Origin of the sequence: Methylobacterium sp. Leaf108 (assembly GCF_001423265.1) — a bacterium.
GTDB lineage: Bacteria > Pseudomonadota > Alphaproteobacteria > Rhizobiales > Beijerinckiaceae > Methylobacterium.
This window is the reverse complement of sequence record NZ_LMND01000031.1, coordinates 226,091-281,524: the sequence shown is the minus strand read 5'-3', so window position 1 is coordinate 281,524 and position 55,434 is coordinate 226,091. Positions and strand designations below refer to the sequence as shown.

Annotated in this window: 53 protein-coding genes, 1 tRNA gene and 1 pseudogene (1 of these 55 running past the window's edge); 19 read left to right on the top strand and 36 right to left on the bottom strand. The window is 68.0% G+C overall.

The features are described from left to right. Positions 1 to 31: 31 nt before the first annotated feature. Positions 32 to 583: a metallophosphoesterase gene (locus tag ASF39_RS20745; protein WP_082494610.1), complete on the bottom strand. Its 552-nt coding sequence runs from the start codon at positions 581 to 583 to the stop codon at positions 32 to 34. Positions 584 to 3,018: 2,435 nt separating this feature from the next. On the opposite strand from ASF39_RS20745, the pseudogene ASF39_RS22120 reads away from it, so the two are divergent. From ASF39_RS22120 to ASF39_RS15990, 4 genes and pseudogenes are all read left to right on the top strand, one after another. After that, a pseudogene (locus ASF39_RS22120) lies at positions 3,019 to 3,402 on the top strand (calcium-binding protein); the annotation flags it as partial. Between the two features lie 851 nt (positions 3,403 to 4,253). After that, a complete protein-coding gene (locus ASF39_RS21455) occupies positions 4,254 to 7,730 on the top strand; it encodes a hypothetical protein (protein WP_156648522.1) in 3,477 nt (1,158 codons plus the stop codon). Positions 7,731 to 7,893: 163 nt separating this feature from the next. Continuing rightward, positions 7,894 to 8,079 (top strand): hypothetical protein, encoded by a 186-nt coding sequence (locus tag ASF39_RS15995; RefSeq protein ID WP_056285688.1) that lies wholly within the window; start codon positions 7,894 to 7,896, stop codon positions 8,077 to 8,079. A gap of 97 nt (positions 8,080 to 8,176) precedes the next feature. Beyond that, positions 8,177 to 8,557 carry a hypothetical protein gene (locus ASF39_RS15990; RefSeq protein ID WP_056285686.1) on the top strand — a complete coding sequence of 127 codons (381 nt, stop codon included), beginning with the start codon at positions 8,177 to 8,179 and terminating at the stop codon, positions 8,555 to 8,557. A 253-nt stretch (positions 8,558 to 8,810) separates the two neighbouring features. Here ASF39_RS15990 and ASF39_RS15985 read toward each other — a convergent pair whose 3' ends face one another. The 4 genes from ASF39_RS15985 to ASF39_RS20725 form a co-directional block, all read right to left on the bottom strand. Continuing rightward, the gene (locus tag ASF39_RS15985; protein ID WP_056285683.1) at positions 8,811 to 9,035 is read right to left on the bottom strand and encodes a hypothetical protein; all 225 of its coding nucleotides are present in this window, start codon (positions 9,033 to 9,035) and stop codon (positions 8,811 to 8,813) included. 68 nt (positions 9,036 to 9,103) lie between these two features. After that, complete coding sequence (locus ASF39_RS20730) at positions 9,104 to 10,681, bottom strand: Fic family protein (RefSeq protein WP_156648521.1); 1,578 nt, start codon at positions 10,679 to 10,681, stop codon at positions 9,104 to 9,106. 224 nt (positions 10,682 to 10,905) lie between these two features. Beyond that, positions 10,906 to 11,166 carry a hypothetical protein gene (locus ASF39_RS15980; protein ID WP_056285673.1) on the bottom strand — a complete coding sequence of 87 codons (261 nt, stop codon included), beginning with the start codon at positions 11,164 to 11,166 and terminating at the stop codon, positions 10,906 to 10,908. A gap of 11 nt (positions 11,167 to 11,177) precedes the next feature. Further along, positions 11,178 to 11,435, bottom strand: coding sequence for a helix-turn-helix domain-containing protein (locus ASF39_RS20725; protein ID WP_082494607.1), 258 nt, complete (start codon positions 11,433 to 11,435; stop codon positions 11,178 to 11,180). Positions 11,436 to 11,712: 277 nt separating this feature from the next. On the opposite strand from ASF39_RS20725, the gene ASF39_RS15975 reads away from it, so the two are divergent. Beyond that, entirely contained in the window at positions 11,713 to 12,003 is a 291-nt protein-coding gene (locus ASF39_RS15975; protein ID WP_056285671.1) for a hypothetical protein, read from the top strand. Then, a complete protein-coding gene (locus tag ASF39_RS15970) occupies positions 12,000 to 12,368 on the top strand; it encodes a hypothetical protein (protein WP_056285668.1) in 369 nt (122 codons plus the stop codon). Before ASF39_RS15975 ends, ASF39_RS15970 begins: the two co-directional genes overlap by 4 nt. Before the next feature lie 299 nt (positions 12,369 to 12,667). Here ASF39_RS15970 and ASF39_RS22115 read toward each other — a convergent pair whose 3' ends face one another. Continuing rightward, the gene (locus tag ASF39_RS22115) at positions 12,668 to 12,832 is read right to left on the bottom strand and encodes a hypothetical protein (RefSeq protein WP_210168678.1); all 165 of its coding nucleotides are present in this window, start codon (positions 12,830 to 12,832) and stop codon (positions 12,668 to 12,670) included. Between the two features lie 148 nt (positions 12,833 to 12,980). On the opposite strand from ASF39_RS22115, the gene ASF39_RS15955 reads away from it, so the two are divergent. From ASF39_RS15955 to ASF39_RS15945, 3 genes are read left to right on the top strand one after another with little or no spacing between them, the layout of a single operon-like run. After that, on the top strand, positions 12,981 to 13,541 hold the full coding sequence (locus tag ASF39_RS15955) for a MerR family transcriptional regulator (RefSeq protein WP_156648519.1): 561 nt from the start codon (positions 12,981 to 12,983) through the stop codon (positions 13,539 to 13,541). 3 nt (positions 13,542 to 13,544) lie between these two features. After that, positions 13,545 to 13,733 (top strand): hypothetical protein, encoded by a 189-nt coding sequence (locus tag ASF39_RS15950; RefSeq protein ID WP_056285658.1) that lies wholly within the window; start codon positions 13,545 to 13,547, stop codon positions 13,731 to 13,733. Continuing rightward, positions 13,723 to 14,772 (top strand): tyrosine-type recombinase/integrase, encoded by a 1,050-nt coding sequence (locus ASF39_RS15945; protein ID WP_056285652.1) that lies wholly within the window; start codon positions 13,723 to 13,725, stop codon positions 14,770 to 14,772. The genes ASF39_RS15950 and ASF39_RS15945 overlap by 11 nt, the downstream gene beginning before the upstream one ends. Positions 14,773 to 14,812: 40 nt before the next feature. Here ASF39_RS15945 and ASF39_RS15940 read toward each other — a convergent pair. The 4 genes from ASF39_RS15940 to ASF39_RS15925 all read right to left on the bottom strand — a co-directional run bounded on the left by ASF39_RS15940 (position 14,813) and on the right by ASF39_RS15925 (position 18,847). Then, positions 14,813 to 14,886 (bottom strand) — tRNA-Gln (locus ASF39_RS15940). Between the two features lie 127 nt (positions 14,887 to 15,013). Next, on the bottom strand, positions 15,014 to 17,245 hold the full coding sequence (locus ASF39_RS15935) for a xanthine dehydrogenase family protein molybdopterin-binding subunit (RefSeq protein ID WP_056285646.1): 2,232 nt from the start codon (positions 17,243 to 17,245) through the stop codon (positions 15,014 to 15,016). After that, a complete protein-coding gene (locus ASF39_RS15930) occupies positions 17,238 to 18,302 on the bottom strand; it encodes a xanthine dehydrogenase family protein subunit M (protein ID WP_056285644.1) in 1,065 nt (354 codons plus the stop codon). The genes ASF39_RS15935 and ASF39_RS15930 overlap by 8 nt, the downstream gene beginning before the upstream one ends. Continuing rightward, positions 18,299 to 18,847: a 2Fe-2S iron-sulfur cluster-binding protein gene (locus tag ASF39_RS15925; protein ID WP_056285808.1), complete on the bottom strand. Its 549-nt coding sequence runs from the start codon at positions 18,845 to 18,847 to the stop codon at positions 18,299 to 18,301. Before ASF39_RS15925 ends, ASF39_RS15930 begins: the two co-directional genes overlap by 4 nt. 173 nt (positions 18,848 to 19,020) lie before the next feature. Here ASF39_RS15925 and cobF point away from each other — a divergent pair, with 173 nt between their 5' ends. Then, positions 19,021 to 19,785 carry a precorrin-6A synthase (deacetylating) gene (gene cobF, locus ASF39_RS15920; RefSeq protein WP_056285640.1) on the top strand — a complete coding sequence of 255 codons (765 nt, stop codon included), beginning with the start codon at positions 19,021 to 19,023 and terminating at the stop codon, positions 19,783 to 19,785. Positions 19,786 to 19,895: 110 nt separating this feature from the next. On the opposite strand, the gene ASF39_RS15915 is transcribed toward cobF, so the two are convergent. The 6 genes from ASF39_RS15915 to ASF39_RS15890 all read right to left on the bottom strand — a co-directional run bounded on the left by ASF39_RS15915 (position 19,896) and on the right by ASF39_RS15890 (position 25,976). Then, positions 19,896 to 20,879, bottom strand: a complete 984-nt coding sequence (locus tag ASF39_RS15915) for an FAD:protein FMN transferase (protein ID WP_056285639.1) — start codon at positions 20,877 to 20,879, stop codon at positions 19,896 to 19,898. A 79-nt stretch (positions 20,880 to 20,958) separates the two neighbouring features. Further along, positions 20,959 to 21,759 (bottom strand): DUF4198 domain-containing protein, encoded by an 801-nt coding sequence (locus ASF39_RS15910; RefSeq protein WP_055882592.1) that lies wholly within the window; start codon positions 21,757 to 21,759, stop codon positions 20,959 to 20,961. A gap of 11 nt (positions 21,760 to 21,770) precedes the next feature. Then, positions 21,771 to 22,283 (bottom strand): DUF2271 domain-containing protein, encoded by a 513-nt coding sequence (locus ASF39_RS15905; RefSeq protein WP_055882588.1) that lies wholly within the window; start codon positions 22,281 to 22,283, stop codon positions 21,771 to 21,773. A gap of 12 nt (positions 22,284 to 22,295) precedes the next feature. Beyond that, complete coding sequence (locus ASF39_RS15900) at positions 22,296 to 22,958, bottom strand: PepSY-associated TM helix domain-containing protein (RefSeq protein ID WP_200938238.1); 663 nt, start codon at positions 22,956 to 22,958, stop codon at positions 22,296 to 22,298. After that, positions 22,955 to 23,638, bottom strand: a complete 684-nt coding sequence (locus ASF39_RS15895; RefSeq protein WP_055882585.1) for a Fe2+-dependent dioxygenase — start codon at positions 23,636 to 23,638, stop codon at positions 22,955 to 22,957. The genes ASF39_RS15900 and ASF39_RS15895 overlap by 4 nt, the downstream gene beginning before the upstream one ends. 91 nt (positions 23,639 to 23,729) lie before the next feature. Then, entirely contained in the window at positions 23,730 to 25,976 is a 2,247-nt protein-coding gene (locus ASF39_RS15890; protein WP_156648518.1) for a TonB-dependent receptor, read from the bottom strand. 255 nt (positions 25,977 to 26,231) lie between these two features. On the opposite strand from ASF39_RS15890, the gene ASF39_RS15885 reads away from it, so the two are divergent. Further along, a complete protein-coding gene (locus ASF39_RS15885) occupies positions 26,232 to 27,134 on the top strand; it encodes a tetratricopeptide repeat protein (protein WP_082494606.1) in 903 nt (300 codons plus the stop codon). Between the two features lie 16 nt (positions 27,135 to 27,150). Here the strand turns inward: ASF39_RS15885 and ASF39_RS15880 are convergent, their stop codons facing one another. From ASF39_RS15880 to ASF39_RS15865, 4 genes are all read right to left on the bottom strand, one after another. Further along, positions 27,151 to 28,344 (bottom strand): phosphatase domain-containing protein, encoded by a 1,194-nt coding sequence (locus ASF39_RS15880; RefSeq protein WP_055882576.1) that lies wholly within the window; start codon positions 28,342 to 28,344, stop codon positions 27,151 to 27,153. A 56-nt stretch (positions 28,345 to 28,400) separates the two neighbouring features. After that, positions 28,401 to 30,038: a DEAD/DEAH box helicase gene (locus ASF39_RS15875; protein WP_055882572.1), complete on the bottom strand. Its 1,638-nt coding sequence runs from the start codon at positions 30,036 to 30,038 to the stop codon at positions 28,401 to 28,403. A 62-nt stretch (positions 30,039 to 30,100) separates the two neighbouring features. Then, complete coding sequence (locus ASF39_RS15870; protein ID WP_082494605.1) at positions 30,101 to 31,489, bottom strand: HAMP domain-containing sensor histidine kinase; 1,389 nt, start codon at positions 31,487 to 31,489, stop codon at positions 30,101 to 30,103. Then, positions 31,486 to 32,154, bottom strand: a complete 669-nt coding sequence (locus tag ASF39_RS15865) for a response regulator transcription factor (RefSeq protein WP_055882570.1) — start codon at positions 32,152 to 32,154, stop codon at positions 31,486 to 31,488. Before ASF39_RS15865 ends, ASF39_RS15870 begins: the two co-directional genes overlap by 4 nt. A 145-nt stretch (positions 32,155 to 32,299) precedes the next feature. On the opposite strand from ASF39_RS15865, the gene ASF39_RS15860 reads away from it, so the two are divergent. Further along, positions 32,300 to 32,950, top strand: a complete 651-nt coding sequence (locus tag ASF39_RS15860) for a hypothetical protein (protein ID WP_056285634.1) — start codon at positions 32,300 to 32,302, stop codon at positions 32,948 to 32,950. Between the two features lie 58 nt (positions 32,951 to 33,008). Here ASF39_RS15860 and ASF39_RS15855 read toward each other — a convergent pair whose 3' ends face one another. Further along, on the bottom strand, positions 33,009 to 33,260 hold the full coding sequence (locus ASF39_RS15855; RefSeq protein ID WP_055882565.1) for a DUF3297 family protein: 252 nt from the start codon (positions 33,258 to 33,260) through the stop codon (positions 33,009 to 33,011). A gap of 38 nt (positions 33,261 to 33,298) precedes the next feature. Beyond that, positions 33,299 to 33,967 carry a CatB-related O-acetyltransferase gene (locus ASF39_RS15850; RefSeq protein ID WP_244472435.1) on the bottom strand — a complete coding sequence of 223 codons (669 nt, stop codon included), beginning with the start codon at positions 33,965 to 33,967 and terminating at the stop codon, positions 33,299 to 33,301. Between the two features lie 57 nt (positions 33,968 to 34,024). Here ASF39_RS15850 and ASF39_RS15845 point away from each other — a divergent pair, with 57 nt between their 5' ends. Further along, positions 34,025 to 36,358: an NADP-dependent malic enzyme gene (locus tag ASF39_RS15845; RefSeq protein ID WP_056285628.1), complete on the top strand. Its 2,334-nt coding sequence runs from the start codon at positions 34,025 to 34,027 to the stop codon at positions 36,356 to 36,358. 103 nt (positions 36,359 to 36,461) lie between these two features. On the opposite strand, the gene ASF39_RS15840 is transcribed toward ASF39_RS15845, so the two are convergent. After that, positions 36,462 to 37,367, bottom strand: coding sequence for a hypothetical protein (locus ASF39_RS15840; protein WP_055882554.1), 906 nt, complete (start codon positions 37,365 to 37,367; stop codon positions 36,462 to 36,464). 345 nt (positions 37,368 to 37,712) lie between these two features. Here ASF39_RS15840 and ASF39_RS15835 point away from each other — a divergent pair, with 345 nt between their 5' ends. The 3 genes from ASF39_RS15835 to ASF39_RS15825 all read left to right on the top strand — a co-directional run bounded on the left by ASF39_RS15835 (position 37,713) and on the right by ASF39_RS15825 (position 41,546). Beyond that, positions 37,713 to 39,155, top strand: coding sequence for an acetamidase/formamidase family protein (locus ASF39_RS15835; RefSeq protein WP_056285625.1), 1,443 nt, complete (start codon positions 37,713 to 37,715; stop codon positions 39,153 to 39,155). An 83-nt stretch (positions 39,156 to 39,238) separates the two neighbouring features. Beyond that, the gene (locus ASF39_RS15830; RefSeq protein ID WP_056285622.1) at positions 39,239 to 40,207 is read left to right on the top strand and encodes an ABC transporter substrate-binding protein; all 969 of its coding nucleotides are present in this window, start codon (positions 39,239 to 39,241) and stop codon (positions 40,205 to 40,207) included. Between the two features lie 10 nt (positions 40,208 to 40,217). Then, a complete protein-coding gene (locus ASF39_RS15825) occupies positions 40,218 to 41,546 on the top strand; it encodes an amidase (RefSeq protein ID WP_056285802.1) in 1,329 nt (442 codons plus the stop codon). Positions 41,547 to 41,552: 6 nt separating this feature from the next. Here the strand turns inward: ASF39_RS15825 and ASF39_RS15820 are convergent, their stop codons facing one another. Further along, complete coding sequence (locus tag ASF39_RS15820) at positions 41,553 to 41,960, bottom strand: response regulator (protein ID WP_055882545.1); 408 nt, start codon at positions 41,958 to 41,960, stop codon at positions 41,553 to 41,555. A gap of 798 nt (positions 41,961 to 42,758) precedes the next feature. Between ASF39_RS15820 and ASF39_RS15815 the strand changes: the two genes are divergently transcribed. Further along, entirely contained in the window at positions 42,759 to 43,004 is a 246-nt protein-coding gene (locus tag ASF39_RS15815) for a hypothetical protein (protein WP_156399293.1), read from the top strand. A gap of 10 nt (positions 43,005 to 43,014) precedes the next feature. On the opposite strand, the gene ASF39_RS15810 is transcribed toward ASF39_RS15815, so the two are convergent. From ASF39_RS15810 to ASF39_RS15800, 3 genes are all read right to left on the bottom strand, one after another. Next, a complete protein-coding gene (locus tag ASF39_RS15810; protein WP_055882538.1) occupies positions 43,015 to 43,935 on the bottom strand; it encodes a bestrophin family protein in 921 nt (306 codons plus the stop codon). Positions 43,936 to 44,141: 206 nt separating this feature from the next. After that, positions 44,142 to 44,801, bottom strand: a complete 660-nt coding sequence (locus tag ASF39_RS15805) for a DUF1345 domain-containing protein (RefSeq protein WP_056285617.1) — start codon at positions 44,799 to 44,801, stop codon at positions 44,142 to 44,144. A 58-nt stretch (positions 44,802 to 44,859) separates the two neighbouring features. Next, positions 44,860 to 45,279: a DUF393 domain-containing protein gene (locus tag ASF39_RS15800; RefSeq protein ID WP_056285616.1), complete on the bottom strand. Its 420-nt coding sequence runs from the start codon at positions 45,277 to 45,279 to the stop codon at positions 44,860 to 44,862. A 115-nt stretch (positions 45,280 to 45,394) separates the two neighbouring features. On the opposite strand from ASF39_RS15800, the gene ASF39_RS15795 reads away from it, so the two are divergent. Next, a complete protein-coding gene (locus ASF39_RS15795; RefSeq protein WP_156648533.1) occupies positions 45,395 to 45,931 on the top strand; it encodes a chlorite dismutase family protein in 537 nt (178 codons plus the stop codon). Positions 45,932 to 46,045: 114 nt separating this feature from the next. On the opposite strand, the gene eno is transcribed toward ASF39_RS15795, so the two are convergent. Then, on the bottom strand, positions 46,046 to 47,332 hold the full coding sequence (gene eno, locus ASF39_RS15790) for a phosphopyruvate hydratase (protein WP_056285601.1): 1,287 nt from the start codon (positions 47,330 to 47,332) through the stop codon (positions 46,046 to 46,048). A 223-nt stretch (positions 47,333 to 47,555) separates the two neighbouring features. Between eno and queF the strand changes: the two genes are divergently transcribed. After that, positions 47,556 to 48,005, top strand: coding sequence for a preQ(1) synthase (queF, locus tag ASF39_RS15785; protein ID WP_056285598.1), 450 nt, complete (start codon positions 47,556 to 47,558; stop codon positions 48,003 to 48,005). An 84-nt stretch (positions 48,006 to 48,089) separates the two neighbouring features. Here queF and ASF39_RS15780 read toward each other — a convergent pair whose 3' ends face one another. The 8 genes from ASF39_RS15780 to ASF39_RS15745 form a co-directional block, all read right to left on the bottom strand. Continuing rightward, positions 48,090 to 48,413 (bottom strand): hypothetical protein, encoded by a 324-nt coding sequence (locus ASF39_RS15780; RefSeq protein WP_056285594.1) that lies wholly within the window; start codon positions 48,411 to 48,413, stop codon positions 48,090 to 48,092. Positions 48,414 to 48,510: 97 nt separating this feature from the next. Next, positions 48,511 to 49,323, bottom strand: coding sequence for a hypothetical protein (locus ASF39_RS15775; protein WP_244472434.1), 813 nt, complete (start codon positions 49,321 to 49,323; stop codon positions 48,511 to 48,513). A gap of 446 nt (positions 49,324 to 49,769) precedes the next feature. Then, positions 49,770 to 50,300 (bottom strand): hypothetical protein, encoded by a 531-nt coding sequence (locus tag ASF39_RS15770; RefSeq protein WP_244472433.1) that lies wholly within the window; start codon positions 50,298 to 50,300, stop codon positions 49,770 to 49,772. A gap of 70 nt (positions 50,301 to 50,370) precedes the next feature. Next, positions 50,371 to 50,922 carry a hypothetical protein gene (locus tag ASF39_RS15765; protein ID WP_156387587.1) on the bottom strand — a complete coding sequence of 184 codons (552 nt, stop codon included), beginning with the start codon at positions 50,920 to 50,922 and terminating at the stop codon, positions 50,371 to 50,373. 110 nt (positions 50,923 to 51,032) lie between these two features. Continuing rightward, positions 51,033 to 52,283 carry a hypothetical protein gene (locus ASF39_RS15760; RefSeq protein ID WP_056285590.1) on the bottom strand — a complete coding sequence of 417 codons (1,251 nt, stop codon included), beginning with the start codon at positions 52,281 to 52,283 and terminating at the stop codon, positions 51,033 to 51,035. A 14-nt stretch (positions 52,284 to 52,297) separates the two neighbouring features. After that, on the bottom strand, positions 52,298 to 53,569 hold the full coding sequence (locus ASF39_RS15755; protein ID WP_055882509.1) for a hypothetical protein: 1,272 nt from the start codon (positions 53,567 to 53,569) through the stop codon (positions 52,298 to 52,300). Then, positions 53,566 to 54,567, bottom strand: a complete 1,002-nt coding sequence (locus ASF39_RS15750; protein ID WP_162240603.1) for an OmpA family protein — start codon at positions 54,565 to 54,567, stop codon at positions 53,566 to 53,568. The genes ASF39_RS15755 and ASF39_RS15750 overlap by 4 nt, the downstream gene beginning before the upstream one ends. A 215-nt stretch (positions 54,568 to 54,782) precedes the next feature. Continuing rightward, positions 54,783 to 55,434 carry the 3' end of a Do family serine endopeptidase gene (locus ASF39_RS15745; RefSeq protein WP_055882504.1) on the bottom strand. 884 nt of this gene lie beyond the right edge of the window, so 652 of the gene's 1,536 nt are visible here — the last part of the coding sequence; its start codon lies off the right edge, out of view; the stop codon is at positions 54,783 to 54,785.

Here is a 55,434-nt window from a genome sequence, read left to right as displayed (position 1 = left end):
GCTCACTGAGAGTTGCATTAAGGACTCGCGGTCATTTTAAGCGCAGGCCATGTACCGCCATTTCCTCCGGTACATTCTCGGCCGCCTCCTGGCGTGCGAGAAGGCGCCTGAAACCGACGGGTGGATAGTCGCAGGCGTCAGCGCCGACATTACACGACCGGCTGGTGTCCGGCAGGCAAGCATGCGCGTGGCCATAGAGGTGGCGGGTTTCTCGCCAGAACCCCGGCCAGGACCGGTGCGGATAGCGTGAGAGGAAGAACCGCCATGGCCGGCCCTCGGCATCCCGGACAGTGATGCGAGCGCTCTCCACGGGCGGATCGGCCCACGGAAGGTCGAGCACGCGGTTGCCACGCATGAGGCGCTTGATGCCGTTTAGGCGGGCGAACACGGCGGCACAATGCTCACGGCTGGCGCCGACTGCGAAGTCACCGAGGTGCCAGAACTCGTCAGATGCTCCAATGACCGCGTTCCAGCGATCGATCAGCGCCTCGTCATGCCCCTCGACGGAGCCGAAAGCATTCCGGCGCCGGTGCACGAGAGGCGCATCGCCAAAGTGCGTGTCGGCCGTGAAGAAGGTTGCCATGCGGCCTATGGGGCAGATGCGCTTACTGCGAGCAAAAGACGGTGGTGCCGTCGATTACGGAGATGGCATAGCCCTCGGGACCGTCGGCAAGTCGGCGTGATCACGCCCTACGTCCTTACGCAAGCGCGGCTTCGAAAAGCATTAAGCGCTCCTATATATAGCCGATCATATAGCCGATTCAGAAAGATCTAAACTACCACAATTTTGGTAATGGCTCTCGGAATGCAATCTTATAAGCCTAATTTGTTATTATTATTTACAAACAATCAAATGTATCATACGCAATCAATTTAGATTATGACATTTTATTCAGTTTCGCTATATGTGGACCGGGAAATCCACACGAGGGGGATTCGCAAATGGTTACAACTTATAATTCAAATATTCTTACAGACAGAGTCAACAGTTATCTTCGCGTCGGGGTAAGCTATTTTATTGAAGCTTACACCGACCCTGAAACTGGCGATTTTTACAGTGAAACTGAATGGAAATATCTATACATAGATGAGTTTGGAGCTATAATTAAGTCTGCTATGAGTTTTGATTATGAAAATGTTACGACAAATGAGATTTTTGATTTTGATACAAACGTTGGCGTCGCTAAGAACCAACTTACTTTTACGGCCTTTAATAGTTTTAGTTCCGAAGGATTTACACTGCAATGGAATATTTTTGATGGCGGATTAGAAACGACTGCGCAAGCTATCGTAGGAACGATGACAGCTGATATTGCTTTCGGCGGTTTTGGGGATGACGTCATTGGTACATCAGATGGTGACGACTGGATCGACGCAGGGGATGGCAAAGACGTCGTAAGTACGGGGCTAGGTGCGGATACCCTGGATGGTGGCGCCGGCGCTGATCTTCTCGTGGGAGGTGACGGCGACGATACTTACTTGATCGACAACGCAGGAGACCGCGTTTATGAAGACATCAACATGGGTACCGATCTGGTCATGTCATCGGTCTCATTCGATCTAGGAATTCAATATATTGAGAATCTTACATTGACCGGGGCGATCATTATTAATGGCACCGGCAACAGTCTCGATAATCGACTGATTGGAAATGTAACAGCGAATATTTTGAGCGGCCTTGATGGAAACGATACATTAAATGGTGGCGGAGGGTCCGACACTTTGGTCGGGGGCATCGGAGACGACACTTACATTATTGATGGCGGCGACACGATCGCCGAATCAGCAAACGGTGGCACGGATACGGTGCAAAGTTCAAGCACAACTATACTAAATGCCAACATTGAAAATCTCGTTCTAACCGGCAATTCCTCCATCAACGGCACCGGCAACGCTTTAGATAACACCATAACTGGAAATGCTAGCGCGAATATCCTAAACGGCGGATCTGGCGCCGACCTTTTGAGCGGTCAGTCTGGTAGCGATCTTTACTATGTAGACAACGTTAAAGATCAAGTATTGGAAGCCGGCGGAGATGGTACAGATCGAGTTCTCACCAGTGTCAACTATATTCTTACAGCTGGCCAAGAAATTGAGCGAATCGATACTACAAACGCGGCGGGCCTTGGGGCAATCAATTTAACAGGTAACGATTTTGCCAACATGCTCGTCGGTAACGCAGGGGCTAATGTCCTCAATGGTTTGGGCGGTGCTGATACGATGGCCGGGGGTACAGGGTCCGACACCTATTACGTGGACAATGCAGGTGATATCGCTATCGAAGCCAATGGAGCCACCGGTATTGATCTCGTTTATACTTCAATTTCTTATTCACTCGCGGCTTCGGAGCTAGAAAACCTCATTCTCACTGGAACCGCGGATCTGAATGGATTCGGCAATAGTCTTGCCAACATCGTCACGGGCAATAGCGGTGCCAATCTCCTAAACGGATATGGTGGCGCCGACACAATGATCGGTGGATCAGGTTCCGATACCTACTTCGTCGACAACGTCGGTGACCGCGCCGTCGAGGTCAATGGAGCAATTGGCACTGATCTCGTCAATTCATCCGTGTCATACTCTCTAGCTGGCTCAGAGCTAGAGAATCTGCAGCTCACTGGAACTGCAAACGTCAACGCAACCGGCAACTCAATCGCCAACATTCTTACTGGCAATGGTGGGGCCAACGTCCTGAACGGTAGCCTTGGCGCCGACACCATGTCCGGTGGGGCGGGGTCCGACACCTACTACGTCGACAACGTCGGCGACCGCGCCCTGGAGGCCAACGGGGCCCCGGGCACCGATCTCGTCTACGCCTCGGTGTCGTACTCCCTGGCCGGAGCGGAACTGGAGGCCCTGGTCCTCACCGGCGCCGGCAACCTGAACGGGACCGGCAATTCCATCACCAACACGCTGACCGGCAACGGCGGCGCCAACGTCCTCGACGGCCAGGGCGGCAACGACCTCCTGACCGGCGGTGCCGGGGCGGACACCTTCGTGTTCAGGACGGCGCTGGGNACCGGCAACGGCGGCGCCAACGTCCTCGACGGCCAGGGCGGCAACGACCTCCTGACCGGCGGTGCCGGGGCGGACACCTTCGTGTTCAGGACGGCGCTGGGCCCGACCAACCTCGACCGGATCACGGACTTCTCGGTCATCGACGACACGGTGCAACTCGCGCGCAGCGTCTTCACGGCGCTGGGAGCCGGTGCCCTGGCCGAGGCGGCGTTCAAGGACCTCTCAACCGCTGCTGTCGATACTAGCGACCGCATCCTTTACGACAAGGCGACGGGGGCCCTGTCCTACGACGCTGACGGCAGCGGATCGGCCTTGGTCGCGATGCAATTCGCTACCATCGACACCAAGGCCGCGCTTACTCACCTCGATTTCCTCGTGTTGTAGGCGCTATGGCTTCATTTGGAAGGCGCCTGGGCAGAAGTGTCCGGCACCTTGCATCTGGCGAATATGGACGATTAACCCCGCCGGCCTGTGATTAGACCAGGCGGCGGGGCAGTCTCTCGTCCCCTGCCTCAATGCCATGGTAACCGGCTAGCCACGGCGAGGGCGTGAACCGCATACTATCCCGAGCAGCCCCTCACAGCCGCTGGGCCTCATGTCAGCATCCCCAGCCCTCAAGATCGAACCTGACACCCCGCAGGCATAGAGAAGTGTCTTCATCGGGATGAAACCGGGTGTGGTTCCTTACCCCGGTATGACGTTCGCGATGTGGCAAGCGATACATCCCCCGGCACTGGGTTTCCTCGCCAAGCACGCCGATGATGCGGCGGACTCAATTAGACGACGGAACAATTTTTCGAGGCTCCCCCCTCTCACGGCATGATCCGGGTCGACTTTTGTGGTGCCATGGTGCTCAGCGGCGAGTTGGTCACGACTTTCAAGATCAACGCAATCGCCTTTGAGAAAGCAACATACCTTTGCAGCAATTTAGTTTGGCCGGATGGAGCCAAAGCGGTTTGGCCGATCAAGAGTTGAACTCCGCTGCGTTGCCGACCAACGCGACCGAATATATAATCACCACCATCCAATTTTTGTAGCTATTAGATTGTTGGGTTTTCTCGTTATGATCCAAAACGATAAGTATTAGTCATCCAAAACTTAATTCTGAAATAAACATTCATTTTGAGCAACAATTAAAGAGCTAACTTTATAATTTTTTCGTCGGGAAATCACCGCGATCCCACAAAAAACAAAATAACCTCCCATTAGCCAAATGGGAAGAATGGGGGCGGAAGATGGCAACTTATGTCGATACATCGGGCATCAATTACTACATCTTGAACGACTTAAACAGCAACTATGTATCAGGTCTGGAGGGTAATGATACAGTAATTGGAAACATTGGTACCGACCGCATCTATGGCGGCTCTGGCAACGACTTACTGTTGGGCGAAGGTGGGAATGATTCTTTATATGCGGGCGATGGGGACGACAATTTGAGTCCGTTTGAATCGTTTCGTGCTGTAGCAGGATCAATCCCCAAGCCTGAGTCAAATTATGTAGATGGTGGATATGGCTTTGATACAGTCAACAGTTTTGAGTCATATAGCAATTTATCCAATTATTCTTATAGCTCCCTAGTAGATTTTGAATTGCATATTTTCAATATTACATATGTAAACAAACAAACTCTTGAGACAACGTTAAATCGGTCAGCTATATACAATGTGGAAGGCGTTGTTGGTACTGCTTACTCGGACATAATCAAGGGCGATTCGCACCGTAATGTTTTCTCACATGGAGCGTTCGTCGGCTCCACAGGTTCGGAAATCGTCGATGTCTACGATGGCCGTGGTGGGGCGGACCGCTACATCGCGGCGACGTTCCTGCCTTCGGGTTATGCCCCGCTTCCCACCGGAACTGCACCTGCCGGTGTCCAGGCCTCTTTCGAGATCGGGTACGGAGCCCGCGCTACGCAACTCGCCGCCATCTTCAATTTGCCGGCTGGGCAGTTAAAGCCCGACGACGGCGTCGCACTGTATATGGTCTGGAACGATGCGAACCAGAACGGCACCTTCGACTCGGGCGAGCTGCGCGAGGAACTTAACATCCTTACCGGCATCGAGGAGTATCAAGGCACAACCCTCGACGACAAGATCGCGGGGTCGGGCAGAGACGAGGTTTTCGTCAGCAGCCTCGGTAAGAATAGTATCGATGGCGGCGCCGGGCGTGATTTCGTTGATTACAGCGGGCTTGGAGCAGCACTGTTCCAAAATGGGCAATATCTTTCTATTGGACTAGCGACCTTTGACGGCATGCAATCCGGCGCACGCATGTTGAAAGCGGATGGTACGGCTGTTGTGGCGCCCTTATTCCAGGATACTTACGCTGGATTCACGATCGAAGGGGTGATTGGCTCGGAGTTCGCCGACGAGATCACGGTGTTTTCGTCGAGTTATGGCAATTCCCCTACTCCAGGAGCTAACACATACAACTACACTGTTTTCGCCAATGGCGGCAACGACGTCGTTCAAGGAAGCCTTGGCAATGACGTTCTCGATGGGGGTGCGGGAGACGACATCCTCGTGGGCGACACCTATTCGCCGGATGATGTCCTAGGCGATGTCTACTATCGGACAGTGGCCCGCGACATCCTCGTCGGCGGCGAGGGCAGGGATGTCCTGGACGGCAACGTAGGTTTCGACATCGCCTCCTACCGGGATGCCAAAACCTCGATCTCTGCCGACCTTCTACGCGGCGAGGGCAATGCGCCGGTCATCGACGGCGTAATCATCACCACAGCCGAGTCGATCGGCGATGTCCTCATCGATATCGAAGGCGTGGTGGGTTCGGCTTTCGACGACGTCATCCGCGGCGGCGAGGGAGCCAACGTCATTGAGGGTCGCGACGGCAGCGACCGGTTGATCGGTTGCGACGGTGCCGATGTGATCTGGGGCGAGGCGGACCCGAATTCGACGGTCCGCTTGGGAACGGGCGATCTGAAGCCGACCGCCGACACCAACCCCGACGTTTGCTGCGATCCGAGCAAGCCCGTCCAACCTCAGAACGCGGGGGCGACCTACGACGACCGTCTGGAAGGCGGCTGCGGCAACGACACCCTCTACGGCCAAGCTGGCCACGACGACCTTTTCGGCAACGAGGATGATGACCGCCTCGATGGCGGCGATGGGCAGGACTGTCTGGTGGGGGGCCTCGGCAATGATACCCTCGCTGGCGGCCGTGACACCGATGTCCTCGAAGGCGGTGATGGCAATGACAAACTCGACGGTGGCGCCGGGTTCGATCTGATCCTCGGGGGCGCAGGAACTGATACGGCGGACTACAGTGCATCTGGAACCGGCGTCACGATTTCCCTCGAACGCTGGTGGGAAAACCGCGGCGGCGACGCATCGTCAGACTATATCCAGTCGTTTCTCGAACTGATGACGCCGGCGGAAGGATGTTCGGTTGAAGCCGTCGCCAGCGCAGCCTTCCTGAGCCTGATCGGGAGCCTCGGCACCGACAACGCGACGACGTCAGCCTATACCTATCAATTGCCGGACGTCATCCTCGGCGTCGAATCGGTGAAAGGTTCCGCTTTCGCCGATCTCATCACCGGTGACGCCGGCGCCAACACGCTCGATGGCGCGGCTGGCGCGGACACCCTGAAGGGTGGCGGAGGCGCTGACACCTACTATGTCAATGACGTCGGTGATCAGGTGTTTGAAACGGCGGGTGGCGGCACTGATCGCGTCGTGATCAACATCAGCTACACGCTCGCAATGGGCCAGGAAATCGAGAGACTCGAGACCACGAGTGAAGCGGGTACGAGCGCCCTCAATCTTACCGGCAATGACTTTGCCAACACCTTGGTCGGCAATGCTGGAAGCAATGTCCTCAATGGCGGGGCAGGTGCCGACTTTCTCGTCGGCCGGGGCGGTGCGGATACCTATTACATCGACAATGCCGGCGACCGAGTGTCGGAGGCGGTCGGAGGTGGTAGTGATCGAGTCCTGACCAGCATCAATTATACACTCGCAGCAGGCCAAGAAATCGAACGGCTTGAAACAACGAGTGAAACCGGCACGGGGGCGATCAACCTTTCCGGCAACGAGTTCGCCAACACACTGATCGGCAACGCGGGGGCGAATGTCCTTAACGGCGGAGCCGGCGCCGATCTGCTTTATGGTCGGTCAGGCGCAGACGTGTACTACGTAGACAACGCGGGCGATCAGGTGTTTGAGACGGCCGGCGGAGGTAGCGACTGGGTTCTAACGAATGTCAGTTACACCCTGGCCGCGGGCCAGGAGATCGAACGAATCGACACGACGAGCCAGGTTGGAACAGGCGCAATCAATCTCACCGGCAACGTCTTTGCCAACACGGTCGTGGGCAATGCCGGCTCCAACGTTCTCAATGGCGGGGGCGGCGCTGACCTGCTCTACGGCCGCGGTGGAGCCGACACCTTCGTGTTCAACACGGCGTTGGGCGGCGGCAACATCGATCGGATTACTGATTATTCGGTGCCAGACGACGCGATCCAATTAGCCAGAAGCGTCTTCACGACGCTCGGCGCCGGAGCCCTGGCAGAGACCGCCTTCAAGGATCTCTCCACCGGCGCGGCAGATGCGAGCGATCGTATCCTCTACAATAAGGCAACTGGTGGGTTGTCCTACGATGCCGACGGCAGCGGCACGGCCTCCGCCGCCCTCCAATTCGCGATCATCGACACCAAGGCCGCGCTTACTCACCTCGATTTCCTCGTGGTGTGACGTAGGCCAGGGTCGTCAGGATGTTGCGATGAGATCCGACGGCTAAGCCCGTGCCGTCGGCATTTCGGCCACGTGCGTCGTGTAACGTGGGCTGCGCATCTCGAATTTCGTCGACACTGGGGGTTCGGTTGTCGAGATCAGCTCCGTTCGTTACAGCGCCTCCATGCCTAACCTCGACAGCCTGCTCGAACGCCTCAAGGCGCGCCAACGCGACCTCATCATGGAAGCGGCGCTATCTGATAGCCTTCCTGCCGACAGCACCCTTCGACGGATCTCGGAACTTGAGAACGCGATCGCTGCCGTCGAGGCCGTGGCGGATGAAGAGGCGGCGAAGGCCTACTCTGCATGATGCAGCGCCCGCATGTCGCTTCGGTCTGGGCATCATCTCGAACCCTGAGGCGAAGCTGGCGTCGAAGCGAGCACCCGTCGTTCCCGTCCGAGGCATCATGATCCAAAAGCATCTTCCTTCCAACGCGACCCTCGCCGACGTCTTTAGGGATCTGGCCGAACCAGAGGAGTATCTACGCCGCCTCCTCGGCAACATGCGTTTCTGCCAAAAGCATCACGGCGCCGCCTTCGTGCGGATCGGCGTCAGCGGCAAGGGAACGAAGGGGTTCGCCCCCTCATATCGCGTGGACTACCCGGCTGCGGACGGTAGCCTTGTGGCGTTCAACGGCTTCGGCGGCACCTCGCACAGCGCCTTCACGCCAACCAACACGCTGGAGACTAATTGGAGCCATGATCATCTCGCCATTCGCGAGGTCCAGGCGCTCTACGACGACGTGAAAAAGGACGAGACGCTCAGGGCGCGCTGGGCGAAGGATTGAGGCCCCGCGCTTCCGCGGACGCCCTGTTTAGAAAGTGACCGTCTCGAAAAGCCGTCAGGTGGAGACAACGAGCATCTGATCAGCGCACTGGCTTCGCAGCAGCGCAAAGGCGACGCGACGAAAAACGATGGGTTCTATGATCTCGGCAATGCGCCTGCGCAGCCGGAAGCGGCGACATGAAGGCACCGGCCTCTTACAGCGCTGCTGATAGCGTGAACGGTATGCTTCTGGACCTCAGGTCCGGTCGGAATGCTCAGCTTCCGATCCGGTCGTTCATCTGAACGAGGCGCATCAGGACAGCTTCGAACCTCGGATCTTTTTCGACGCCATCGAGTACGACTGCTGTCGCGATCAAATCGCGCTGCATGTCGGCTTCCAGGAGCGGCCACGCTAAGATTACGGCCGCGCCTAGCTGAGCCAAAGCCACATTGTCCTGTTCGCCGTGTGTATCAATGAGAGCGCGCTCTTCCTCAGCCATGCAAGCCTCCTGCTAGGCGCAGAGCCTACGCCAGCGTGAAGGATCGCGACTAGCGCAAACTTCCAAAGTTAAGTACCGTTTTGCTCAACGTAGTGTCCAGCAAAAAGCTCCTTATACAAGTCTTCTATGTCAAGGACTTCATTTTCATTAAGTTTTCGAAATTCGTTTTCCCGCGCTCTCCTGCTAAGCTTTCCATGATTTTGTCGAAGGAATCGTAGAAGCAGATCAATAGTCCGCTCTCCCATATCCACGATATCGGTTACATCCCGGTGGAATGCATCCCTGTTTTCCAAAAACATAAGCTCTTCGGGAAGATTTTTTTCGACCGATTTTTGAACACATCCAAATAAGTACTCTGAACATAAGGTCGCGTCGAAATATCTATAGTAGTCAACGCTATCCGATATTACATCTACGTTTCCGCTTTCTGTTGGCCTCCATTCAATACATTCGAGCAATGGCCTAGTTGTGCTTTCGAGAACATCCTTATAGCGAGCGATGTCGTCGTAGATTACACTTGATATAGGAAAAACGATTTCACGGGGAGTGTAATTGAATTGAGCCAAGACATGGTGCATCAAAAACCTGTGAATTCTGCCATTTCCATCTTCGAAGGGGTGAATAAATACAAATCCAAAAGCAATACATGCGGCTGCAAGCACAGGATGGAAATGCATTCTCCTTGCATATATATCAAATATTTCTAACCCTTCAAGCAGATCTTCCAAATCTTCTGCTTTGGCGCTCAGGTGCTCTGGCTCTGGCTGACTAAATGTATCATGCCTGCCGATGAAGCCTCCTTCCTCCCGCAATCCTATGTGTACAAACCTGTCGTCACCTATAAGCTCCCTCTGAAGGTTGACGAGCCTCTTCTTGTCTAGCTCTATTTGACCCGCTTTGCTTATAACCGCTCCCCACCTAGCAACCCTATCATTTGGTGGGTTTTCTCCTTCAATCGCAAATGAAGCCTTTGAGTCTGCTAGGAGCAAAAACGCTGCCGCTCGTGCTATCAAATCCTTTGGTGCATTTTCGACAATTTTTTTTGCTTTGGTAGATAGCCCGAGTGATATGAATTTCTCGATCCGCTTCGTTTTAAAGACCATGGGGCAAAAACTTGGCCCTCCAGGAAGATTATCTTTAACTCTAAACCTTTTAATAGACATAGGAATTGTAGCTGCATATTGTTGAGTCGTATCAACTGCGTCTACATAGCCACCTGCGGTTACGTCCGGTACTTGCAGCCTGTCGTCCATTAGAAACTCGTAGAAAAAGCAAAGTCTCCGTAAATATGAGCTTGTTCTTTTCGCTAATGCAGCCTTCTCTAGTTCTGTTTTGTCAAATCTGGAAAAAATGTGCTTAAGCGTTAAGAGTTGAATGCCTTCGTATTTAAGCGCAAATATTAAATTGTCTATTGTATCCGGCCCTGGATACATTGAATTTGGATATATAAACCACCCATCCTCTTTCCGCCGCGTGTTCTTTGTAGAAATGGCTGACATTTCATGGTGTAAAGGGACTTTTAGGTCATATTTATCTATGAGGGCGGCATAGCCAGCCAGCCTTGCAGCTATCGGCAAGTAGCGTCCTCGAAATTCCGTCACTGAAGCCACTGCTACGGCGCGAGCCGGGGAGGGAGCGTCGGACATGGGCGTCAAAAACCTTCACATCGCGTGGATTTTCGTCACATCAGGCAGCGTGTCGACTTTTTTCGTAACACAGCCCCACGGATCAAAAAAGCGCGCGTTGGTAAGGAAACATGTCGCCAAGGGGCATTTTTAAGGGAAACTAATTGCGCCTGGCATCCCCGCTGATGCGTCGTTCCCCGGCGTTCTGCTCGATTAAGATGACGCCAGAGCGGCTTCAAGAGCGATCAGTGACCTGCTGGCGCATCCTCGGTGAGTGATCCGATGCCGTCCTGGGCGACGGCACGCTCGAAAGCCTCATAGGCGTCCAAATCGCTCTCGAACGTCTCATCCCAGACGATGTGGCTGCGATCGATGCCCACGACCTCCAGCGTCCATTCATCCTTGGTCCCGGCGAACCGGTAGATGTGAACAGTCACCGTTTGGCCGTCGCGGGTGATCGCGCCGCCAAGGGGCGAATGCTCGATCTTCGGATCCGGAATGGCCATGGGAGTGCTCCTTAAATCTCACCGCCTGCATCTTGCTGCTTCCTCAGGCGCACGCCAGCGCCGCCGCCGTTCGGGGGGATGAACTCCACGCCGGCCGCTTCAAGGGCTGAGAGGATTTTGTCTCGCGTGTCGGAGTAGCCACCAAGGTCGCCCTCGCCGGTTTCCAGCCGGGCGATGGTCGGCTTTGAGACAGCAGACCGCTCAGCCAGATCACCTTGTGACCAGCCCAGGAGTGCGCGGGCTGCCTTGACCTGTCTAATCGATGCCATGCCAACCTGATATTTTTGATATTGACTTTGGATCGCTATAACCTGATATAGAAGTTATCAGGTTCGGCGCTGAAGAGCAACGCGGCCGAGGCCTGACTCCTGCGCGAAAGCGCAGCACTACGCACATCCCGATCACCTTCAGCCCCGGAGACCACCGGTTATGGCATCGCCCTCGCTCGCTCTGAATTCCTTATTACCCCTCGCCGGCGCTCTGCCGCCCTTATTACCCACCGGGTCCGGCCGGCAGCCTGGCCCTGTCACCGACGCAATCCGCGCCATGCGTCGCGAGGAACCGCCCTTACCACTGGAATGGCTGGCCGACTTGGCCGCCGGCCGAGCGGCACTCCAGAACCTCCGCAAAAGGATTGCAGATCGGGTCGAGCATGACCTTGCGATCCTTGACGCTCTAGATGGGGACGCAGACTGCGAGGATGAGAACGAGCACGGCTGCGACATCAACGACGAGCCGCACGACCCGGAGGAGGACAGCGGGGCGGATGATGCCGGCGCCGTTTCCTATCCCGCTCAGTTCAGCGGCTACAACTATTGCCCCGTGAGTGCCCGATGAGCCGCCCCGCATCCCGCCGGGGCTTCCTCTCCGGTCTCGCCACCCTCCCGCTGATCGGCGGCAGCGTGGCTCTCATCGGTGCGCCGAGTGCCGTTGCTGCGCCTGTCACCGACGATCTCCTCGACAGCTACGATGCGTGGCTGGAGTACGAGCGCCGGTGGCTCCAATGGGAGCGTCACGGCAACTCCGACCTCGGCTATCGATTGTCGAAGCCCTTCGCCAGCGAGATCGCCGGCTTCGACCAGTTCGACATGATCCCGATGGCCAACGGCGGCGTTCGCTTTCACGGACGGACGGAGCCGCCCGCCTCGACTCGTGCCGCGCTCGTGCTCAGCACGGTCGGGTGCTATTGGAGGGTGCGGTGATGGCGCAGCAACCCACGACCGAAACCGTCTGGTCTGCCCTCAGTGACATAGAGGACGACGTCGCGAACGTGAAGCGGTGGTCTCAAGTCCTCTACGCGATGGGGGCCAGCAGTTCGTCCTACGACCCCGAAGCGCTGTCAGTGATTGCCGGCGCCGTGGACGCTCTAGCCGAGAGGCTCCAGGCGCGGTGGGATCATGCCATGGGACTCGCCAGGGGCCAGCGCTAGCGATCTGGGCCCGGCTGCTCGCGCGGTTGAATGGGTCCAGCCTTTGGACAATCAGCCGAGCTTGGCCGGGCCTCATTCTCGCAAGCTGAGGATAAGCGTCGTCAGCACCACCGACCCGGCGATGATCAGGGACAGTACGATCTGATCGGTCGGGTCGTCTGAAAAGGCATGGGCCACCGCTGGCCCAATCAGGGCGCACCCAGCTCCGGCGATGGTCGCGGCCGTCCGTGGCGTCATCGGGTCACCCCGCCTCATACCGATCTCGTGTCATGCACGGGCACTTTCAAGCCTACGGTTTCAGTGCCAGCCACTCAGAAAATCAAATTGATGCTTTACAAGGATCGTAGAACATCATAGCATCGTTGTGACGTTTTGGAGATGGGTCGTGAAAGCATTGCAGATTGAGAACTGGGCTTTTGCCCGCAGTGATGCGGCGACTCTGGTCGGCATGACGAGCGGTCAGATCGGCAACTACCTCACGCGGTACGACCTCTTCCCGGCTCGCCCGAAGGGCAAGGGCTACCACGTCAGTTTCAAGCTCGCCGACCTGCTGAAGCTCTGCGCGGTCAAGGCGCTCATTGAGATGGGCTTCACCACGGAATTGGCTGCCGAGGTCCTGCGGGGAAGCCGCGGGCCGTACAGCGCCATGATCAACGACGGTTTCGGCGACAGGCAGGAGCCCCTGTTCACCTACCCAGGCACCCTCTTCTTCTCCCGCAATCGGGATGGAGGGTTCGTCGAGGTCGACAGCGCCGACACCACGGTGAGCATTCAGATTCGCTGCTGGCCCCTCTTCGATGAGCTCTGGCCCCGGATGCGCGAGCAGATCGAGCAAGAGGGCGCCTCGGATCGCCCGCCTTACCCCGGCAACGTCACCGAGGGCATCGCCGCCTTCGAGAAGCACATCGCCGACCTTCGCGCTCTGCGCTGGAACGAGGAGGCCTGAACCGTGGGTCGTAGCCAGGTCATCACCCAAGCCAAGATCTCTCGGGCCGTGAAGGGTGCCCAGGCTGCCGGCTTCAAAGTCGGCCGCGTCGAGATCGAGGGCGGAAAGATTGTGCTCTACTCCGGCGAGGAGGCCCGTTCCGAGCCCGCGACCCTGCTCGATGGATGGAAGGCGAAGCGTGATGCGCGTTAGGCTGAAAGGGCTCAACTCCAAGACGAAGGCGCTCGCTGACGGCACCAAGCGGACCTACTGGTACGCCTGGAAAGGCGGGCCACGCATCGAGGGCTTGCCGGGGACCCCGGAGTTCATGGCGAGCTACAATGCCGCCGTGAGTGCGAAAGCCCAGCCGGCGCGGGGCGTGATCCTCTCGATCACCCAGGGCTATCAGGCGAGCGACGCCTTCCGGTCTCGGAGCGATATCACCCGCAAGGACTACATCCGGCACATCAAGGCGATCGAGGCCGAGTTTGGGGACTTCCCCCTGGGCGCCCTCACCGATCGGCGGACGCGTGGCGAGTTCATGGCCTGGCGCGATCGTCTCGCCCTCCGCTCGCGCCGGCAAGCGGACTACGCCTGGAGCGTTCTTGCGCGGATCCTGTCCTGGGCGCTCGACCGCGGGCTGATCCTGGTGAATCCCTGCGAGAAGGGCGGCCGGCTCTATCGCGCGACGCGGACGGACAAGGTCTGGACCGATGCCGACGAGGCGGCGTTCCTCGCCTCAGCGCCCCCTCACCTGCATCTGCCACTGGTCCTGGCCCTATGGACCGGTCAGCGCCAAGGCGACCTCCTGAGGCTTTCCTGGAGTGCCTATGACGGGAAGACGATCCGTCTGAAGCAGGGAAAGACCGGTGCCCGTGTCGTGATCCCGGTCAGCAGCTTGCTCAAGCTGGCCCTGGATGCCGTCCCACGCCGCAGCCCGGTGATCCTGCTCAACTCGGAGCATCGGCCGTGGACCAGCGACGGTTTCCGTTCTTCGTGGGGGAAGGCCTGCAAGGCGTGTGGCATCTCCGGCCTGACCTTCCACGATCTGCGCGGAACGGCGGTGAGCCGCTTGGCGCTCGCTGGATGTTCTGAGGCTGAGATCGCGACGCTGACCGGACACTCGCTGAACGACGTGCGGTCGATCCTGGATGCTCACTACCTGAACCGCGATCCGGCACTCGCCATCGCGGCCATCAGAAAGCTCGAAACGAGAACAGCTTTTCCCGACCAGGTGCCCGACCGGGCCTAGCTGTTCTTGGACCGAAGTGGAAAAAGCGTAGTTAAATCAGTGGCTGGGGGACGAGGATTCGAACCTCGACTAGAGGAGTCAGAGTCCACTGTTCTACCGTTAAACTATCCCCCATCACGCCCGGCGATCCTGGATGTGGACACCCTTGGAAACGCACCGTGGCCTGACGTTCTCCCGGCCGAGCCGCGAGAGACGCCCCATTAGGGCACCTTTCGCGCAGGGTCAACCGCAAGGTTACGGGTCAGGTCAGCAGCTTGTCCAGCGTGATCGGGATCTCGCGCACCCGCACCCCGGTGGCGTGCCAGACCGCGTTGGCGATGGCGCCGGCTGTGCCGGTGATGCCGAGCTCGCCCACGCCCTTGATGCCGAGCGGGTTCACGTGCGGATCGTGCTCCTCCACCAGGATCGTCTCGATCGACGGCAGGTCGGCGCTCACCGGCACGTGGTAGTCGGCGAGGTTGGCGTTCACGATCCGGCCCGAGCGCCGGTCGTGGGCGGCGTGCTCGTGCAGCGCCAGGGAGAGGCCCCAGATCATGCCGCCCTCGTACTGGCTGCGCACGAGGCGCGGGTTGACGATGCGGCCGGCCGCGAAGGCCCCCACCAGCCGCGTCACCCGCACCTGCCCGAGGTCGGGGTCGACCTTCACCTCGGCATAGACCGCCCCATGCGCATGCATCGCATAGGTCTTTCGCGAGGCGGGCTCGCCCGCACCCTGGCCCTTGGCCGCCACGGACGGTTTTCCGGCGCGCGCCAGGATGTCGCCGAAACGCTCGGAGCGGGCCGGGTCGTCGCGGCGGGCGAGGCGGCCCTCGCTCGCGGTCACGCCGGCATTGCCGGCCCCGTAGAGCGGCGAGGCCGGGTCCGTGGTGGCGAGATCGGCGAGTTGCGCGATCACGGCCTGCGCCGCGGCGTGGACCGCGGTGCCCGAGGTGGCGGTGCCGGTGGAGCCGCCGGCCAGGCCGCCGTTGGGTAGGTCCGAATCGCCGATGCGCAGGGTGACCCGGTCGAGGGACAGGCCGAGGCCGTCGGCGGCGATCTGGGCGAGCACCGTCCAGGCCCCCTGCCCCATGTCCTGGGCCGCGGTCTCGATCAGCGCGGTGCCGTCGGCCCGGATCGTGGCGCGGGCCTCTCCCTGCATCATGCCGGCGGGATAGGTCGCGGTGCCCATGCCCCAGCCGACCAGGAGCCCGTCGGTGTCGCGCATCGCCCGCGGCGCCCGCGGGCGGCGGTCCCAGCCGAAGCGCTCGGCCCCTTGCGCGTAGCACGCGCGCAGGGCCTTCGAGGAGAACGGGCGCCCGGTAATGGGCTCGACCTCGGCGTAGTTCTTCAGGCGCAAATCGAGGGGGTCGATGTCGAGGGCCAGCGCTAGTTCGTCCAGCGCGCTCTCCACCGCGACGCTGCCCGAGGCCTCGCCGGGCGCGCGCATGAAGATCGGGGTGCCGATGTCGGCGCGCGAGCCCTCGTGCGTCGTCGAGATCGCCGGCGAGGCGTAGAGATGGCGCGCCACGAGCCCCGAGGCCTCGAAGAAGTCGTCGTAGGCGCTGGTCTGGCTCAGGGTGTGGTGGCCCAGCGCCGTCAGGGCGCCGTCGCGGGTGGCCCCCAGGGTGAGCGTCTGCCGGGTCGGCGAGCGGTGGCCGACCGGGCCGAACATCTGCTCGCGCCGGGTCACGAGCTTGACCGGCCTGCCCGTCAGCTTCGCCGCCATGATCCCGAGGATCTGCGGCGGGCTGAGAAAGCCCTTCGAGCCGAAGCCGCCGCCGAGATAATGGCAGACGACGCGGATGTTCTCCGGCGGGATGCCGAAGAAGCCGGCGAGCCGGGCCTTGGCGATCCAGAGCGCCTGGCTCGGGGTGTGGAGGGTGAGCCGATCGCCGTCCCACTCGGCCACGCTGCAATGGGGCTCGAGGGGATTGTGGTACTGCCCGGCCGTCTCGTAGGTGGCGGTGACGCGGGCGTCCGCCGCGGCCAGACCGGCCTCCATGTCGCCCGTCCCGTCCGAGGTCGGCGAGCCGGCCCCGACGCTGTCGGGGGTGAAGATTCCGCCCTCCCCCAGCCCGATCGTCGGGGCCTCGCTCTCGTAGCCGGGGCTGAGCAGGGCGGCACCTTCGGTGGCCGCCTCCAGGGTCGTGGCGACCACCACCGCGATCGGCTGGCCGGCGTAGCGGACCGTGTGGTCCTGCAGCAGGTTGAGGCGGAAGGCGAAGGGATTGTCCTTCTCGTCCGGCGACTTGGCCAGCGGCGGCGCGTTGTCGGGCGTCATCACCGCGATCACGCCGGGGTGGGCCTCGGCCGCCGCCAGGTCGAGGTGGGTGACGCGGCCCTTGGCGATGGTGCTCGTGGCCATCACCGCATGGACGAGCCCGTCGGGCCGGATGTCGGCGCTGTAGCGGGCCGCCCCCGTCACCTTGTCGGGGCCGTCGCGCCGGGTGAGCGGCAGGCCGATGGAGGAACCGTGGCGTTGGCGCTCAGGCATGGTGGGACGCTCCGGCGGTGGGGCTGGTGGCGAAGGGGCTGGCAGGAAGCGCGGGCATGCGCCCCGGCGTTCCGGCCGCCGCGAGGGTGAGCGCGCGCACGACGATGCGCCGGGCCAGTTCGATCTTGAAGGCGTTGTCGCCCGAGGGCGTGGCCCCGGCCAGCGCCGCCCGCGCCGCCTCGGCGAACACCTCGGGGCTCGGTGCGCGGCCGGCCAGCAGGGCCTCGGCCTCCCGGGCGCGCCAGGGCCTGAGGGCGACGCTGCCCAGGGCGATGCGGCCGTCCGCGATCGTGCCGCCCTCCAGGCGCAGGCCCACCGCCGCCGAGACCACGGCGAAGGCGTAGGAGGTGCGCTCGCGGACCTTGAGGTAGCGCGAATGGCCTGCGAAGCCGGCGGCCTCGGGCGGCAGCCGGATCGCGGTGACCACCTCGCCCGCGCGAAGCGCGGTCTCGCGCTCGGGCGTGTCGCCGGGCAGGAGGTGGAAGACGTCGAAGGGCACCTCGCGGCGGCCTGTCGGCCCCTCGATCTCCACCACCGCGTCGAGGGCGGCCAGCGGAACGCAGAAGTCGGAGGGGTGGGTGGCGATGCAGTGCTCGCTCCAGCCCAGCACCGCATGGGTGCGGGTGATGCCGCCCCGCGCCTCGCAGCCCGCCCCCGGCGAACGCTTGTTGCAGGCGCTGGCGGGGTCGTAGAAATAGCCGCAGCGGGTGCGCTGCAGGACGTTGCCGGCCGTGGTGGCCGCGTTGCGCAGCTGCGCCGAGGCCCCCGACAGCAGGGCCTCGACCACCGCCGGATAGCGCCCGGCAAAGCCGGCGTCGCGGGTGAGCGCGCCGTTGCGGACCAGGGCCCCGATGCGGGTGGCCCCGTCCGGCAGGGTCTCGATCCGGTCGAGGCCGGGCAGGCGGGTGAGGTCGACGAGGCGGTCAGGCCGCGTCAGCCCGCCCTTCATCAGGTCGACGAGGTTGGTGCCGCCGGCGAGATAGGCGGCGCCCGGGGCGGAGGCGGCCGCCACCGCCTCGGCGAGGGAGCCCGCGCGGACGTAATCGAAGCTCTTCACGCCGCGTCCTCCGTCAGGTTGCCGCCGGGCAGCACGTCCGGTGCGTGCATCGCTGCATGGGTCATGGCCGCGTGGGCCTGCAGCACCGCCTGGGTGATGCCGGCGTAGGCGCCGCAGCGGCAGAGGTTGCCGCTCATGCCCTCGCGCACCCGCTCGGGGTCCGCCGGCCCGCCCTCCTCCGCGAGCCCGCCCTCGCCGATCAGCGCCACCGCGCTCAGGATCTGGCCCGGGGTGCAGAAGCCGCACTGGAAGCCGTCGTTGTCGAGGAAGGCGGCCTGGACCGGGTGCAGCACGTCGCCATCGGCCAACCCCTCGATGGTGAGAAGGCTGGCGCCGTCGTGGCTCACGGCCAGCGCCAGGCAGGCGTTGATGCGCGTCCCGTCCACCAGGATGGTGCAGGCGCCGCACTGGCCGCGGTCGCAGCCCTTCTTGGCGCCGGTGAGGTCGAGGCGCTCGCGCAACAGGTCGAGCAGCGTCACCCGCGCGTCCTCGAGGACGATCTCGCGGCGGACGCCGTTCACGGTCAGCGTGATCGGTATGCTCATGATGGACAGACCCATGATGGGCGTGCAGAGGACCGGCCACGACCGGGCCGGCTTCCACAGCGGATGTCTGGAACCGCTCCAGATAGCCTTGCCGCGCCGGCCGACCAGGGGCGGCGACCGTTGCCGTCGCGACCTTTGCAGTCGCGACCTTTGCAGTCGAATGGGACCTGCGCATGAGACGGATCCTCGTCATCGGCATCGGCACCGGCAACCCGGAGCACCTCACGGTCGAGGCGGTGCGGGCGCTCAACACCGTCGACGTGGTGTTCGTCCTCGACAAGGGCGGCGACAAGGACGCCCTCGTGCGCCTGCGCCGGGAGATCTGCGCGCGCTACATCACCGGGCGGCCCTACCGCATCGTCGAGGCGTCTGACCCCGAGCGCGACCGCAACCCGGCCGACTACGGCGCCACCGTCGAGGCCTGGCATGCCGCCCGCGCCGCGCTCTATGAGACGATGTTCGCCCGCGAACTCGGGGAGGACCAGTGCGGCGCCATCCTCGTCTGGGGTGATCCCTCGCTCTACGACAGCACGATCCGGATCATCGACCGGATCGTGGCGCGCGGGCGCATCGCCTTCGGGTTCCGGGTGATCCCCGGCATCACCAGCGTACAGGCGCTCTGCGCCGGGCACCGCATCCCGCTCAACCGCATCGGCGCGCCGGTGCGGATCACGACGGGGCGGCGGCTGAGCCGGGGGCTGCCTCGGGATGACGAATCGGTGGCGGTGATGCTCGACGGCAATCCGGCGCTCTCCGCCCTCGATCCCGACCTCGAGATCCACTGGGGCGCCTACCTCGGCTCGCCGGACGAGATCCTGGTCTCGGGGCGCCTGGGCGAGGTCGCCGACACCATCGCACGGGTGCGCGCCGAGGCGCGGGCCCGCCACGGCTGGATCATGGACACCTACCTGCTGCGCCGGCCGGACTCCGAGTCCTGATCGGCCGCCGCACGATCCCCACGGCCATCCCCGTCCCGGCGAACGACCGGGCCGCCCGCCTGGGGGTGTTTGCAGCCACCGGCCGGCTCGCGGCGACCTGAGCCGGCGGTTCAGGCCAGCATGCGGCGGGCGGCGGGGCTGATCCAGTCCCAGCCGGCGCCGCTCGCGGTGAGGCAGGCGAGGCCCTGCGCCTCGGCCAGGGCCCTGCCGTGTTCGGGGCCCAGCACCATCACGGCGGTCGCCCAGGCGTCGGCCATGAGGCAGGAGGCATGCAGCACCGTGGCGGCCGTCAGGCCCGTCTCGAGGGGCCGGCCGGTGCGCCCGTCGAGGGTATGGCCGATCCGGCGCCCGCCGAGGTCGCGGGCGCGCCGGTGGTCGCCCGAGGTGGCGATGGCGAGGTCGTGCAGGGCGGCGACGGTCTCGGTCGTGCCGGCCGGCGCTTCCAGGGCCACCCACCAGGGTTGCCGGTCGGGCTTGAGCCCGCGCCCGCGCAACTCGCCGCCGATCTCCACGAGGTGGTGGGCGAAGCCCCGGGCCGCGAGCAGGTCCGAGATCGCGTCGACGGCGTGGCCCTTGGCGCTGCCGGAGAGGTCGAGCCGGAGTCCGCCGGGCTGAAGCGCGCTGCGGTTCTCCCCATCCAGGGCGAGACGGCGCCAGCCGCAGCGGGCGCGCGCGGCCGCGATGACGGCCTCGTCCGGCGGCTGCGCGACGGGACCCGGCGGCCCAAAACCCCAGAGGTCGACGAGGGCGCCCAGGGTCGGGTCGTGGGCGCCCCGGCTCGCCCGTGCCACGGCGCAGGCGGCCTCCAGCACCCGGAACAGGTCGTCGGGCAGCACGTGCCGGCTGCCGGCGGGCGCCCGGTTGAATTTGCAGAGGGCGGATTCCGGCTCCCAATGGCTCAGCTGCGCCACGAGCCGGGCGAGTTCGACCACGACCGCGTCCCTCACCGCCGCGCCCTCGCCGGGGCGGCGCGTCACCACGCTCACCGACCAGGTCGTGCCCATGATGCGGCCGCCGACCCGCTCCACCGGCCCTGCGGGGAACGCATCCGGGCCGATCGGCGCGAGGATTTCGGGGATCAGCAGGCGGCGCATCGGTCGCTTTGGTATGTCGGTGGCCTTCGACCGTGACGGGGCGAGGGCGTCCGCGTCACGGGCGGCGATTCCCAGGTTCCTATTGCGGCAGCACCTCGAAGGTCGCGGCGTAGACGGACCGCCGCCGGGCGCCTTCGATGCCGGACTTGTCGTCCTGCGCCTCGGCGCCGAACCAGTACTGGCCGGCCTGCGCCCAGGTGACGGAGACGACGCCGTCAGGGCCGGAGGTGAGTTTCTGTTCCTCCGACTTGTCGCGGTAGCGGCTGCCGCCGCGCACCACCTCCACGGCGATCCCCGGGGCCGGCGCCCCGTCGAGGAGCACCGTGAAGCGGGCGGTCTCGCCGGCGGTGAGGTTGTTGGGATGGGTGTCGAAGCGCAATTCCAGGCCCTTACCGGCCGGGGCGAAGGCGGTGGCGTCGGGCTTGCCCAGCGTCACGAAGGTCTCGGTGCGCTGCACCACCCGCGTCACCTTCACGTCCTGCGCCCCGGCGGGAAGGGCCTGCTTCAGGGCCTCGGCCTTGCCGCGCCAGCGCTTCTGGGCGCCGTCCAGCTTATAGCTCGCGGTGACGCCGTCGTTGACGATGGCCGCCCGGTAGCTGCCGGGTTTCGTCAGGTGGATGTCGAAGGTGCTGCGGAACTTGCCCGTGGCGGCGTTCTCGTGGGCGAGCGCGGTGCCCTCGGGGCCGGTGACGGCAAGGCCCTCGAGGCGCATCGGCACGTGCTCGAACACGAACAGGTCGTTGGACACCGCGGCGTCGAAGGTGACCCAGGCGTCGCCCCCCGAGAGCACCGTCGAGGAGGGCAGCATCCAGACCCGGTGGGCTGAGGCCGGGAGGACGAGGGCGAGGCTCAGGACGGCGGCGAGGGACAGGGCGCGCATGGGATCGGTCCTTACGGTGTGACGGTGAGGGAGACGGCGCCGAGCTCGTCCTTGCCGCGAACGGACGCTTCGGCCGCGGCCGGCGGCCATGCGAGGGGCAGGCGCACCACCTCGCGGCCGCCGACCTCGCGGGCGGCCTCGACCACGATCTCGTAGGTCCCCGGCGTCAGGGCGGCGAAGGGGGCGGCGGCGGCGTCGAAGCGCAGGGCGTGGGTGCCGGCCGGGCGGGTGGCGCCGCTGACCCCGTCCAGCGGCATCTCGGTCTCGCGGCCGATGCGGCGCCACCATTGCCGCATGTCCTTGAGCCACTTGGCGCCGCCCTCCCCCTCGCGCTTGCGCACGTCGTACCAGACCGCGAGGTTGGCCAGCGCCCGGCCGTCGGCGCCCTCGATCCAGGCGGCGAGGTACGGCCGGTGGTATTCCGAGACGTCGAGGCGGGGGATCTGCACGCTCAGGACCACCTCTCCGGCGAGGGCCGGCGCGGCGATGAGGGTCGAGAACGCGGCGGTGACGGCCGTGCGCATGGGGCGCGCCTTTCAGGCGTGGATGAACAGGAGGGCGAGGAGCACGGGGGCGAGCAGGCCCAGGCCCACCACCGGCCAGGTGGCCGGGCGGCGGGCGGAATGGAACTGCAGCAGCACCAGCCCGGTCAGGCAGAACACGAGGCAGGCCCCGGAGAACACGTCGAGGAACAGGCTCCAGGCGAGGCCGGCGTTGCGGCCCTTGTGGAGGTCGTTGAGGTAGGAGACCCAGCCCCGGCTCGTGCGCTCGTGCAGCACCGCGCCGTCGCGCCGCCCGAGGCTGACGAAGGCGTCGCCACCCGGGCGCGGCAGCGACAGGAGCACCTCGTCGCGGGTCAGCTCGGCCTCGCGGGCGCCGGCCGCGACGCCGAGGCTCGCCGCGAGCCAGTCGCTCACCGCGCCCGGCAGGGCCGCCCGGCCGGTGGCCGGCAGCGTCGCCAGCAGGGCCCGCAGGTCCGGCGGCAGGCTCGCCTCGCGCGCGTCCACCACGGGCTTCGATTCGAACCGCCCGGCATGGTTGAGGGTGATGCCGGTGAGCGCGAACAGCAGCATGCCCACGAGGCAGAGGGCCGAGCTGATCCAGTGCCAGGCGTAGAGCTGCTTCAGCCAGAACGCCCGGCGCGCCTTGGCGCGCCGCGGCGCCGCGGCGGCCTCCCGCAGGGCGAGGCTGTCGCTCACAGCTCGGCCCAGCGCCGCAGGAGGTTGTGGTAGCTGCCCGTGAGCGCGATCACCGACGGGTCGTCGTCGGTGAGGGCGGCGCGCACGCCGGTGATGCCGCGGTCGAGGTCGTAGAGCAGGGCGCGGGCGCCGTCGTCCTTGACCATCGACTGCGACCAGAAGAACGACGACCAGCGCGCGCCGCGGGTGATCGGCTCGACCCGGTGCAGGGAGGTGGCGGGATAGACGATCATGTCGCCCGCCGGCAGCTTGACCGCGTGCGAGCCGAAGGTGTCCTCGATCACGAGTTCGCCGCCGTCGTAGTCGCCCGGGTCGGTGAGGAACAGCGTCGTCGAGATGTCCGCCCGCATCCGGATGCCCGCGCCGGGCACCGCCCGGATCGCCCCGTCCACATGGGCGCGAAAGCCCATGCCGGTGTCGTAGCGGTTGAACAGGGGCGGCAGCACCCGCAGCGGCAGGGCGGCGGCGTTGAACAGGGGGCTGCGCCCGAGGGCGCGCAGGATCAGGTCCCCGAGTTCGCGCGCCACCGGCGCATCCTCGGGGATCTGCAGGTTGTGCTTGGCGCGCGCGGCCTGGGCGCCCGCGGTGACGCGCCCGTCGACCCAGTCGCTGGCGTCGAGGCGTGCCCGGCAATGGGCGACTTCGTCGGGGGTGAGGACGGATGTGACGTGGACGAGCAAGGGTTCGGGATCCCGTGGCGGGCTGGCGATGGAACGCCTTCTCTTCCCGCGGGGTGAGAAGTCCGCGCGGGGAGGGAAGGCGATCGCGGTTTCAGAAGCGGGTGCCGAGGCTCACCAGCACGGTGCGGCCCGACAGCGGCACGGCGCGGGTGGAGAAGGCCGAGCCGTAGTTGAGTTCGTCGGTGAGGTTGTAGGCGTTGACCGCCAGCCGGTAGGTGGGCGTCTCGTAGGAGAGGAGCGCGTCCAGGGAGAAGCTGCCGGGGATGCGGGTGATGTTGTCGCTGGCCGGGAAGTAGCCGTCGTCCACCGTGATGCCGCCGCCGATCGTGACCTTGCCGGGCAGGTCCCACAGGGTGTGCATGGGGGTGGTGAGGTCGTAGGTGGTCCACAGCGAGGCCGAGTTCTCGGGCACGAAGGGGGCCTTGTTGCCGATGCTGACGCCCGACTGCACCTTGCCGTCGAGGTAGGTGTAGCCGGCCAGGATGTTCCATTCGTCGGTGAGGCGGCCGGTGATCGAGGCCTCGAAGCCCTGGACGCGGCGGCGCTCGCCGGCATCCAGCGGCCCGAGGATGAGGCCGCCGGTGACGGGGTCGACGTCGAAGCTGTTGCTCTTGTCGACCCGGAACAGGGCGCCGGCGACGCCCAGGCGCCCGTCGAACAGGCCGACCTTGGCGCCGATCTCGTAGAGGTCGCTCTCCTCGGGCGAGAGCTGGTTGGCGGTCGGCACCTCGATGCCGGTGGAATTGGCCACGAACTGGCCCTGGGGCGAGAAGCCCTTGGCGTAGGAGACGTAGTAGGTCTGGTTGGGCGTCGGCTGCCAGATGCCGCTGACCTTGGGGCTGGCGGCGTTGGTGTCCGAGGTCTGTCGCGGCAGGAACTGGCCGATCTGCGGGCCGGTCGTGGCGGTGGCGTCGTAGCGGCTGAGGAACCGGTCGAGGCGCACGCCCGCCAGGATCGAGAACTGCTCGTTGAGCCAGACCCGGTCGCTGACGAAGAAGGCGGCGTTGGCGCCGTCGCCGAGGCGGCGGTTGCCGTAGTTGCGGGTGAGCGCGTAGCCCTCCTGGGCGAAGGAGGGGGTGCGGACCCTCTGGTCCCGGCGCGCGCCGCTGACGGCGAAGTTCACCCGGTCGTCGTTCTGGTAGAAGAAATCGAGGCCGGCCACGACCTCGTGGCGCAGGAAGCCGGTGTGGAACTTCATGATCGCGGTGGTGACGTTCTGGGCGCCCCAGGCCGATTGCTCGAAGGTCTGGCCGCCGCCGGCGCTGTAGGTGACGAAGGGGTTGCCGCCCGAAAAGAACCCGGTGATGCAGCCGAGCGTGCAGGTCGCCGCCGTGGTCGAGAAGTTGCGGTCGTAGAACGACAGCCGCGAGTCGTTGGTCACGGTCAGCCAGGGCGCCACCTGCCATTTCATCAGCGAGGTGGCGAGGTGGACGTTGGCGTCGTCGCGGTCGGTGGCGCGCACGTAGGAGGTGGCGCGCGGCAGGCCGTATTCCGTGAGCGGCCGGGCGAAGCGGTCGCCGGGCCGGCGCGCGGTGGGCACGCCGTAGTCGGGCGTGCGCTCGGAGTGCTGGTAGAGGTAGTTCAGGTACCAGGTGGTGTCGGTGCCGATGCCGATGCCGAGCGAGGCGGCGAGCCCCGCCCGGTCGGACGAGACGTTGTTGCGGTCCTGGATGTCCTGGCGGTGGATCATGCCGTTGAGGCGGATCGCCGTGGTCGCGTCGATCTGGCGGTTGACGTCGAAGGTGCCCCGCCCGGTCGGGCCGCTGCCGCCGGTGCCGTCGATCGCCGTGAAGTCGGTGAGCAGCGCGCGCTTCGAGATCGTGTTGATCGCCCCGCCCGCGGTGCCGAGGCCGAAGGTCTCGGATGACGGCCCCTTGATGACCTGGACGTCGCCGATGTTGAAGCTGTCGCGGGCGTAGACGCCGAAGTCGCGCAGGCCGTCGAGATAGATGTCGTTCTTGGCCTGGAAGCCGCGGATGCGGAACTGATCGCCGTTCAGGCCGCCGTTGCCCTCGCCGGCCGAGACCGTGATGCCCGGCACGTTGCGCAGGGCCTGCTCCAGGGTGGTGGCGTTCTGCTGGCGGATGACCTCGCCGGGCACGACGCTGATCGCCTGGGGCGTGTCCTGGATGCGGCCGGGCAGGCGCGACAGGCCGGTGCCCTCGTTGAGGGTGTTGGGCTGCCCCCCGCCCCAGCCCTCGACGCTGAGCTGCGGCAGTTCGGCGGCACCCTCCTGGGCCTCGGCCTCGAACGGCAGGAAGGCGCCCAGCGTCGCCGCCAGGCCGATGCCGAGGGAACCTGCCCCGGTCCAGTCCCGCACTGACAACGACTCGCTCATCGATCGAACTCCTGACGTACTCGCCAGGGCGCTTGAAGCATTTGTGATGCTGTCTTTCAAGACAGAAACACAATCGTTCCCGACGAGTTGCAGAACCACAACAGACTAAAATCGTTATAAATTACTTTTGAACCGATACAAACTGGAAAAAACTGATCTTGCTTCGCCGCGGGCGCGAAACTATTCATCGACGATGACGAGTTTTACTCTGGAAGCGTTCCAGATTGCTGGCTCGTGGGAGCCGAGACAGGCATTATGATACGTCTTTCCCGGGGTCGTGACCGGGCCGGGCCGGTGGTCGGCCTGTGGGACCTGCATCAAAAGACCGAGGCCGAGTGGCGCCGCATCCTCGCCGCCCGCCCCGACGAGGCGGTGGCGTGGATCGCCCTGGCCGCCGCCAACGGCTTCAAGGCGGCGCAGCTGGTGTTCGGCCAGATGCACCTCGACGGGACGCTGGTGGCGCGCGACCCGGCCGCGGCCCACGCCTGGTTCGTGAAGGCGGCCGCGATCGGCAGCGTCGAGGCCCGCAACATGGTCGGGCGCTGCCACGAACTCGGCTGGGGCGTGCCGGTCGATCAGGCGATCGCCCTGCTGCATTACCGCAAGGCGGCCGCGGCCGGGCTCGACTGGGCGCATTACAACGTCGGCTGCCTGCTGCTCTATGGAACCGGCGTCGGCCGGAACCACGGCGAGGCCGTCGCCAGTTTCACGGCCGCCGCCGATCTCGGCCACGCCAAGGCCATGGGGATGCTCGGGCGCTGCCACGAGGAGGGCTGGGGCACGGACCGTGACCGGATGGCGGCCCGCGCCCTCTACCGCCGTGCCGCCGAAGGCGGGGACGGCTGGGGCGCGCTCAACCTCGGCCTGATGCTGGTGGAGGACGGCGCCCGGGCCGAGGCGATCCCGCATCTCGCGCAGGCCGTCGCGACGGCGACGCCCGGCGGTCTCTCGGCCATCGTCGACCTCTTCGAGCGCCGGCCCGAACCCGACCTCGCCGCCATCGCCGCCTCCGCCCGGGCGCGCCTCGGCGAGGTGCGCGCCAGGCCGGCCGCGAGCGAGGGCGGCCGGGGATCGCGCCGGATCCCGCGGCGGGTCCAGGGCCTCGTCCTGGCGGCCCTGCTCGCCCTGGCCGTCCGCAGGATACCGCGGAGCGCTTGAGAGGCGTCGATCGGGCCTATTCGACGATGATGCGCGGCGGGGTGGCGGGATCGTCGGCCAGCGCGGCGCGGACCTCCTCGGAGGCCACCACCCGTGTGGTCCCGGCCGGTTCGATGCCGTGCTCGGTGGCGATCGTCGCCACGGCGTCGGGGTGGATCAGGCCGAGGCCGGCGGCGTGCTCGGCCATGGCGATGCTGTCGGCGGCCAGCACCAGGCTGCTGCCGGCCGCCGTCACCGCCGCCGCCAGGCGCTCGATGTCCTCGATCCGGCCGCTGCTGCGCGAGACGCTGCGGATGTAGACCGCCTTCACCCGTCCGGGATGCGCCTCGACGATGCCCGCGTAGACCTCCGGGTCGTGCTGGCCGCTGTCGCCGATGAGCACCACCGGCAGGTCCTCGTAGAGGGCGAGCATGCGGGTGATGAGCGCCCGCTTGTGGTCCTCGGCCTTGCGCGGCAGCGGCCGCGTCCACGACAGGCCCCATTCGCGCAGGAACAGCACCGGCCCGGCCGGGATGCGGTGCATCTCGAAGAAGGTGCTCAGCATGTCGTAGATGCCCCAGGGCGCCCGCGAGACGTAGAGCATCGGGTTGCCCTGGTCGCCGGTGTCGCCGACGTGCAGCGCCCGGTAGAACGCCGCGACGCCGGGAAACGCGACCCGGCTCTGCGCATCCGCCACGAACAGGCGCCAGAGCATGGTGAGCTTGTTGGCGACGCCCGTGTACATCACCGTGTCGTCGACATCGCTGATGAGCAGGAACCGGCAGCGCTCGGTGGGGATGAACACCTGCCCCTCCCCGCGCACCGGCGGCTCCATGTCGACGTGCAGGGCGACCGGGTGCCAGGAGGCGTCCTGCGGGGGCGGCGCGAGGGGGCGCAGGGCGATGCGGAAGTAGCCGTCGCGGTCCGTGACGACGCGCTGCTCGGCGCCCGCGAACCGGGCGACCACGGGGGCGCCCACGACCTTGCGCCGCCGGATGCGCCGGCCGATGTCGCGCAGGGCCCGCCGGATCTCGCCGTCGTCCCGGTCGTCCTCCGGCCGCGACTGGCGGAACACCCGGCCGATCAGGAAGATCTCGTCGCGCGAGCCGTAGCCGCGATAGGCTTCGAGCACCGTGCCGTGGCGGCCTTGGGCCGATCGCACCGGGCGTGCCGCCAGGGCGAGCAGCCGGCCTGCCGCCCGCCGCCATTTCGCCGACCTCGATCGCGTCACCTGATCGTCTCCCGAACGCCTGCAACCGGTCGGCAACGCCCCAGCGCGCGCACCGTTCAGGCCATCGCGTCCGCCAGCCGGCCGGTCTCGGCGTACACCCGCCCGCCCGGCATGCGATAGTGGACGCTCTGGGACAGGCGGCCGTTGGCCACCACCCGGATCGCCAGGGGGCGCACGAGGTCGCCCTGCCGGTCGAGGGCCTCGGCCACCGTCATCGGCGCGGCGCCGCCGCCGAACCCGCGCCACCACGCCACCGCCTTCTCGCGGGGGTGGCCGCGGTGTTCGAGGCGCACGCGCAGCACCGTGCGATCGCCGCCGGCGAGGTGCAGGGTCACCGCGAGGCTGTCGCTCCCGTCCCGGTCGGCCCGGCTGGCGAGGCTCCAGCCCTCGACGCGCAGCCAGTCGGCGGCGGCGATCGAGAGGATCGGGGTCTCGTCCTCGGCGCTGGCCCCGTGCGAGGGCTCGCCGGCCTCGCCGTCGGGCTCGACCCAGCAGGCCTCGCAGGTGCTGGCGTTCAGCGCGATCAGCGCGCCGCAGCCCGGGCAGGCCTTGGCCCGGATCTCGGTCTCGCGGCCCTTGATCGCGGCGGCGGTGCGGGCGGTGACGATGTCGACCGGGCCGTGCATCCGCACCAGGCCGGCATAGTCGAGGACGAGGCCGTTCTCCTTGCCCGGCGCCAGGCGCAGGGCGCGCCCGACCTGCTGCACGTAGAGGCCGGTGCTCTGGGTCGGGCGCAGCAGCGCGACGAGGTCGACGCGGGGCACGTTGAACCCGGTCGAGAGCACGCCGACCGAGGTGAGGCAGCGCAGCCGCCCATCCCGAAAGGCGGCGACGATGCGGTCGCGCTCGCGTTTGCCGGTCTCGCCGCAGATCGTCTCGCAGGAGACGCCCTCGGCCCGGATCGCGTCGCGCACCGCCCGGGCGTGGTCGACCCCGGCGCAGAAGGCGAGCCAGGCGCGGCGGCCGTGGCCCAGGGTCACCATCTCCTCCACCGCCGCGCGGGTGATCCAGTCCTGGTTGACCGCCGCCTCCAGGGCGCTCGGGATGTAGTCGCCGCCGCGCTTGGGCACATGCGCCACGTCGAGGGTGGTGGCGGTGGCCTTGCACACCAGCGGCGCGAGGTAGCCCTGGTGGATCAGGTCGCCGACGTTGGCCTCGAAGACGATGCGCGAAAACAGGCGGCCCTCGCCCTCGTCGAGGCGGCCGCTGTCGAGGCGGTAGGGGGTGGCGGTGAGGCCCACCACCCTGAGGTCGGGCCGGGCCTCGCGCAGGTCGGCCAGGAAACGCCCGTAGCGGGTCTCGGCGGTGCGCGGGATCAGGTGCGCCTCGTCGACGATCACGAGGTCCACGGGGCCGATCTCGGCCGTGCGTCCGGCCACCGACTGGATGCCGCAGAACAGCACCTGCGCCCCGGCCTCGCGCCGGCCGAGGCCCGCCGAATAGATCCCGGCGGGCGCCTGCGGCCAGTAGCCGAGGAGTTCGCGATGGTTCTGGGCGATCAGTTCCCGGGTGTGGGTGACCACGGCGATGCGCCGGTCCGGCGCGGCGGCCAGGACCTCGCGCACCAGGGCGGCGATGACGAGCGCTTTGCCCGCCCCCGTGGGCAGGACGACGAGGCCGGCCCGTTCGCCCGCTGCCCAGGAGGCGTGGAGGGCATCGAGGCTGGCGCGCTGGTAGGGTCGCAGGTGCATCACCCGCCACCCTCTACACGAGGGTGGCGCGGGGTGTCCGTGGCCGATGGGCTGCACCCCTGCCCTCACGCCGGCAGGGTCAGCTCCGCGCGCAGGCCTCCGAGGCCGGCGCGGCCGAGGGCGAGGCCGCCGCCGTAGAGGTCGGCGAGTTCGGTGGTGATCGACAGGCCGAAGCCGTGGCCGGGCAGGCTTTCGTCGAGGCGCCGGCCACGTCGCAGCGCCTCGGCCGCGGCCTGCGCGTCGAGGCCCGGGCCGTCGTCCTCCACCGCGATGACGATGCCGGCCCCGCGGGCCGCGGCCGCGATGCGCACGCGCGTCCGGCACCAGCGGCAGGCGTTGTCGACGAGGTTGCCGAGCATCTCGTCGAGGTCCTGGCCGTCGCAGGCGACCCCCAGCCCGGCCGGCAGGTCGAGGGCGATGGCGACGCCCTTCTCGGCGTAGAGCCGCACGAAGGTGGTGCGCAGGTCGGCGACGGGGCCGGCCAGCTCGAGGCGGGTGCGGGCGGCCTCGCCCAGGGCCGCGGCGCGGGCACGGCGCAGGTGATGGCGGATCTGCCCGTCCATGGCCGAGACGAGGGCCGACAGGCGGCCGTCGGTGTCGCGGCCCTCGCTCGCCAGGGCCATCGACAGGGTCGCCAGGGGTGTCTTGAGGCCGTGGGCGAGGTTGGCGACATGGGTGCGGGCGCGCTCCAGGTTGGCCTCGCCCTGGTCGAGGAGGGCGTTGACCTCGGCGACCAGGGGCTTGATCTCGGCCGGCTGCGCCGCGGGGATGCGGGCGCGGCGCCCCTCCCGGACCTGCGCGAGATCGCGGCGCAGGCGCTCCAGGGGGCGCAGCCCCAGGTGCACCTGCGCCACCACCCCGGCCATCAGGCACAGGCCGAGGACGCCGAGCGTCAGGGCCAGCGCGCCCAGCGCCTCGCGCAAGGGGCCGTTGAGGGCGGCGGCCGGCGCGGCGGCCGCGATCACCGTCGGCCCCGCCCCGGCCCCGGGCGGCAGGGTCAGCACGCGCAGGATCACCGGGCGGCCCCAGGGATCGACGCCGTCGGCCGGATGCGGCCCGTCGTGGTCGCGCGGACGCCGCGGCCCGGCGGGGACGTCGAGGTCCCGCCCCTCGAGGGTGCCCGAGCGCAGCACCGTCCCGTCCCGGCGGACCTGCCAGTACCAGCCGGACCGCCGCCGGTCAAAGGGCGGCCCGTCGAGGCCGGGGGCGGTGGCGAGGCCGTTCGGACCGGCCTCGAGGCCCGTCGCGATGGCGACGATCTGGCTGTCGAGGCGGCTGTCGAGCTGGCCGCGCACGAACCGGTGCAGGATCAGCCCGATGGCGATGCCTGCCACCACTAGGGCCGCCACCACGAGGACGAGGGCGGCCGTGAGCAGGCGCCGGCGCAGGGAGCCGAGACGGACGTGGGGCGGCCCCTTCCTGCCAGAGGACGGCGTCGCGCCCGGCGACCTCACGCCCCCTCCCCGTCGAGGAGGCGGTAGCCGTGGCCGCGCACGCCTTCGATCCGGGCCGGGGCGATCTTGCGGCGCAGGCGGGTGATGATGACCTCGACGGAGTTCGAATCGACCTCGGCATCGCCGTCGTAGACGCTCTCGATGAGGTGGTCGCGGGGCACCACGCCGTCCTTGCGCAGGATGAGGCAGGACAGCACCCGCCATTCGAGGCCGGTGAGCTTCAGGGGCAGCCCGTCGCGCTCGAAGGTGCCGAGCCCGGCGTCGAAGCTTAAGGGACCGCAGGCGATCCGGGCCGCACCCCCCGCGCTCGCCCGCCGCACCAGGGCGCGCAGGCGGATCACCAGTTCCTCGATGCGGAAGGGCTTGACGAGGTAGTCGTCGGCGCCCGCCTTGAAGCCCGCGACCTTGTCGCTCCAGCCGTCGCGGGCGGTGAGGATCAGCACGGGCAGCGTCAGCCCGGCCGCGCGCCAGGCCCCGAGCACCGCGATGCCGTCGCGCTTCGGGAGGCCGACGTCGAGCACCACCGCGTCGTAGCGCTCGGTCTCGCCCAGATGCTGGGCGTCCTCGCCGTTGCCCGCCCGGTCGAGGGCGAAGTTCTCGGCGCGCAGGGCCTTTTCGATCTCGGCGGCCAGGGGCGCATCGTCCTCCACCAGCAGGATTTTCATGGCGGCTCGTGGTCCTTGCGATCGGGCGGCTTAACCCGGCTCGTTGAACCGGGGCTTAACCGGCCGGTTCAGTCCGGGTTGGAGGCCGTGTCCTAGACCGGCGTCGACCCGAGAGGGGACTTCGCACCGACAGGACATCGCCATCATGACCACCGAGACCGAGACCACCCAGACCCCTACCGCCGTTCCCGCCGCCAAGCGCCCCCGCCGCCGGGCGCTCGTGGTCGGCGCCATCGCCGCCCCGCTGGCGCTGGGTGCGGCCGGACTGTCCCTGGCCCAGCCCGCCGCGGTGGCGCCGACGCCGGTGGCCCCCGTCGCCGTCTCGGCGCTGGCCTCCTCGGCCGCCACCGCCGTCAAGGGCGAGGTCGCCGAGATCTACGGCAATAAGTTCGTCCTGCAGGACGCCACCGGCCGGGCGCTGGTAGAGACCGGCCGCGAGGGCGAGGGGGCCACCCTGGTGACCAAGGGCGAGGCCGTCACCGTCCAGGGCCGCTTCGAGAAGGGTTTTTTGCGCGCGGCGACCATCACCTGTGCGGACGGGCGTGTCGTGGTCCTCGGGCCGGCGGGCGGTCCGCGTCCCGGCGGCCTCGACTGGGCCAAGGACAAGGTCGGCCTCGGCCCCACCATCGACGTGCCGGCCCTGACCGCCAGGGTCGAGGCGGCGGGCTATTCCGACGTCCGGGTGATCAAGCGCGGACCGCGCCACCTCGATGTGGCCGCCCGTGGCGCCGACGGGCGCGAGCGCGAACTCCACGTCGGCTTCGACGGGCAGGTGCGCGAGAAGCGCACGTTCTGAGCCGCAGGACGACCGGGCGGGCGGCCCATCCGGGCCTCCCGCTCGCCTCAGCCCGACCTCACGCCTCTTCGGGCGCCTGCCGGAAGTAGGGCTCGACCGGGCCCTTGAGCTTGACCGTCATCGGGTTGCCGGCGCGATCGAGGGTCTTGCCGGCCGACAGGCGGACCCAGCCCTCGCTGACGCAATACTCCTCGACGTTGGTCTTCTCGACGCCCTTGAAGCGGATGCCGATGCCGCGCTCCAGGATCGCCTCGTTGTAGAACGGGCTGTTGGGGTTCACCGCGAGGCGGTCGGGGGGCGTATCGGACATCGTCGGGGCCTTGAACAGCAGGTCGGCAGGCGGCGGGTTTAGGAAATTCGCGCCGCCGCCGCAACGGCGGGCGGCCTTTGGCTTCTCTCGCGATCCGCTCGCAGCGCCGCCGCCACCTCCGCCACCCGCCCGCTCTGCAGGAGCGGCACCAGGCTCGCGATGGTGGCCGGGTCGCGGTCCCACCAGGCGGTCTCGAGGAGGTCGGCGATGGCGGTGGCCTCGAACCGGTGGCGGACCACCCGGGCGGGGTTGCCGGCCACCACCGCGTAGGGCGGCACGTCGCGGCTCACCACCGCGCGGGCGGCCACCACCGCCCCGTGGCCGATGGTGACGCCCGACAGGACCAGGCAGCCCGTGCCGAGCCAGACGTCGCTGCCGATGGTCACGTCGCCGCGCGAGACCTGGTAGTCCGGCGGCGCCTCCACGCCCGGCCACAGGCCGTCCATGGCCGCGAAGGGGTAGGTCGTCACCCAGTCGAGGCGGTGGTCGCCCCCGAGCATGATCTCGACATGGTCGGCGATGGAACAATACCGGCCGATCGTCAGGGATTTTCCCGACCCGGCGAAGCGCACCTTCGGGCACCCGTAGGAGTAGGCGCCGATGCTGAAACCGTGCCGGCGCGCGAGCCGCGCCAGGTGCAGGCGGGTCTCGTTGTGCGGGTTGCGCAGGGTCCGCAGGCGGTGCAACAGAGTCCTCAACGGAGCCATCCGGATCGGGACGGCACGAGGGCGCGACAACGGCGCGCGATCCAGGGAGGGAGGCCCATGGGCGACAACATGTCCGACGATCTCAGGTCCGGGGCGCTCGTCTACCACCGCCTGCCGCGCCCCGGAAAGCTGGAGATCCAGGCGACGAAGCCCTTGGGCAACCAGCGCGACCTGGCGCTGGCCTATTCCCCCGGGGTCGCCGCGGCCTGCGATGCCATCGCCGCCGATCCGCGCGAGGCCGCCACCCTCACCATCCGCCAGAACCTCGTCGCCGTGCTGACCAACGGCACCGCGGTGCTGGGCCTCGGCAACATCGGCCCGCTGGCCTCCAAGCCCGTGATGGAGGGCAAGGCGGTGCTCTTCAAGAAGTTCGCCGGCATCGACGTGTTCGACATCGAGGTCGACCAGAACGACGTCTCCAAGCTCGTGGACGTGGTCTGCGCCCTGGAGCCGACCTTCGGCGGCATCAACCTCGAGGACATCAAGGCGCCCGAGTGCTTCGAGGTCGAGGAGCAGTGCCGGGCGCGCATGAACATCCCGGTGTTCCACGACGACCAGCACGGCACCGCCATCATCGTGGCCGCCGCCGTCCTCAACGCGCTGGAACTCGCCGGCAAGCAGCTGTCCGACGTCCGCATCGTCACCTCGGGGGCCGGTGCCGCGGCGCTGGCCTGCCTCAACCTCCTGGTCTCGCTGGGCGCCCGCATCGAGAACATCACCGTCACCGACATCAAGGGCGTGGTCTACAAGGGCCGCCCCGAGCTGATGGACCGCTGGAAGGACATCTACGCCCAGGAGACCGAGGCGCGGACCCTGGCCGAGGTCATCCCGGGGGCGGACGTGTTCATCGGCCTCTCGGCCGGCGGCGTGCTCAAGCCCGAGTATCTCGAAAAGATGGCCGAGAAGCCGCTGATCATGGCGCTGGCCAACCCCTACCCCGAGATCATGCCGGATCTGGCGCAGGAGATGCGCCCCGACGCGATGATCTGCACCGGGCGCTCGGATTTCCCCAACCAGGTCAACAACGTCCTGTGCTTCCCCTACATCTTCCGGGGGGCGCTCGACGTCGGCGCCACCTCGATCAACGAGGAGATGAAGAAGGCGGCCGTCAAGGCGATCGCGGCGCTCGCCCGCGAGACGCCCTCCGACGTGGTCGCCCGCGCCTACGGCGGCGAGGCCCGGCCGTTCGGCCCGCGCTCGCTGATCCCGAGCCCGTTCGACCCGCGCCTGATCCTGCGCATCGCGCCCGCCGTCGCCAAGGCGGCGATGGACTCGGGCGTGGCCGGGCGGCCGCTGGAGAACGTCCAGGCCTATACCGACAGCCTCGACCGCTTCGTCCACCGCTCCGGCTTCATCATGAAGCCGATCTTCTCCAAGGCGAAGGAGAACCCCAAGCGCGTCATCTATTCCGAGGGCGAGGACGAGCGGGTGCTGCGCGCCGCCCAGGTCCTCGTCGAGGACAAGGTGGCCCGGCCGATCCTGGTGGGACGCCCGCGGGTGATCGAGACCCGCATCAAGCGGTTCGGCCTGTCCCTGCGCCAGGGCGAGCATTTCGACCTGATCGATCCCGAGGACGATCCGCGCTACCGCGACTACGTCGCCACCTATCTCGAGGTCGCCGGCCGGCGCGGCATCACGCCGGACGCCGCCCGCACCATCGTGCGCACCAACGCCACGGTGATCGGCGCGATCGCGGTGCGCCGGGGCGAGGCGGACGCGCTGATCTGCGGCCTGGAGGGCCGGTTCGAAACGCGCCTGCGCGCCATCCGCGACGTGATCGGGCTCGCCCCCGGCGTCCTCGACTTCGCGGCGATGAGCCTCATCGTCACCAAGAAGGGCGCGTTCTTCCTCGCCGACACCCACGTCCGTCCCGACCCGAGCGCCGAGGAGATCGCCGACGTGGCGGTGGCCTGCGCCGGCCACGTCTCGCGCTTCGGGCTGACCCCGAAGATCGCGCTCCTCAGCCATTCCGACTTCGGCCAGTCCGATTCCCGCTCGGCCATGAAGATGCGTAGCGCGCTGGGGCTGATCCGGGCGCGGGCTCCCTCCCTCCAGGTCGACGGCGAGATGCAGGCCGACACCGCCCTGTCCGAACTGATCCGCGACCGGGTGATGCCGGTCTCGCACCTCAAGGGGGCCGCCAACGTGCTGGTCTTCCCCAACCTGGACGCCGCCAACATCGCCTTCCAGTTCGCCAAGGTGCTGGCCGACGCCCTGCCGGTGGGGCCGCTCCTGATCGGCCCGGCCCAGCCCGCCCACATCCTGTCGCCCTCGGTGACGGCGCGCGGCATCGTCAACGTCACCGCGGCCGCCGTGGTCGAGGCGCAGGCCAGCGCCGTGCGCCCGAAGCCGGATGCCGCCGAGCCGGGGGCGCTGCCCGTCGCGGGCTGATGCATTTCCGGTCGATCACCTTGTGCTGCGAACCGGCGAACGAAAACGGCCCCCGGAGCGATCCGGGGGCCGTTCTCTTGTCAGGTCTGGCCGTCAGCCGGCGTCAGTGACGACGCACGACCGGCGACACCGAACCCATGCGGCCGGCGAAGAAGGCCGCGAGGGCACCGAGCACCAGGGCGAGGGCGGCGTAGAGGGCACCCTGCGCGGCGGCGCTGCGGGTCGCCTCGGCGGCAGCCGTGGCCTTCTGCTTGGCGTCGGCCACGGTGGCCTCGTACTGGCGCTGGTAGTCCTGGATCTGGGCCTTGGCCTGGTCCGCCGGGATGCCCTGCGCCTTGGCGAGGGCGTCGGCGGCCTTGGTCTCGGCCTGGGCCTTCTGCGAGGCGTCGCCCGAGAGATAGGCGCGCACGGCGGCGGCGGCGGCGTCACGCAGGGCCTGCGGGTCCTGGTTGCCGGTGGACTGGCGGACCTGGTTCTCGATGCCGTCGAGCGGGTTGGAGATCTTGGTCAGCGAGGGGGCCGCGGCCTGGGCCGCCGTCTGGGCCGCGCCGCCGACGGCCGAACCGGCCCCGCCGATCACGCTGGTGATGCCGCCGAAGGCACCGCCGATGAGGCCGCCCACCGCCGAGGTCAGGAGGTAGACGATGACGAGGGTCGTCACCGCCCAGGACACCAGGCCGTGGTAGGCGGAGGTGCCGGCCGGCCGGCCCGACAGGCGCCCGGCGAGGAAGCCGCCGATGGCCGAGGCGACGATGCCCGAGATCACCCACCACAGGCCGGCGCCCGTCGACAGCGAACCGGCGGTCGGGGTGTCGGTGCCGGTCGGGTTGAGGACGGAGAGGCCGATGCCGAGGCCGACCATGTTGAGGATCATCTGCGCGACCAGCGCCGCGACGGCTCCGGCGAAGACGGCGCCCCAGGAGACCTGGTTGAGGGCGACGGTGGTACCCGCGTCCCGAACCTCGGCGGTCGTCGATGCGGATGGGTGGAGGGTCGTAGAAAGGGCCAAGGTGGGACTCCTGATGGTCGTACGCGAGAAAGACGAAAGCTGGTGGTATACCAAATAATCGTATTCATTCTCCGCCGGATCCGACGGGGAGCGAAGACGACCCAATGGTGGAGTGAGCGTGAGGAACCCGTTGTGCCGGGTCGAACCTGCGTTTCACCGACCGCCAACGTGTAGAGACCCATCGGGTTCGATCGTTTTTCCGAAAAACGAAATGCGCGTGGCAGATATGTCTCAGGCGACGTCGCCGCCGTGCCGGAGACCCGGTCCCGACGAAGCCCGGCCTGCACGGACTTTGGCCGCTGGCTTGCATACATGTTTTCCGCGACGGGTGGCGGGAGCGACGCGATGTGCCGTGGTGACGATCCGAACTGCGCCGGCTTCGAAGAGCATCGCCGGCGCTTCCTCGGCGAGCTCGCGCCGGAGCGGCGCGCCTTCATCAAGAGCGGCTTTCTCGCCACCGGTGGGGCGGCCGCCCTCGCCGCGGGCGGCATCTCGCTGGTCGGCCCTGCCCTGGCGCAGGCGAGCGCCAAGGGGATCAGACGGACCGCGCACTACCATCTGCCGGCCACCGCCGAGACGGTGCATTGGGGCTACTTCTCGAAGCTCCTCAAGCCCCAGGTCGAGATCGCGTCCGGTGACTACGTCACCATCGAGACCCTGACCCACCACGCCAACGACGATGCCGAGCGCATGGTGACGGGCGACCCCGGCGCCGAGAGCGTCTTCCTCTGGACGAAGGAGGCCAAGGGCGTCGCCCGCCGCGGTGCCGGCCCCGAGACTTCGCCCCTCGGCCCGGGCGGGGGGCTGGGCGTCCACATCTGCACCGGTCCGGTGGCGATCCGCGGGGCGGAGGCCGGCGACGTCCTCGAGGTCCGCATCCTCGACGTGGCGCCGCGCCCCTGCGCCAACCCGACATTCGAGGGCCGCAGCTTCGGCAGCAACGCCGCCGCCTGGTGGGGCTACCACCACAAGGACATGATCACCGGCGACCGCACCCGCGAGGTCGTGACCATCTACGAGGTCGACGCCAGCGGCGCGAGGGACTGGGCCAAGGCCGTCTACAACTTCCCCTGGCCCGGCGTCACCGACCCCGACGGGGTCGTCCATCCGACCATCGACTATCCCGGCCTGCCGGTCGACCACACGAAGACCAAGCGCAACTTCGACGTCCTCAAGGGCGTGCGCATCCCGATCCGCCCGCATTTCGGCACCATGGGGCTCGCGCCCAGGGAGGCCGACATGGTGAACTCGATTCCCCCGAGCTACACCGGCGGCAACATCGACAACTGGCGCATCGGCAAGGGCGCCACGATGTACTACCCGGTGGCCGTGCCCGGTGCCCTGTTCTCGGTGGGCGACCCCCACGCCAGCCAGGGCGATTCGGAGCTGTGCGGCACCGCCATCGAGTGCTCGCTCACCGGCACCTTCCAGTTCGTGCTGCACAAGAAGGCGGATCTGGCCGGCACCTCCCTCGAGGCCCTCGATTTCCCGATGATCGAGACGGCCGAGGAGTGGGTGCTCTCAGGGTTCAGCTACCCGAACTACCTCGTCGACCTCGGGCCCGACGCGCAGGCCGCGATCTTCGGCAAGTCCTCCATCGACCTCGCCATGCGCGATGCCTTCCGCAAGATGCGCCAGTTCCTGATGCACGCCCACCGGCTCACCGAGGACGAGGCGATCTCGCTGATGTCGATCGCCGTCGACTTCGGCATCACCCAGGTCGTCGACGGCAACTGGGGCGTCCACGCCATCGTCAAGAAGGCGATCTTTTCGGATCGGCCGAGCTGACCCGCACCCCGCGCGGGCCTCTCCGAACACCTCCCTTCCCCACCCGCACGTCCCTCCCACCACCGAAACGCCGAGGTTCCCCCGTGACGGCACTGAGCAAGACCCTCCCCGCCCTCGCCCTCCTGGGCTCCCTCCTCTCGGCCGGCCCGGCCTGCGCGCAGGCCCTGAAGGCCACGGTCTCGCAGGCCTTCCAGTCGATGCTCTACCTGCCGCTCTACGTGGCCATGGACGAGGGCCTGTTCGCCAAGGCCGGGATCGCGGTGACCAAGGAGACGGCCGGCGCCCCGAGCGTCGCCCTCTCGGCCGTCATCTCGAAGAGCGCCGAGTTCTCGATCCACGGGCCGGAATGGACGGCGGTGGCCGCCTCGAAGGGCGCTCCCGTCAACGTCATCGCCAACGTCGTCAACGGGGCGGCCGTGTGGATCGCCACGACGCCCGACTTCAACTTCACCGGCGTCCAGGACCTCAAGGGCCAGACCATCGTCACCGGCCTGATGCCGACCACGAGCACGTCGCTGTTCCTCAAGCTCCTCAAGGAGAACGGCCTCTCGAAGGACGACGTGACCCTCACCCAGGTCCAGCTCGGCACCGAGCCCGGCCCCTTCCTGGCCGGCCAGGCCAAGGTCGCGGTGCTCTACGAACCCGGCCTCGACCAGGTCGTGGCCAAGGGCATGAAGGTGGTGCTCGGGTTCCCCAAGCTCTACGGCCCCTACGCCTTCTCGGCGGTGAGCGCGCGCAAGGACGTCGACCCGGCCGCGGCCCAGGCCTTCGTCAACGGCATGCAGGCGGCGGTCACCCTGATGCAGGCCGAGCCGGCCAAGGCCGTGGCGGTGGCCAAGCGCCAGTTCCCGAACCTCGATCCGGCCGTGGTCGAGGCCGCCGTCAAGCGCATGATGGACGAGAAGGTCTATCCGGTGAGCGTCGACATCACCAAGGCGGCGCTGGCGCTCGGCCTCGACACGCAGATCGCCCTGGGCAACCTCGCCGCCCAGCCCGACTACGACACCTTCGTGCGCAAGGACTTCATCGCCAAGGCCCTGGCGGCCAACTGACGGCATGGCCATGCACCGCCTCGGCCTCCTCGACGCCCTGCGCGCCCTGCGCGCGGGCACCCTCGACCCCGCCGCCTACCGCGAGGCCTGCCTCGACCGGGCGCGGTCGTGGGAGCCCCGCCTCCACGCCTTCGCCCACCTCGACGCGGCGGCGGCGGTCGACGCCCCCGGGGCGCCGCTCGCCGGCATCCCGGTGGCGATCAAGGACATCGTCGCCACGCGCGACATGCCCACCACCAACGGCTCGCCGATCCATGCCGGTGATGTGCCCCGGGCCGATGCCGAGGTGGTGGCGCGCCTGCGCGCGCTCGGGGCCACCATCTTCGGCAAGACCGTGAGCACCGAGTTCGCGTTCCGCCATCCCGGCCCGACCCGCAACCCGTGGAACCCCGGCCATACGCCGGGCGGCTCGTCGAGCGGTTCGGCGGCGGCCGTGGCCGCCGGCATCGTGCCGCTGGCGCTGGGCACCCAGACCATGGGCTCGGTGATCCGGCCGGCGGCGTTCTGCGGCGTGGTCGGCTTCAAGCCGAGCTACGGCGCGATTCCCCGCACCGGGGTGCATCCCCTCGCCGGTTCCCTCGACCACGTCGGGTTCTTCACCCGCGCCGTGGCGGACGCCGCCTACGCCCTGAGCCTGCTCGCGGCGGCCAGCGACGCCGACCCGCACGGGCTGCCGCTGCCGCCGTTCCGGGTCGGGACCGAAGCCGACCTCGACATCGACCTCGACCTCGACCTCGGGCGCCCGCCCCGCCTCGCCCTCATGCGCACCTCGCGCTGGAGCGAGGTCGAGGGCGCGCAGCAGGACCTGCTGCTGGCCACCGCCGAGCGCCTGCGCATGGCCGGGGCCGTGGTGGTGGAGACGGAGTGGCCCCAGGCCTTCGACGCGCTCTGGACCATCGCCGCCGTGATCCTGGCGGCGGAGGCGAGCGCCACCTTCGGCCCCTTGCGCGACCGCTGGCCCACCCTCGTGAGCGAGCCCCTGGCCGGCCTGATCGCCGAGGGCCGCGCCGTGCCCGCTCCCGACTACGTGGCGGCCCTGCGCCGGCAGCGGGACCTGCGGGCCGGGCTCGGCCGGGTTCTCGATGGGTTCGATGCGGTCCTCACCGTGCCCGCCCCCGGCGCGGCGCCGGAGGGGCTCGCCAGCACCGGCGATCCGGGCTTCAACGTGCCCTGGACGTGCCTGGGCGCCCCGGCCCTGACGCTGCCGGTCGGGTTCGCCGACAGCGGCCTGCCGCTCGGGATCCAGCTCTGCGCAGATTATCGCCAGGACCTGCGGCTGCTGCGGGTCGGGCGCTGGTGCGAGGCCGCGATCGGCCGCGAGGTCCGGTTTCCGGCGTGAACCCCGTCAGGCGGCGCGGTTGCCGGCGGCGGGCAGGCGCAGGCCGCCGATCAGGCCGACGAGCTGGTGGCCGTGGTAGGGGGTGCGCAGGCAGGGTGCGCCGGAGACCTTCTTGTTCTCGGGGATGCGGTAGGGCAGCCGGGCCGTGTAGATGACGCTCACCGTGGGGTCGAGGCAGCGGGCGACGCTGGCCAGGGACAGGCCGTCGACGGCGTCGCGCACGTCGGCGTCGGTGATCACCACGTCGACGCGGCGGGTGGCGTGCAGCGACAGCAGCAGGCGCTCGGCCTCCTCGGCGGTGCGGGCGCTGACCACTTCGTAGTCGAACGCTTCGAGGCAGCTGGTGCTGATGCGGCGGGTCAGCTCGTCGCCGGCGAGCAGGAGCACGAGGGGGCGGCGGGACGGTGCGGACATGCGATGGATCCTGCGCGAACCGGCTTGAGGGCTGAACGATCCCCGATCTGACGCCGGTAACCTTACGTCGAACGCGGTTAACGAGGCGTTAACGCAGCCGATTGCTTGCTATAAGCGTGACCATACCAAGTAACGGTCCCGTACCGTCCTGGTGCGGACGCGATCTCGGGCCGGGGAGATCTGGCGTCGAAAGCGGCACTATGGTGCCGTCATCGTCGGCTTTCCTCCGGCAAAGACCAGAGGCAAGGGCCGTCGCGTACCGCTCCCCGTGCCTTCGGCCGCCTCGTCACCACGCCCGAACACAGGCCGCCCCCGCCGGGGAAGAATCTTTTGCAAAAAACCTCGGAACCATTTGCCGTTCGCCGCGTTGTGCTGCCTCGCGCGATGGCATGTCTTGGTCGGCCTTGCCGGCGAGGGTCCGAATTCGGACCTTCGTGGCTCAGGGATGCGCGAGCGATGCGGGACGCAGGCGCGCCGCGTTCGCACGTGTCGCAGGGCCCGGCCGCAAAACCGCTGGGCACCCTCGCACAACCTGCTTAGCTTGCTGGCATGACCGACGATCCCATCCGCGAATCGCGCGCCGCGCTCATCCTCCTCGCCCTCTGCGTCACGTCCGTGCTGCTGTTCGGCGCGATCACGGTGCTGACCCAGATCGATTGATCCGCCGCCGGCCGAACGGGTGCGGCGGCGAGGCCCGATTCACCCTGCCACGGGATGATCGCGGCGGGGATGGACGAATTGCACCGCCCTTGCGTTCACTTCCATAGGAGCCCGCCCGCGGGCGCAGGAGGGATCGCCTTGGACCAGGAACTATCCGGACGGCACATGGCGGCGATGTGCCTGGCCGCCGACAACCTGCTGCGGCAGCTGGCGAGCGAGGGGATGGACTATCGCATCACCGCCTCCGGCGGCACCGCCACGACGCTGCACCTGACGGTGCGCGACCTCACGCCCGAGATCTCGGAGCGGATCGTTCGCTGCCTTCGCGGCATCGGCGCCGAGCTCGATATCGTCCCGGACGCCGGCGAGGATCGCCGCCGCTGAGGTGCCGCCCCTACCGCAGTACCGATTTCTCGGGCCGGACGGGCGGCGGCAGCGCCTCGCCCAGGGCATCGCGCACGATCGATTCCACCTGCCGCAGCATCGCGTCGAGGGGCAGGTCGTTGGGCTCGGTGCCGAAGGGCTCCTCGAGTTCGTCGCCCAGGGCGTCGAGGCCGAAGAAGGTGTAGGCGACGAGCGCCGTTGCCACCGGCGTCGCCCAGCCCAGGGTGCCGGCCAGCCCGAACGGCAGCAGCAGGCAGTAGAGCCAGGCGGTGCGGTACAGCAGCAGCGTGTAGGCGAAGGGCAGCGGCGTGCCCTGGATGCGCTCGCAGACCACCTGCACCTGGGCCAGGGCGGCGACCTTCTGTTCCAGCATCCCGAGCACGATGTCGCTGAGGTTGCCCGCCCGGAACGCCCGGCCGAAATCCCCCCCGAGGCCGGCCAGGATCGCGTTGGCCGGGTTGGGGCTGTGCGCGAGCGCCTCCGCCTCCGCCGCGGGCAGCCAGGCACGCGCCACCTCGGCCTCGTCGCCGGTGCCGCGCAGGCTGGCGTGGAGGGCATGGGCGAAACCGCAGGCCCGCCGCAGGCTGCGCTGCGACAGCGCTTCCTGCTCGGGACCGAGCACGGCGGGCAGGAGGCGCGCGAGGCCGCGCACCTCGAGGATCAGGCTACCCCAGGCGCGTCGCCCCTCCCACCAGCGGTCGTAGCAGGCGCCGTTGCGAAAGCTCAGGAAGATCGACAGGGCGAGCCCGATCAGGGTGAAGGGCGCGATTCCCGGCCCGACGGGAAACAGTTCCGGAAAGGCCCGTTCGATCGCCACCACCGCCAGCGCGGTCGCCGAGATGCCGAGGATCTTGGGCGCCACGCGCGGCAGGATCGAGCCCTGGAGCGCGAACAGCACCACGAACAGGTTCGGGCGGGACCGGACGACCATGCTGCCTCGACGGCTGGACCAACGCCCGACGCGGCGCGTCCGGCGCGCCCTCCATCGGAGCCTTGGCAAACGCGGTCAACCGGGCAGTCCCGCCCGACGTCTCATCCCCTTTCCGGTTGATCACTTCGTGATGCGGACATGGGCTTCGCTCAGGCGCCGCGCGGGCTCGGTGATACGGGTCCCGCTTGATCCAAGCGGAAACCGTCTCAGTGCGCCTGCGCGAAGCCCGCAGCCATGTTGATCGCCAGCGCCAGGACGCTGGTGTTGAACAGGTAGGCGTAGACCGTCTGCACGGTGACGAGGCGGCGCATGTTCTTGGCGGTGATGTCGGTGTCCGAGGTCTGCGAGGTCGCCCCGATGGTGACCGAGAAGTAGAGGAAGTCCCAGAAATCCGGGTCGGGATCGCCGTTGAAGTCGAGGCCGCCGCGGCTCTCCCCGGTTTCGCCCTCGCCGTAGTACAGATGCGCGTAGTGGACGGTGAAGACCACCTGCACGAACACCCAGGTGCACAGCATGGTCAGCGCCGCGAGGGCGAGGCGGGCCCCCTTCATCGCCCCCGGCTCCTGCTCGCCGAGCACGAGCATGGCCACCGCGCCGCAACTCGCCGCCGCCGCGAGGATGGCGAAGAGCGAGATCACCGTGGCGCTGTCGTCGAGGCGGGAGGCCTCCTGCCGCAGGGCGTCGCGGGGTTGCCGGGCCGCGTTCCAGACGACGAGGCCGGTGTAGACGCCGACGCCGAGACACCAGCCGACGAGGAGCCGGACCGGGACCGACGCGATCGGCAACAGGACCGTGAGCCCGATCGTCAGCCCCATGGCGAGGAGAAGCCGCGGCCGCAGTCGAAAGGCCTCGAACGGATTGGTCATCGCTGGGTCTCCACCGGTGCGTGTCCGCGCGAAGGGTGCGGTGACCGCGCCCGAGGGGTCACGGCTGCGAGGGCGGCCGCGTACAGGCGCCGTCGCGGCAGGCCGGGCCGTCCGACGGCAGAACCTTGGCGATGAAGGGGCGCAGGGGAAGGAAGGCGCGGTAGGCGCGCTCGGCCAGCCACAGGGCGCCGGGCAGGCGCAGGACGAGCGCAAGCAGCCGCCAGGCCGGCAACTGCGCCCAGAGCCGGGCGAAGCCGGCCGCGCCAGAAGCGAGCCGGCCCTCGGCGTCCCGGACGTGGAACCGCGCCAGCGCCGTCGCCCGGTCGAGACCCGGGCCGAGCGCCTCGCCCTGTGCGACGTCGACGAAGGCCACCCGCTCCGCGCCTCGGCTGCGCCGGTAGAACGCGATCTCGCGGGCGCAGAGCGGACAGGCGCCGTCGAAATAGACGGTCAGGGCGGGGTCTCGGGTCGGTAACATCGGTGCGTCGTCCACGAAGTGTCCATGCGCAAGATAGGGCGGCCCGCCCCTTGCGGCGCCGTGGCGTCCCGTCGCCTGGGGCCCATGACGCTCGAACAAGGAGCCCACCATGCCGATGCAGCCCCACGTCTTCTCCGGCGGCGCCACGGGAGAGTGGCGCATCCGCGCGGTCCGCACCCTGTGCGGCCCGGAGTTGCCGGCGGCGACGCATCTCTCGGTCGGATTCTCGGTCGTCGAGGGGGCGGCCTGGACCCTGCGCGGGACCGTGAGCAACCTGCGCTATACGACGCGGCCCGAGCGGGACGCCCTGCGCGCCTCGCAGGCCCCCCTCGCCCGGGGCGAGGCCAGCCGTGCCACCCTCATCCCGATCGCCAAGACGGCGGCGTGGTGGGAGATGGCCCAGGACGAGCGCAGGGCCCTGTTCGAGGAGGTCTCGGGCCATACCCGCATCGGCATGGCCGCGCTTCCGGCGGTGGCCCGCCGCCTCCACCACGCCCGCGACCTCGGCGAGCCGTTCGATTTCCTGACCTGGTTCGAGTACGCGCCCGCGCACGAGGCGACCTTCGACGCCCTGCTCGCCGCGCTCAGGGCGACCCCGGAATGGTCCTACGTCGACAGGGAGATCGAGCTGCGGCTGGAGCGGGCGGGGTGACCCGGAGCCGCCTAAGCGGGTTCGCGTTGGCGAGCCAACGCTTCACCCTGCCTAGGTCTTTGGCGTGTCGCAGGTTTTCGACGCAGAACCGGTGGCGACCTTTGTGGACCCTGCCTAGCGCGCCACGGCCTTGATGGCCCCGCGCCCGGCGTAACGCCCCTGGGTGTCGAGGCCCTCCTCGATGCGGATGAGCTGGTTGTACTTGGCCAACCGGTCGGAGCGGGCCAGCGAACCGGTCTTGATCTGCCCGCAGTTGGTGGCGACGGCGAGGTCCGCGATGGTGGAATCCTCGGTCTCGCCCGAGCGGTGGGACATCACCGCCGTGTAGCCGGCGCGCTGGGCCATATCGACGGCCGCCAGCGTCTCGGTGAGGGTGCCGATCTGGTTGACCTTGATCAGGATCGAGTTGGCGGTGTTCTCGGCGATGCCCCGCGACAGGCGGGTGACGTTGGTGACGAACAGGTCGTCGCCCACGAGCTGGCAGCGGTCGCCCACCCGCTCGGTGAGGAGCTTCCAGCCGGCCCAGTCGTCCTCCGACATGCCGTCCTCGATCGACCAGATCGGGTAGGCGTCGACGAGGCCGGCGAGGTAGGCGACCTGGGCCTCGATGTCCCGGGTCTTGCCCTCGCCCTCGTAACGGTAGGCGCCGTCCTTGAAGAACTCGGTGGCGGCGCAATCGAGGGCCAGCACCATGTCGATGCCCGGCTTGAAGCCGGCCTTGGCGATCGACTCCATGACGAAGTCGAGAGCGGCCTCGGCCGAGGGCAGGTTGGGGGCGAAGCCGCCCTCGTCGCCGACGTTGGTGTTGTGGCCGGCCTGCTTCAGGGCGCTCTTGAGGGTGTGGAACACCTCCGAGCCCATCCGCACGGCCTCGGCGATGGAGCTCGCCCCCACCGGCATGATCATGAATTCCTGGAAGTCGATCGGGTTGTCGGCATGCGCGCCGCCGTTGATGATGTTCATCATCGGCACCGGCAGCACCCGGCCCTGCGTGCCGCCGACGTAGCGGTACAGCGGCAGGCCGGCGGTCTCGGCCGCGGCCTTGGCGACGGCCAGCGAGACGCCCAGGATCGCGTTGGCGCCGAGCCGCGCCTTGTTGGGGGTGCCGTCGAGGGCGATCATCGCCTCGTCGACGGCGATCTGGTCCTCGGCGTCCAAGCCGCCGATGGTGTCGAGGATCTCGGAGCGCACGGCCTCCACCGCCTTGCGCACGCCCTTGCCGCCGAAGCGGGCCTTGTCGCCGTCGCGCAGTTCCATCGCCTCGTGCGCGCCGGTGGAGGCGCCCGAGGGCACCGCGGCGCGGCCGAAACAGCCGTCCTCGAGGAGGACGTCCACCTCGATCGTCGGGTTGCCGCGGCTGTCGAGGATCTCGCGGGCGGCGATGTTGGTGATGGCGGTCATGGCGACCTCTCCGAAAACGTCTGGCAGGAACGTCGAACGATCGACGGTGCGGCATGTCGCACGCGAGCGACGAGGCTTATCCGCCAACGTCCCGCTTCGGGCAAGCGCCCGGGCCCGGCCTGGAGGCCCGAGGCCGTGAGGAAACGTTTGACGGTCCGATCAGAAAAACTGACGCGCCGCTTCCGGGTGATGCACCCGCCGCAGCTTGCGCTATAAGCCGTCCATGACGAACGACACGCTGCAACTCGGCCAACAGACCCAGGCGCCGGAATCCCCCGAGACCGCCCGGCTCGACAGGGTGCCCAACCCGCACCCCGACCAGGACTACCTCGCCCGGTTCACGGTGCCGGAGTTCACCTCGCTGTGCCCGGTGACCGGGCAACCGGATTTCGCGATCCTGGTGATCGACTACGTGCCCGACCGCTGGCTCGTGGAATCCAAGTCGCTCAAGCTCTACCTCGGCGCCTTCCGCAACCACGGTGCCTTCCACGAGGATTGCACGGTGGGCGTCGGCCGGCGCCTCGTCGATCTGCTGGCGCCGCGCTGGCTGCGCATCGGCGGCTATTGGTATCCGCGCGGCGGCATCCCCATCGACGTGTTCTGGCAGACCGGGGCGCCGCTGCCGTCGGTGTGGCTGCCCGACCAGGGCGTCCCCCCCTACCGGGCCCGGTAGGAGCGCTCCAGGGTCCGACCGCAAACGAAGACGGGCGCCCGGTCCGACCGGGCGCCCGTCTCATCCTCGACCGATGGCCGAATCTCAGTAGCCGTAACCGTAGGCCGGCTGCCGGTATCCGTAGGCGGGACGGCCATAACCGCCGCGATTGTAGGAATCGCGCGCCGCTCCGGCGGCGATGGCTCCGGCGGCCAGGCCGGCGATGCCGAGGCCGACGGCGGCGCCGGTCCCGATGCCACGACGTCCACCGCCACGGCCGTAGCCATAGGCGCCGCGCCCGCCGTGATGGCCGTAGCCGCCGTGGTGACCGTGACCGTAGCCGTGGCCCCGGGGACGGGCATCCGCGGAGGTCGCCATCATGGCGCCGATCGACAGGGTCACCGCGGAAATCAATGCGAGCTTGCGCATGGTCGTCCTTATCGTTGTTTCGGGAAACGCTTAGTTTGGGCAACGGGCGGGAGCCCGATGTGTTCCCGAACGCGGTCCCGAGATCATCGGCGCCGCCCTAAGCAGGTTCGCGTCGGCAGGCCGACGCTTCATCCTGCTCAGGGTCTCGGGCGTCGCAGGTTTTCGACGCGAAACCGGTGACCCCCTTTGCGAAACCTGCTGAGGTGATCCGATAACTGGACCGGCCAAGGGTGGACGGCATCAGGCGCTTGAGCACGACGTGGGTGGGCGCACACAGGAGGAGCGGAATGCCGACGACGAGGGCCGCAAACCAGAGGTAAGGGTGCATGAGTGTCTGGGCGACGTTGTCGTTCATTCCCCAGACGTAGTTGATGTTCACAGGCTGGAAGCCGGGATCGGGCCGGGGTTCGGGCATCAGTGTGAAGCAGACGACGAGCACCACGATGGCCAGCAGCGACCAAGCGCCCCAGGCCCTCTGGTCATACCCAAGACGCCACACGAGGAAGACGAGGAGGAAAGGCAACCACCCATGGAACAGGGACAGGCCGCGCAGGAACAGCGACGCGTCTGCCTTGAACATGTAGGCGGTCATTCCAACGATGGGCGCGCCAACGGCGCTCGCAATGAAGTCTGCCACCCACAAGGTCTGCGGAAGCAGGATGCCGACTGCGCACATCGACACGAGAAGCGCGCTCTCTGTCCAAATGCCTATTAGCGTGAGGATCAGCGCCAAGTCACAAAAGTATAGGAAGTTGGTCGGACCGTAGAACGTCCAGTACGTCGGCAGCAGGACGGCCATGAAGCCCGTGTAGGCCAGCTTCAGCTCTATCGGCAGCGCCTGCACGCGCTTTGGTGTGACCGTTGTGGGAGGATGCAGGCCGCCCTCCTCTGGTGCTTCCCCACGTACCATTTCCGCCCCTCCACCGCTTCAGATCGTGGTCGGATTGTGCCCTTGTGCCGTGCCAACGAGCGTGCAGGTTCGCACAGTGTGCAAACTGCTTTTCCGAGCCTGCCGGCTCAATCGACAACAGATGCTGCCGACAACAGATGCTGCCAGCCTGACAGGCGATCGCCCGTGCCGAGCCGGCAAGGCTGACTCGCTTCGGGAAAAAGCGCCGCTCCTCACCATAGCTCGGCCGGGCATAGACCTGGCGGGATTGCGCATGGATCGCCTCCCCCAGGGCGCCGGACGTGCGTTTCATGGCGGTGGCATCGTAGGCTCGGCGATCCGCACGCCGAGTTCGTGGGGCTGGCTGCGACCGTCAGACAGGCAGCCAGTCGCGCCCGGATCGTTTCAGGGATGCCGGCTAAGCAGGGTTGGCAGAAGCGGTCACCGGTTTTGCGTCGAAAACCTGCTTAGCCTGCACGCTGGCCTTGGTTCAGGCCGGCGCGCCGACGCAGGACGATAGTCCGGCCCGGCTGCAGCACGCAGACGGTGAGGTTGTCCGCCAGCATGTCCTCGCGCGGCCCGGTCTCGCAGCGGAGCAGGGCGGCGCCGGTGCGGCCCTCGGCCGGGGCGCCGGTGAGGAGGGAGCGCCGGTGCAGGGTCAGCGCCAGGACTTCGACGTCCCGCGCCCGCGCGCCGGTGAGACCCTGGCCGGCCAGGCCGATCAGCACGAAGTAAGGCCGGAGCGGCTCGCGCGCGACCGCGCCGAACACCATCCGTTGCGGCTTGCCGCAGGCCAGACTCATGCGGTCGGCGTCGGCGGCGCGGAACACCGCCCCGTCGCCCGCCCGCCCGGCCAGCGAGGCCCCGGTGGCCCGGATCATCCGCGCCGTGAGCGCGTCGCAGGCATCGCCCGCCCGCGCCATGGCCGGCGCGGTCACGCAGGCCAGGACGACGACGGCCGCCATGACGGCGGGCAGGAGCGGGATGCGCTGGATCATGGCCGACACGTCTACCCCAGCCGCCGGGGGACGGCCATGGGTTCGCTGGCGACGCGCGCCTCCCTCCGACTCACGCCGGCAGCCAGTCTCCCGACGCGGTGCGGCAGACGAGCTGCTGGGGCAGTGCGGTGGTCCCTGTCCCGTCGATGGAGGCGGAGGTGTCGGCGGCCCGGCAGATGCGGTTGCCCGCCGCCTCGGCGGCGACCGCGGGGGCGGCCTGGGGCCTCACCGTGATCTGGCGCTGGCGCCCGTCCGCGCCCTGGTAGGCGAGGTACTGCGGCGTGTTGGTCGCCGCGGCCGCGATCTGAGCGTTGCGGATGCGCTCCTTGTCCTGGGCGTCGAGGGCGGTGAGGACGGCGCAGGCGAGGCCGCCGACCCCCGCTCCCACCGCCGCGCCGACGCCCGCGCGCCGGCCCCCGCCGGTGGCGGCGCCCACCAGCGCGCCGATGCCGGCCCCGATCAGGGTCGAGGCGACGCAGCGCCCGATCGCGTCGTCGAGGAGCGGCCGCGAGGCAGCGGCACTGCTCCCTCCTCCTCCGCCACCGCGCGTACTCGTGCAGCCCCCGAGCAAGCCGACGACGCAAAGGGCCACGCCCATCGCCCTGAAGCCCCGATTGGTCATCGTCCCGTCACCCCCGGCCCGTCCGTGAACCGCCCCGTCCGTCGCGGGATGCGGCCGACGGGGCGGCCCGGCCCCCGGCGCGCCCCGCGATCTCGTGTCCGTGCCGTCCGTCAGAACGGCCGGTCCTCGACGCGCTGGATGTCGAAGCGCAGGTCTTCGCGGCGCAGGCCGTTCTCGCCGCTGAAGATCACCTTGGGGTCGAAGATGCGGCCCGAGGCGGCACCCGCCTTGAGGGTCATCTCGACGTTGCGGGCGCCGCCGAAGGGCAGCTTGCCCCGCTCGGCGGGCTCCGCCTGGGGGTCGGGAAACCAGGCCAGCGCGAAGCGGCCGTCGCCGCGCAGCTCGCAGGTCTCGCCCTTGCACAGCATCTTGCCGTCGAGGGGCGTCGCGGTGGTGCGCGACAGGGTGGTCTCGACCCAGGCGTTGACGAGGTCGCCCTGGGCGGTGGCCGCGAGCCGGACCTGGAGCGGCGTGCGCTGGCCGACGTAGTCGATGAAGCCGGCGTAGACGCGGCTGCTCACCGGCTCGGCGAGCAGGCGCGGCAGGCCGTCCGAGCGCACCCCCGCGAGGCTGCCCTTGGCGCCGAGCACCAGGGCGCGGGCGAACTCGAGGCTCGGCGCATCGCCGAGGGTGGCACCCGCGAGGTAGACCTCGGCCCGCCCGAAATCGATGCCGGTCTTCTCCGCGAGCTGGAAGCCGCGCTCGCGGGCGCTTCCCACGTCCTTGAAGCTTGAGCGGTCCGTCACCTGGAAGGGCGTGACGAGGAGGAAGCGCGGCAGGCCGTGGTTGAGGTCGGCGAGCCGGCCCGCGGTCTGGAGCGCTCCGAGCAGCCCTCCCGTCGGAACCGGAACGGCGGCGATCTCGGCGGCCCGCTTCTGCACCTGCGCCACCGCCCTGGCGATGCCGGAGGCGAAGCCCTCGCGGGCCGCCTTGCCCTTGGCCGCCTGCCCGGTGCCGATGAAGGTGTCGAACAGGGAATCGGCCTTGCCGGCGGCCTGTGCCTCCTCGTGCGAGAGGTTGGGCGAGCAGCCCACGAACAGCGGCACCAGCTCGCTGCCGTCGCGGCGCGCCACCATCACGGTGAACCGCTCGCGGGCGCCGAGCGTGCCGAGGCTCGCCTCCCTGGCGTCGGCGGCCTCCACCACCATGCGCGTCCAGCGCTGGTTGGCCTGCGCCTCGCCGGAGACGATGGCCTCGTCGAGGACGACGACGGTCTGGCGCAGGGAGCGCGGCTCTCCGGCCCTGGGGCAGGTCTGCTCCTGGCGCACCACCTCGTAGGCGGTCGCCGCATGGCCGGAGACCGGCATGAGCAGCCCGGCCACGAGGAGGCACGAAGGAAGGATGTGCGGGACGAGGGTCATGTCCGATGTCCCGCTCAGGCGTGGCCGAGGCCGAGGCGACGGCCGAGGTAATCGTCGGCCTCGAGGTCGCGCCGGGTCCCGATGTCCCCGGAGGCGAGGTCGTCGTGGGTGAAGCGGGTCTGCACCCCGCGTTTGCGCGCCTCGGCGACGAGGCGGTTGCGGTAGCTCTCCAGGAGCCCGAGCACCCGCGCGTCCTGGCGCGCCACGACATCGAAGCGGGCGCGGCAGGCGGCGTAGTTGCGCAGGCCCTTGGCCTGGTCGGCCTCGCGCCGGTCGAGCTGCTCGCGGTCGCGCCGCGCCTGCTCGATGCGCTGCTGCTGCTGGCGCTCGAGGCCCTTGCGGTAGGCGGCCTGGGACTGCGCCTTGAGAAGGTCGAGGCGGGCGCGTTCCTCGGCGAAGTCGGGCACCGGGTCCTCGGTGAACAGCACCCAGGCCACGGCCACGGCGTAGACGGCGAGGTTGCCGATGAAGGCGATCCCGTAGATCGCCACGGTACTGCCACCCTCCTCCCCCAGCGCCGCCTGCCGGTTCAGGGCCTCGGCCACGAGGTAGGAGCGGCTGAAGACGATGGCGGCCGCGCCGATGAGGAACAGGACGGCGGCCACGGCCAGGTGCCGGTAGCTGTCGGCCCGCAGGCGCCGGGTGACGTTGTCGCCGAAGCGCTCGCCCCATTGCCGCAGGATGCGCCCCAGGAGGTGGCTGGAGAAGGCGAACAGGATGGCGATGAGCAGGACCGAGGCGGTGGCGAGCGCCGGCGTCAGGAAGTCGATCCTGAGGAAGGACGACAGGTTGAGCGGAAACTCGAGCAGCATGATCGCCGCCACGCCGCCGTGCTTGAACACCGGGTTCCAGGCGCCGGCATCGCGCCCGTGCTGGGACCTCTTGTACGCGTATTCGGAGCGCAGCCGGTCGATCTCGGCCTCGCGGTCGCGGATCCTCTTGCTCTGGAAGAAGCCGTCGCGCTCGGCGCGCAGGTGGCCCTGCTTGACCTGCTCGATCCGGTCGCGCTCGGCCTCGTAGAGGAAGCCGGGGTTGCCGCCCAGCGTCTCCTGTTCGAAGCCGCGGCGGATCTCGGCGATGGCCGAGACCCGGGCGGAGGCGACGCGGGTGCGGTACCAGATCTCCATGGCCGGGGTCAGCAGGGCCGGGCTGTCGGCCGCGGCCCCGTGCGAGGACGAGAGCGGCACCGTCGGGCAGGCCGCCTCCTCGGCGATCCGGGCCGACAGGTCGGCGGCGACGGGGCCGTCCGCCGACAGGTCGAGGGCCTGGTACTCGGACAGGCTCATCGGTCCGGCCTCGGCACGAGGACGCGCTGCTCGCGCAGGTCGATCACGATGGGGTCGTCGCGGGTGATGGTCACCACGGTCCTTTCCGGGGGCGGGGGGCGCGCGACGACCGCGGGCGTCGCGCCTTCCGGCGTCACCGCGACCCGGGCGGGCGGGACGATCGACACGAGGTCGGAGTCCTGGATGGTCGGGAGCGCGACGGCGACGTCGGCGGGCGCGATCGCCACGGTGCGCCGCTCCGGCAGGGACGAGGTCACCGGCGCGGCCTCGACCCGCGGCAGCAGCGCGAAGGAGCGCAGGCAGGCGGCGCGCTGGCGCGGCTCGGCCCCGGCGCAGACCAGGGCCTCCTGCTTGGCGAGCCAGGCCCCCACCGCCTCGGGCTTGCGGCCGAACAGGAACTCCACCCGCCGGTTGCGGGTCATGGCCTCGTCGGAGGTGTTGGGGACGAGGGGCACCGCCTCGCCGAAGCCGATGCGCCAGATGGTGGCCTGGCGCACGCCGCGGCGCTTGAGCGCCTGGGCCACGGTCTCGGCCCGGCGCACCGACAGGTCGAAATTGTAGGCGTCGCCGCCACGGCTGTCGGTATGGCCGGAGATGAACACCGCCGTGTCCGAGGCCTCGCGCCGCAGCGCCTCGGCGACCACGTCGATCACCGCCTCGGCCTCCGGGCGCAGCTCCGCCCGGGCGGTATCGAAGAACACCTGCTGCCCGAACACCACCCGCAGGACCGGGATGTCGGTGTTGAAGCTCGCGGGCAGCTCACGCCGCGGCACCCGGGATTCGAAGAAGCGCGGGCTGGCGTTCAGGGTCGCGTCCGAGAGGCGCCGCAACCGGGCCGTGCGGTCCTGGTGCTCGAGCAGGACCGTGTCCTGCCACGACAGGATCACGTCCCGGGCCGCTCCCGAGGCGGGCACCAGCAGCAGTGCCGCCAGGACGGCCGCCCGCGACGCTCCGCTGCAGATCGACTCGACGGCCCGCTCCACCCCTGCCCCCGCCACCCTGTCCTGAAACAACTACAGGTGTGACGCTAAATCTGAGGTTTATTGATCGTCAACAGACGCCCGGCGATAAGCGTGGGGGATGGCGCTCTGTGACCGCCATTGTGGTTTTCGTGCAACGAGACGGTGCATCGATCGGGGGTCGCGACGGCGAACGCCGGCCCGCCCCATGGGGCGGACCGGCGCTCGGTTCGATGAAACCCGACCGCGGTCGCTCAGCCGGCCTTGGACAGTGCCACCGCCACGAAGCGGGTGACGCCCTTGGTGCTCTTCACGCGCATCAGCACGGCCTTGCGCCCGCTCGCCTCGGCGGCGCGGATGCGCTCGGCGACCTCGGACGGCTTCGAGACGCTGGAACCGCCGACATCGAGGATGATGTCGCCCTGTTCGATGCCCTTGGCCGCGGCCGGCCCGTCGGGATCGACCTCCATCACCGCCACGCCCTCTTCGCCGCCGACCTCGGAGGCCGGCGCGAGGCTCAGCCCCAGGCGAGGCTGGCCGTCGCGCTGGCCGCCGCGGCGGTCGTCGTTGGCGGCCTTGGGATCGCTCGGCAGGGCGCCGAGTTCCACGGTCGCCGTGTCGGACTTGCCCGAGCGCAGGTAGGAGAGCTCGACCTTGGCGCCGGGCTTGAGGCCGGCGATCTTGCGCGAGAGCTCCTTGGCGTCGTTGACCGGGTTGCCGTTGACCGACTCGATGACGTCGCCGGACTTGAGGCCGGCCTTGGCCGCCGGGGTGCCGGGCTCGGCATGGTCGACGAGGGCGCCCTTGGCCTTGTCGAGGCCCAGGCCGTCGGCGATGTCCTTGGTCACCGGCTGGACCTGGACGCCGAGGTAGCCGCGGGCGACCTTGCCGTCGGCGCGCAGCTGG

What these genes read in the sequence shown, in the direction of transcription:
- ASF39_RS20745 (WP_082494610.1), bottom strand. Translation starts at nt 583, where the DNA reads ATGGCAACCTTCTTCACGGCCGACACGCACTTTGGCGATGCGCCTCTC.
- ASF39_RS21455 (WP_156648522.1), top strand. Translation starts at nt 4,254, where the DNA reads ATGGCAACTTATGTCGATACATCGGGCATCAATTACTACATCTTGAAC.
- ASF39_RS15995 (WP_056285688.1), top strand. Translation starts at nt 7,894, where the DNA reads ATGCCTAACCTCGACAGCCTGCTCGAACGCCTCAAGGCGCGCCAACGC.
- ASF39_RS15990 (WP_056285686.1), top strand. Translation starts at nt 8,177, where the DNA reads ATGATCCAAAAGCATCTTCCTTCCAACGCGACCCTCGCCGACGTCTTT.
- ASF39_RS15985 (WP_056285683.1), bottom strand. Translation starts at nt 9,035, where the DNA reads ATGGCTGAGGAAGAGCGCGCTCTCATTGATACACACGGCGAACAGGAC.
- ASF39_RS20730 (WP_156648521.1), bottom strand. Translation starts at nt 10,681, where the DNA reads ATGTCCGACGCTCCCTCCCCGGCTCGCGCCGTAGCAGTGGCTTCAGTG.
- ASF39_RS15980 (WP_056285673.1), bottom strand. Translation starts at nt 11,166, where the DNA reads ATGGCCATTCCGGATCCGAAGATCGAGCATTCGCCCCTTGGCGGCGCG.
- ASF39_RS20725 (WP_082494607.1), bottom strand. Translation starts at nt 11,435, where the DNA reads ATGGCATCGATTAGACAGGTCAAGGCAGCCCGCGCACTCCTGGGCTGG.
- ASF39_RS15975 (WP_056285671.1), top strand. Translation starts at nt 11,713, where the DNA reads ATGCGTCGCGAGGAACCGCCCTTACCACTGGAATGGCTGGCCGACTTG.
- ASF39_RS15970 (WP_056285668.1), top strand. Translation starts at nt 12,000, where the DNA reads ATGAGCCGCCCCGCATCCCGCCGGGGCTTCCTCTCCGGTCTCGCCACC.
- ASF39_RS22115 (WP_210168678.1), bottom strand. Translation starts at nt 12,832, where the DNA reads ATGACGCCACGGACGGCCGCGACCATCGCCGGAGCTGGGTGCGCCCTG.
- ASF39_RS15945 (WP_056285652.1), top strand. Translation starts at nt 13,723, where the DNA reads ATGCGCGTTAGGCTGAAAGGGCTCAACTCCAAGACGAAGGCGCTCGCT.
- ASF39_RS15935 (WP_056285646.1), bottom strand. Translation starts at nt 17,245, where the DNA reads ATGCCTGAGCGCCAACGCCACGGTTCCTCCATCGGCCTGCCGCTCACC.
- ASF39_RS15925 (WP_056285808.1), bottom strand. Translation starts at nt 18,847, where the DNA reads ATGAGCATACCGATCACGCTGACCGTGAACGGCGTCCGCCGCGAGATC.
- cobF (WP_056285640.1), top strand. Translation starts at nt 19,021, where the DNA reads ATGAGACGGATCCTCGTCATCGGCATCGGCACCGGCAACCCGGAGCAC.
- ASF39_RS15915 (WP_056285639.1), bottom strand. Translation starts at nt 20,879, where the DNA reads ATGCGCCGCCTGCTGATCCCCGAAATCCTCGCGCCGATCGGCCCGGAT.
- ASF39_RS15910 (WP_055882592.1), bottom strand. Translation starts at nt 21,759, where the DNA reads ATGCGCGCCCTGTCCCTCGCCGCCGTCCTGAGCCTCGCCCTCGTCCTC.
- ASF39_RS15905 (WP_055882588.1), bottom strand. Translation starts at nt 22,283, where the DNA reads ATGCGCACGGCCGTCACCGCCGCGTTCTCGACCCTCATCGCCGCGCCG.
- ASF39_RS15890 (WP_156648518.1), bottom strand. Translation starts at nt 25,976, where the DNA reads ATGAGCGAGTCGTTGTCAGTGCGGGACTGGACCGGGGCAGGTTCCCTC.
- ASF39_RS15885 (WP_082494606.1), top strand. Translation starts at nt 26,232, where the DNA reads ATGATACGTCTTTCCCGGGGTCGTGACCGGGCCGGGCCGGTGGTCGGC.
- ASF39_RS15865 (WP_055882570.1), bottom strand. Translation starts at nt 32,154, where the DNA reads ATGAAAATCCTGCTGGTGGAGGACGATGCGCCCCTGGCCGCCGAGATC.
- ASF39_RS15860 (WP_056285634.1), top strand. Translation starts at nt 32,300, where the DNA reads ATGACCACCGAGACCGAGACCACCCAGACCCCTACCGCCGTTCCCGCC.
- ASF39_RS15855 (WP_055882565.1), bottom strand. Translation starts at nt 33,260, where the DNA reads ATGTCCGATACGCCCCCCGACCGCCTCGCGGTGAACCCCAACAGCCCG.
- ASF39_RS15850 (WP_244472435.1), bottom strand. Translation starts at nt 33,967, where the DNA reads ATGGCTCCGTTGAGGACTCTGTTGCACCGCCTGCGGACCCTGCGCAAC.
- ASF39_RS15845 (WP_056285628.1), top strand. Translation starts at nt 34,025, where the DNA reads ATGGGCGACAACATGTCCGACGATCTCAGGTCCGGGGCGCTCGTCTAC.
- ASF39_RS15835 (WP_056285625.1), top strand. Translation starts at nt 37,713, where the DNA reads ATGTGCCGTGGTGACGATCCGAACTGCGCCGGCTTCGAAGAGCATCGC.
- ASF39_RS15825 (WP_056285802.1), top strand. Translation starts at nt 40,218, where the DNA reads ATGCACCGCCTCGGCCTCCTCGACGCCCTGCGCGCCCTGCGCGCGGGC.
- ASF39_RS15820 (WP_055882545.1), bottom strand. Translation starts at nt 41,960, where the DNA reads ATGTCCGCACCGTCCCGCCGCCCCCTCGTGCTCCTGCTCGCCGGCGAC.
- ASF39_RS15810 (WP_055882538.1), bottom strand. Translation starts at nt 43,935, where the DNA reads ATGGTCGTCCGGTCCCGCCCGAACCTGTTCGTGGTGCTGTTCGCGCTC.
- ASF39_RS15805 (WP_056285617.1), bottom strand. Translation starts at nt 44,801, where the DNA reads ATGACCAATCCGTTCGAGGCCTTTCGACTGCGGCCGCGGCTTCTCCTC.
- ASF39_RS15800 (WP_056285616.1), bottom strand. Translation starts at nt 45,279, where the DNA reads ATGTTACCGACCCGAGACCCCGCCCTGACCGTCTATTTCGACGGCGCC.
- ASF39_RS15795 (WP_156648533.1), top strand. Translation starts at nt 45,395, where the DNA reads ATGCAGCCCCACGTCTTCTCCGGCGGCGCCACGGGAGAGTGGCGCATC.
- eno (WP_056285601.1), bottom strand. Translation starts at nt 47,332, where the DNA reads ATGACCGCCATCACCAACATCGCCGCCCGCGAGATCCTCGACAGCCGC.
- queF (WP_056285598.1), top strand. Translation starts at nt 47,556, where the DNA reads ATGACGAACGACACGCTGCAACTCGGCCAACAGACCCAGGCGCCGGAA.
- ASF39_RS15780 (WP_056285594.1), bottom strand. Translation starts at nt 48,413, where the DNA reads ATGCGCAAGCTCGCATTGATTTCCGCGGTGACCCTGTCGATCGGCGCC.
- ASF39_RS15775 (WP_244472434.1), bottom strand. Translation starts at nt 49,323, where the DNA reads ATGGTACGTGGGGAAGCACCAGAGGAGGGCGGCCTGCATCCTCCCACA.
- ASF39_RS15770 (WP_244472433.1), bottom strand. Translation starts at nt 50,300, where the DNA reads ATGATCCAGCGCATCCCGCTCCTGCCCGCCGTCATGGCGGCCGTCGTC.
- ASF39_RS15765 (WP_156387587.1), bottom strand. Translation starts at nt 50,922, where the DNA reads ATGACCAATCGGGGCTTCAGGGCGATGGGCGTGGCCCTTTGCGTCGTC.
- ASF39_RS15760 (WP_056285590.1), bottom strand. Translation starts at nt 52,283, where the DNA reads ATGACCCTCGTCCCGCACATCCTTCCTTCGTGCCTCCTCGTGGCCGGG.
- ASF39_RS15755 (WP_055882509.1), bottom strand. Translation starts at nt 53,569, where the DNA reads ATGAGCCTGTCCGAGTACCAGGCCCTCGACCTGTCGGCGGACGGCCCC.